Below are 42,200 nucleotides of genomic sequence, written 5' to 3'. Positions count from 1 at the left end.
AGCCGGTGGCCGTTCATCTATGCGGGCACGATCCGGATGCCGGAGCAAACCCCCGGATCAGGTCGAACCCGTACACCACTTCTCAGGACGCAACCCGTCTCTCGCCACCCCACGTAACGGTACTGCCGGTCGGACAGCCGATCGGGTTGCCGGGCGGACGAGTTCCAGGGCTCCCGGGTGATGGAGCCACGTCGCGACGGACGGAGAAGTATCCCTCGAAAGGCGTCGCCAGTGCCGGTCTAGTGGCCGAATTCCGACTGGAGACAACTGCCGCTGTTCGGACAGGCCCTGCGTAACTACGGCCGCTTCAATCAGGCCACTGACGCCCACCAGCTCGCCGAGGCCCATAGGTGGGGCGCGACATCCGCTTCGCCGTCAACCGCGGGCCAAACTTTGCTGCATCAGCCGAAGTTCCTGGTCAAGGACTTCGCTCAGGCCCGGCGGAGACAGTGCGAACGCTTAACCGGGGCACCATTTCTATGGGTGGGTCCGCTCAGATCAGTAGGCTTACCACCCGCGCGCGTGCCACTCCGGCAGGTGCGGACGCTCGGCGCCCAGGGTCGTGTCGTTACCGTGGCCCGGGTAGATCCAGGTCTCGTCCGGGAGCACGAAGACCTTCGCTTCCAAGCCCGACATCAGCGACTCAAAATCCCTGGGGTGTGTTGTCCTTCCGGGACCCCCCGGGAACAGGCAGTCGCCGGTGAACACGTGGGGATGCCCGTGCGGGTCGTCGTAGACGAGGGCGATCGAACCCGGGGTGTGCCCGACCAGGTGGCGTGCGGTGAGTTCCGCGCGACCCACCCGGATGGTGTCGCCGTCGTCGACGAGGACGTCGGTCGGTACCGGGATGCCGTCGGCGTCGGCGCGGCCCGCGTAGGTGCGGGCGCCGGTGGCCTCGACGACACGGGCGAGTGCCTGCCAGTGGTCGCCGTGCTGGTGCGTGGTGACGACGGAGGTGATGCCGTCCTCACCGATCGTGCCGAGCAGGGTGTCCGCGTCGTTGGCCGCGTCGATCAGCAGCTGCTCGTCCGTGGACCGGCAGCGCAGCAGATAGGCGTTGTTGTTCATCGGCCCGACCGCGATCTTCGTGATCATCAGGTCCGGGAGCTCGTGCACGTCCGCCGGGCCGCCGACCGTCACCTGTCCGCTGTACGTCATGACGGCCAGCCTATAGGGGTGGGCGGCCCGGGAATCGTGCGCCTCTTACAGAGGAGGAAGCCCCCACCTGTAGAGGCGGAAGCCGTGGCCTACAAAGGCGGAAGCCCCGGCAGTGCCCCGCCCTCGACCGTCAGGCCCGAGCCGTCGCGGCGTCCCGCGAGCCAGCCCAGGAGGTCGGCGGGCGAGCCCGTGACGGTGATCGCGGGGGCATCCGCCGCGCGGCCCGTGCTCCACGCGTGCGTGCCGTCCGTCAGTCGCGTCGGCGGTACGTCGGGATGCCCGGCGAACCGCTCGGCGAGGAAGTCGGTCTCCCGTTCCGTGAACTCCGCCGGCAGATCCTCCAGCTCGTAGCCGACGCCGAGGTCCACGTGGTGCAGCTCCACCTCGATCCAGCGCCGGAACGGCACCCGCGCCGCGGAGTCGGTCACGCCGTTGCGCAGCTCCACCGTGCGCGACCAGTCGGCGGGTGCGGCGCCCGTCTCCTGGAAGCGGGCCGCGCTGTCGCGCAGGTCGGCGAGCTGGACGTCGAGGGGGCGGGGCGCGTCCCGCTCGATGTCGGCGTCGCGGGCCTCCCCGTCGACGTACATGGGGCGGCCCTCGAAGACGTTCACGAGCGCGTCCGCGTTGCGGGCGAGATGGGCGAGGACGTGGCCGCGGGTCCAGCCCGGAAGCCGTGACGGCTCGGCCGTCGAAACGTTGTCCAGTTTGGTGGCTGCGGTGAGCAGCCGGTCGGTCGCGTCACGTACAGACGCCAGGTCATGAGCGTGATCAATCATGCTGCTGACACTAGCGGCGCCACTCCTTTGGGTGAAGGTGGTGAAGCTGTGCCGTAAATCGAATGCGCGTGCTATATGGTCGGGTGCGGCGTCGGGCATGCTGGATGGCCCGGGATTGTTGAGCAACTCGGAATCCGACCGGCGTTGTCAGTGGCTCCCCCTACTCTGAAGAAGCACGGGGGCCTCGCCCCTGTCACTTCACTCAAGAAAGGTGCGGACCGGCGTGGCCGACCGTCTCATCGTCCGTGGCGCGCGCGAGCACAACCTGAAGAACGTCTCGCTCGACCTGCCACGCGACTCGCTCATCGTCTTCACGGGCCTGTCCGGGTCGGGCAAGTCCTCCCTGGCCTTCGACACGATCTTCGCCGAGGGCCAGCGGCGCTACGTGGAATCGCTCTCCTCGTACGCCCGTCAGTTCCTCGGCCAGATGGACAAGCCGGACGTCGACTTCATCGAGGGTCTGTCCCCGGCGGTCTCCATCGACCAGAAGTCGACCTCGCGCAACCCGCGCTCCACGGTCGGCACCATCACCGAGGTCTACGACTACCTGCGTCTGCTCTTCGCGCGCATCGGCAAGCCGCACTGTCCCGAGTGCGGCCGCCCGATCTCGCGCCAGTCGCCGCAGGCCATCGTCGACCGGGTCCTGGAGCTGCCCGAGGGCAGCCGCTTCCAGGTGCTGTCCCCGCTGGTGCGCGAGCGCAAGGGCGAGTTCGTCGACCTCTTCGCCGACCTGCAGACCAAGGGCTACAGCCGCGCGCGCGTGGACGGCGAGACCGTTCAGCTCTCCAGCCCGCCCACGCTGAAGAAGCAGGAGAAGCACACCATCGAGGTGGTCATCGACCGCCTCACGGTGAAGGACTCCGCCAAGCGCCGCCTCACCGACTCCGTGGAGACCGCGCTCGGTCTGTCCGGCGGCATGGTCGTGCTCGACTTCGTCGACCTCCCCGAGGACGACCCCGAGCGCGAGCGCATGTTCTCGGAGCACCTGTACTGCTCCTACGACGACCTGTCCTTCGAGGAGCTGGAGCCCCGCTCCTTCTCCTTCAACTCGCCCTTCGGCGCCTGCCCCGACTGCTCCGGCATCGGCACGCGCATGGAGGTCGACCCGGAGCTGATCGTCCCGGACGAGGACAAGTCCCTCGACGAGGGCGCCATCCACCCCTGGTCGCACGGCCACACCAAGGACTACTTCGGCCGACTGGTCGGCGCCCTCGCGGACGCGCTGGGCTTCCGGACCGACATCCCCTTCGCCGGTCTGCCGCAGCGCGCCAGGAAGGCCCTGCTCTACGGCCACAAGACGCAGATCGAGGTGCGGTACCGCAACAGGTACGGCCGCGAGCGCGTGTACACCACGCCGTTCGAGGGTGCCGTGCCGTTCGTGAAGCGCCGGCACAGCGAGTCCGAGAGCGACGCCAGCCGTGAGCGCTTCGAGGGCTATATGCGCGAGGTGCCCTGTCCGACCTGTCAGGGCACGCGTCTGAAGCCGATCGTCCTCGCCGTCACGGTCATGGGGAAGTCGATCGCCGAGGTCTCCGGCATGTCCATCAGCGACTGCGCGGAGTTCCTGGGCGAGCTGAAGCTCAACGAGCGCGACAAGAAGATCGCCGAGCGCGTGCTGAAGGAGGTCAACGAGCGGCTGCGCTTCCTGGTCGACGTCGGCCTGGACTACCTCTCCCTCAACCGCGCGGCCGGCACGCTCTCCGGCGGCGAGGCCCAGCGCATCCGCCTGGCCACCCAGATCGGCTCCGGCCTCGTCGGTGTCCTCTACGTCCTGGACGAGCCGTCGATCGGCCTGCACCAGCGGGACAACCACCGGCTGATCGAGACCCTGGTCCGGCTGCGCGACATGGGCAACACGCTCATCGTCGTCGAGCACGACGAGGACACCATCAAGGTCGCCGACTGGATCGTCGACATCGGCCCCGGTGCCGGTGAGCACGGCGGCAAGGTCGTGCACAGCGGCTCCCTGAAGGAGCTGCTCGACAACGCCGAGTCCATGACCGGGCAGTATCTGTCCGGCAAGAAGGCCATCCCGCTGCCCGACATCCGCCGCCCGCTGGACCCGTCCCGCCGGCTCACGGTGCACGGCGCCCGGGAGAACAACCTCCAGGACATCGACGTCTCCTTCCCGCTGGGTGTCTTCACGGCCGTCACGGGTGTGTCGGGCTCCGGCAAGTCGACGCTGGTCAACGACATCCTGTACACGCACCTGGCGCGCGAGCTGAACGGCGCGAGGAACGTCCCGGGGCGGCACACGCGCGTGGAGGGCGACGACCTCGTCGACAAGGTCGTGCACGTCGACCAGTCGCCCATCGGCCGCACCCCGCGGTCCAACCCGGCGACGTACACCGGGGTCTTCGACCACGTCCGCAAGCTGTTCGCCGAGACGACCGAGGCGAAGGTGCGGGGGTACATGCCCGGCCGCTTCTCCTTCAACGTCAAGGGCGGCCGCTGCGAGAACTGCGCGGGCGACGGCACGATCAAGATCGAGATGAACTTCCTCCCGGACGTCTACGTCCCGTGCGAGGTCTGCCACGGCGCCCGGTACAACCGGGAGACCCTGGAGGTCCACTACAAGGGCAAGTCCATCGCCGACATCCTGAACATGCCGATCGAGGAGGCCACGGACTTCTTCGAGGCCGTACCCGCGATCGCCCGGCACCTCAACACCCTCAAGGACGTCGGCCTCGGTTACGTCCGGCTCGGTCAGTCCGCGACCACGCTGTCCGGCGGCGAGGCGCAGCGCGTGAAGCTCGCCAGTGAGCTCCAGCGCCGTTCCACCGGCCGTACGGTCTACGTCCTGGACGAGCCGACCACCGGGCTGCACTTCGAGGACATCAGCAAGCTGCTGACGGTCCTGTCCGGCCTGGTCGACAAGGGCAACACGGTCATCGTCATCGAGCACAACCTCGACGTCATCAAGACCGCCGACTGGGTCGTCGACATGGGCCCCGAGGGTGGCGCCGGCGGTGGCCTCGTGGTCGCCGAGGGCACGCCCGAGGAGGTCGCGGGCGTCCCCGCGAGCCACACCGGCAAGTTCCTCCGCGAGATCCTCGACGCCGACCGCATCAGCGACGCGGGCCCGGCGAAGGCCCCCCGCAAGACGGCGGCCAAGACAGCGGCCAAGAAGGCGGTCGCGGCGAAGTCACCGGCCAAGAAGACGGCGACGGCCAGGACGACGACCACCGCGGCCGCGAAGAAGGCGACCGCCACCACGAAGAAGGCCACACCCGCGAAGAAGACCACGCGGACCCGCAAGGCCTGACCACGTACGGAAACGGCGCCCCGTGGGTAACTCCCGCGGGGCGCCGCCTGTTTTCCCGGGCTGCGGGCTCCCCTAGATCTCGCCCACCTCACGCGCGTACGGCGGCTCCGCCCCCGCCCGTGAGCAGGTGATCGCCGCCGCGCGGGCCGCGAAGTTCAGCAGTCGGGTCCAGCCCTCCCTGCCCAGGGCCGACAGCCCCTCCGAGGAGAACGCGTCCATGACGGTGAGGCCGTGCAGCAGCGCCGCGTTCACGGTGTCGCCGGCGCCGATCGTGTCCACGACGTCGACCTTCGCGCCCGGCACGGAGTACTCCGCGCCCTCCTTGGTGAACGCGGTGAGCCCGGCGCCGCCCCGCGTGATCACGACGGCCGCCGGGCCCGCGGCCAGCCACTCGCGCGGGGTGCCGCCCAGCCACTGGGCGTCCTCCTCGGAGAGCTTCAGCAGCGACACCGAGGGCAGCCAGCCGCGGAACCGGGCCCGGTAGGCGTCCGCGTCCGGGATGAGCCCGGCCCGGATGTTGGGGTCGAGCGCGGTGAAGACACCTTGCGCCGCTGCCGCGCGCATCAGGGACTCGTAGGCGGTCGCGCCCGGTTCCAGGACCAGTGAGCAGGTGCCGAAGGACACGGCTCGGGTCCCGGTGGGGAGCGCCGGGGGAGCGGCGAACAGCCGGTCGGCGGTGCCCTCGACGTAGAAGGAGTAGGCCGCCGAACCGTGCGTGTCGATCGTGGCGACCGCGAGCGTGGTCGGCTCGGTACCGCGCTGTACGGCCGACACGTCGACGTCGGCCTTGCGGAGCCCGTCGAGCAGGGCCTCGCCGAAGGCGTCCCGCGAGGTGCGGGAGCAGAAGGCGGTGGGCGAGCCGAGGCGGCCGAGGGCGACGGCCGTGTTGTACGGGCCGCCGCCGAGCGCCGGCTGCAGGCCCGCGAGGGCACCCGTGCCCTGCGGTACCAGGTCGATCAGGGCCTCACCGGCGACGACGATCACGAGTCGGTTCCTTTCTCGGACGGAGTGGGCCGCTCGGGGCAGCCGCAGGAGGTGCGGTGGACGAAGGCGCAGGCGAGCCGAACCGTCCGGGCGGGCCGGTCCGGGGCGGCGAGACGGTCCAGGAGCAGCCGGACCGCCTGCGCGCCGATCTCCTTGCTGGGCTGGGCGATCGCGGTGAGCCGGGGCGTGAACAGGTCCGCCCAGGCGAAGTCGTCGAAGCAGCACAGGGCGATGTCCTCGGGCACGGACAGCCCCCGCTCGCGCAGCGCACGCAGCGTGCCGATGGTCATCGCGTTGTTGGCGGTGACCAGCGCCGTCGGCGGGACGGCGAGGGACAGCAGCGCGTCGGTGGCCCGTTCGGCACCGGCCGCCTCGGAGTCGCCGTGCGCCAACAGGCGTTCGTCGTACGGGAGTCCCGCGGCGGCGAGCCCGTGCCGATAGCCGGCGATGCGCTCGCGGGTGGTGCTGAGCCCGGGCAGACCGGCGACCAAGGCGATCCTGCGGTGGCCCAGCTCGGCGAGGTGGGTGACCAGACGGGTGGTCGGTTCGGCGCTCTCGGCGCAGATCTGGTCGTGGCGGGGTACGGCGGCCGAGTGTGTGCCGTCCGGCGGGGTGCCGTCCCCCTGCCCGTCCTCGGCCCCGACGCCGATCAACCGGTCGAGGAACACGGCCGGCACCTCGTGGCGCCCGAGATACGCGAGGAGTTCACGCGGATCGGGCGAGGGCGCGACGATCATGCCGTCCACCCGCCGCTCGTGCAGGAGCTGGACGACCTTGCGCTCGTGCACGGGGTCGTCGTGCGGATCGGCGATCAGGAGGCTGTAGCCGTGCTCCAGGGCGGCGGCCTCGACGCCCTGGAGGATCTCCGTGAAGTACGGGTTGCTGATCGCCGACACCGCGAGCCCGATGGAGCGGGTGCGGGAGGTCACCAGGGAACGGGCCAGGGTGTTCGGGGTGTAGCCGAGCCGGTCGATGGCGTCCAGGACGGCCTGGCGGGTGTGGGGGAGCACGGGCCGGGTGTCGTTCAGGACATGGGAGACGGTGGCCACCGACACCCCGGCGTTCTTCGCGACGTCCACCATGGTCGCCAACGTGATCCCCTCCCGGGCCGGTCGGACGGGCCCTCCGGGCGGGAACGTATCTCATCCGGCGGCCGACGTAAACGCTTACGCAAGCGTTTACGCCGATCCGTGAACAGACCCGCAATCGTTTACGCCGACCCGCGAACAGACCCGCGAACCATCACGCCGCCCGCACAGGCCCTTACGCCGACCCCTGAACGGGCCGAAGTCCGCGAGGAACTACTCCCAGTCCCACCCGATCCCCACGATCCCCGTCCGCACCCGCGGTTCGACGAGGTGGACCGAGTGGTGCAGGCCGCTGAGGTGCAGCTCCTGGCGGCCGCTGCGCGGGGCCGCCGCCGAGTGCTGGGCGAACCGGTGACAGCGGGTCGGCAGGACCTGCTCGTCGAAGCACACCTGGAGTGCGTACTGACCGCCGGCGGGGCCGAACCCGCGCACGAACTCGCGGCACACACCGCCCGTGCCGTCGTCGACGCCGTAGCGGAAGAGGAAGGTGTCGCCGGCACGCAGCCGGGTGTCGAAGAGCAGCTCGGCCACGAGCACACCGGTGTCCTGGTGCACGAGCACGCGTCCCGTGCGGCAGTTCTCCAGCGCGTGCACCCGCATCCGTTCCGGCACGCACCCCGGGTCGCCGTGGTGGACGGCCACGAAGCGGTCGACGCCGTTCTTGTGGGCGCGCACGATGTGGTGCGACTCGCGCCCCGCCAGTTCGCGGTGGGCCCCTATGCGGACCCGCTCGTGGTGGCCCAGGGTGTGCAGTCCGCCGTCCGGCGGCAGGTCCAGCTCGGCCAGCAGCCGGTCCAGGACGCCGGAGGCCTCCACCAGGGAGCGGTAGGTGCGGGCCGCCGGGCGCTGCTCGCAGGTGGGCTCGTCCGGCTCGGCGAGCAGCCGGATCAGGGACTCCTCGGGCAGCTGGAGTATCTCCTCCAGGGCCCGTACCGCGCGCATCGACTCGGGGCGCTGCGGGCGCCGGGCGCCCTGCTGCCAGTAACTCAGGCTCGTGACGCCGACCTTGACCCCGTAGCGCGACAGATGGTGCTGCACCCGCTGCAGCGGCAGTCCGCGGGCGGCGATCGCCGCGCGCAGCGCGACGTGGAAGGGGCCGCCCCGCAGGGCCGAGTCCAGTTCCGCGGTGGCGAGGGCGCCGACGTCCGCGTGCTGTGTGGCGTGCGGCATGCAGAGGGCCTTTCTGTGAATGCTCGCTTCGGCTGGTCAGACCGGTTCACGCTGGTGGGTCGGGGCCGTGCCGACGGCGTCGGGGCACGTCTTCACATCCGTACGCCGTCGTTCGAGGCCCCGAGTTCCCCCGCATTGAAGCGTGTTGACCAAGTCCCGACAACACCTGAGGCTCAACCGCGACACACTCCTGGCCGAGACACGATCAGTGGTCTCAAGTCGCTCCGTCGGTCCCGTCGTCGCCCAGCACCTCCCGGATGGCCTGCGCGGACAGGCGGGACTTGGGCAGGAAACCGCGGGCCGAACTGGCCGCCACGAGCTCCTGGAAGTCCTCCAGCGCGTGCGTCGAGATCAGGATGATCACGCAGGAGACACTGCGGGAGAGGTCCGCCGCGATGTCGAGACCGCTCTCGCCGTCGAGGTCGAGATCCACCAGCACGATGTCGGGAGCCAGTTCAGCCGCCCGCGCGAGAGCCTCGGCACCCGTCGAGGCCATGCCCACGACGGGTATTCCGTCGCGCTCGAGGAGCGTGCGCGCGGCCTCCAGAAATCGGATGCTGTCATCTACGAGGAGACAGCGCATGGACATGCAGACAGCGTGCCAATCGGATGCTGATTGCGCTTTCCGGCTAGCCGGAAGAACTTCGCGAGCCGGGTTACCGGTCACCTGGAATGTGCTGAAGTCCTTTGCCGAACAAGCGGGTTCACGCTTACCCAGCGCAGCGTCACGTGACCGCCGGTAGCATGGAGGCGCCCTGGGGAGGCCGCGGTGTCCGGTCGAGTGGGGGTGCGCGATGAAGGCGTCGCCGAGCAGTTCGGGAGTCCGTCGGAGCCGTCGCGCCCTGGTCGCCGGCCTGTCGATGGTCGCCTTGTTGCTGGCCGGTTGTGGTGGTGGGAGCGACGACTCCAAGTCCGACCGGGCGCACGGGGACACGACATGTGACGGCCGGGTCGAGGGGACCGCGCATGTCACCGTGTGGTTCCACTCGGGCCCCTCGGGCGAGGTCGCCACGCTGCAGCAGCAGGTCAAGGAGTTCAACAGGGCGCAGCGGCAGGTCCGGGTCGAACTCGTGAACCTGCCCGAGAACCGGCCCTACACCGACCTGGTCGACTCCGCGGCCGCCAGCGGCGACCTGCCGGACCTGCTCGACTTCGACGGCCCGAACCTCTACAGCTACGCCTGGTCGGGCAAGTTGAAGCCGATCGACTCCTGCGTGCCCGAGAACCTGCGCGAGGATCTGCTGCCCTCGATCCGCCGACAGGGCACGTACGCGGGCCGGTTGTGGGGCATCGGCACCTTCGACTCCGGACTCGGGCTGTACGTACGGCCGTCGGTGCTGAAGAAGGCCGGCATCCGGATTCCGCAGGGCACCGCGGACGCCTGGACCGCCGACGAACTGACGGGCATCCTCGCCGAACTCCGCGAGCGGGGCTACCGGACGCCGCTCGACGTGGGGCTGCTGTTCGTGAAGCCCGGCGAGGAGTGGAACACGTACGGCTTCGCTCCCGCCGTATGGTCGGCGGGCGGTGATCTCATCGATCCGCACACCTACTCGACGGCCGATGGCTACCTCAACAGCCCTGAATCCGTGCGGGCGTTGACCGTCATGCAGGACTGGGCCGAGGCGGGGTACATCGACCCGAACAAGGACGAGAAGGCGTTCGACAAGGGGCGCAGTGTCATCTCCTGGAGCGGGCACTGGCGTTATCCCGAGTACACGAAGGCGTTCCCGGGTGACGTGGCGATCGTGCCACTGCCCGACTTCGGTCGGGGGACCGTCACCGGGATGGGGTCCTACCAGTGGGGTGTCACCGCCGGGACCGCCGACGGGGACGCCGTCTGGCGCTTCCTCGCGTACCTGATGCGGCCGGAGCAGATCCGGCGGATGAGCGTGGCCAACGGCGGGATCCCCGCCACGAACAGCGCCGTGAGGCTCGCGCCGAAGTACGACGCGGGCGGCGGTGAGCACCTGTTCATCGAGCAACTGCGGGACGGTGTCGCGCGACCGCGGCCGCAGACGCCCGCCTATCCCGCGATCACCAGGGCGTTCTCCGACGCCTTCGCGAAGATCATGCTCGACCGGGCTCCCGTCAAGGCCGCGCTCGACCAGGCGGCCGAGGCCGTCGACAAGGACCTGGCGGCCCACGACGGCTATCCGCAGAAGGGGTCATGACCGGGGACGCCCCGCCCCGGCGGTCCCGCGCGACGGACGCCCGAACGGCGACGGCGTTCCTGCTGACCGCCGCCCTGGTCCTGGCGGGCTGCACGGGAGACGGCGCCGACGGCGGCGGCAGGGGATCCGCGACACCGGGCGGCGACACGACCTGCGACGGGCGGATCGACGGCACCTCGCAGATCACCGTCTGGTACCACTCGCCCACGGCCCAGGGCGAGTTGACGACCCTGCGGACCCAGGTACGGCGGTTCAACGCGTCCCAGCACGACGTGAAGGTCACCCTCATGACCCTTCCGGACGGCGACTACGACGCCGAGGTGCGCGCCGCCGCGGCCGGCGGCGGCCTGCCCGACCTGCTCGACTTCGACGCCCCGAAGCTCCTCGGCTACGCCTGGGCCGGCCGACTCCGGCCGCTCGGCTCCTGCCTGCCCGACGCCCTGCGGGCCGACCTGCTGCCCTCGATCCTCCAACAGGGCACGTACGCGGGCCGGTTGTGGGGGATCGGCACCTTCGACTCCGGACTCGGGCTGTACGTGAGGCCGTCGGTGCTGAAGCGGGCCGGTGTCCGGATTCCGCAGGGCACCGCGGACGCCTGGACCGCCGAAGAGTTCACGGGCATCCTGAGGAAACTCCGCGAGGAGGGGTACGAGGCACCGCTCGACCTCGGGCTCCGGTACTCGACGCCGGGCGCCGAGTGGAACACGTACGGCTTCGCTCCCGCGGTCTGGTCGGCGGGAGGTGACCTCATCGATCCGAAGAACCACCGCACGGCCGACGGCTATCTGAACGGCGCCGACTCCGTCCGGGCGCTCACCGTGCTGCGGACGTGGGTCGGGGCGGGTCTCGTCGACCCCGGCGCGGACGACAGGGCGTTCACCGCGGGCCGCAGCCCCATCTCCTGGTCGGGGCACTGGAGATGGCGCGAGTACGCCGAGGCGTTCCCCGGTGACATCACGATCGTGCCGCTGCCCGACTTCGGCCACGGCACCGTCACCGGGATGGGCTCATGGCAGTGGGCCGTCCCCGCGAACGGCGCCGACCCGGACGCCGTCTGGCGGTTCCTGGCCTTCCTGCTGAGCCCCGACGAGGTGGTGCGCATGACGGACGTCAACGGCGCGATACCGGCGACCCGAACGGCGACCGAGCGCACCGCGCAGTTCCGCGGGGCCGGTCCGGAGCGGCTCTACATCGAGCAGTTGCAGAACGGCACGGCCCGGCCCCGGCCGCGTACCCCCGCCTACGGCGCGGTCTCCGACGCGTTCTCCCGCGCCTTCGCGAAGATCGTCCTCGACGGGGCGCCGGTCGGGCCCACACTCGACCGAGCGGTCGCGGCCATCGACAAGGACCTGGCCGACCACCGGTACTACCCGCCCACCGGCCGGTGAGGTCCGACCATGCGCAGCTCAGGACCCGCGGGACCGAGAGACCGGAGCGACCGTGCGCCCGGCGGATTCGATGGGCTCGGGGGTGAACGCGTCCCCTTCCTCGCGCGCCTCCGGGTCGGCAGGAAGCTGATGCTGCTCGTACTGCTGCCGGTGACCGGCCTGTTGGCGTTCACGGCGTTCAGCGGGGTCGCGCAGTGGGAGGAGGCGCGGACACTGGGCCGGTTCCACACGGCGACCGAGGTGTCGTTCGCGACCACCGCGGTCTCCGACGCCGTCGCGGAGGAGCGGATCGCCGCCGTGGAGGCCCGGTTGCGCCCCGCGCCGGGCACGCTGGCCGAACGGTCCGCGGCCGAGCGGGCCACCGTCCGGGCCCTGACGCGAGCCACCGAACGGGCCGTCTCCTGGCCGGAGGTCGATGTCGCGGGCCAGCTCGACGCCGTCGGCCGCCGGCTGCACGCGGTGCGGGTGCAGACGGGCACCGGCTCGCTCACCGCCCGCGCGCTCGCGCAGGAGTACCAGGGCGTCGAGGACGAACTCCTCGACACCGTCGGCGCCTTGGAGGCCGGGCGCCCCACCCGGGCGTCGGGCCGGGCGGCCGACGCGCACGACGCGATCCTGGGAGCCGTCGAGGCCGCCGAACGGGAGCGGGCCGAGATCGCCATCCTGCTCGACGCGCCGCCCGACCAGCGACCCGCGGCCGTGGGACGCTGGCCCGCCCTGGAGGAGGCCCAGCTGCGGGAGTTCCGGCAGAACACCTCCGACCGGCTGCGGGCCGAGCTGTACAGCACCCAGTTCGAGGCTCCGGGCCGGGCCGTGCGCAAGGTGCGCGACCTGCTCACCGCGCCCGACCCGAAGGCCGCCGCCTGGCCGTCGTACACCCTCTGGCTGGCCGATTCCACGGCGCGGATCGACTCCCTGCGCGGCATCCAGGACCAAGCCGCGCGCGAACTCGCCGGGACGGCCGCGGACGACCTGCGCAGCGCCCGCGTCCGCTCGGTGCGCGACCTCGCCGTCTCCCTCGCCGTGCTGGCCGTCGTCACCGTCCTCGCGCTGGCCCTGCGGCGCTCGATCACCCGGCCGCTGGGCGAGGTCTCGGCGGGCGCGCGGGCCCTGTCGTCCGGCGATCTGTCGTACGACATCCGCTACGCGGGGCGCGACGAACTCGGCGACGTCGCCGACACCTTCCGCGAACTGCGGGTCACCACCGAGAAGTTGGCCGCCGAGATCCGGTCCATGAACACGGCGATCGACGACAACCGGCTCGAACACCGCGCCGACGCCGTCTCCTTCGACGGCACCTGGGCCCAGCTCCTGGGCGGCATGAACGCCACGATGGCGTCCTTCGCGGCGGCGCACGGCCGGCGCAGGAAGGCCGAGCGGGAACTGGAGAGCATCTTCAACCTCTCGCCCGACCTGCTGTGCATCACCGGAGTCGACGGCTACTTCAAGCGCGTCAACCCGGCCTTCGAACGCACCCTCGGCTACTCGGGCGAGGAACTGCTGGCCAAGCCGTCCATCGAGTTCGTCCACCGCGAGGACCGGCACACCACCCGGGTGGCCCTGGACCGGCTGGCCGGCGGCGTCGAACTCGCCGAGTTCGAGAACCGGTACGTGCGCGAGGACGGCACCGAGTGCTGGCTGCAGTGGAGCGCCAGGGCGGTCCCCGAGGAGGGCCTGTTCTACGCCGCCGCCCGTGACGTCACCGAGAGCCGGCGCACCGCGCGGGAACAGGGCGCACTGCGCCGGGTCGCCACGCGCGTGGCCCACGGCGAGTCGCCGGAACGCGTGTTCGGGGCCGTGGTCGACGAGGTGGGAGACCTGCTGAGTGTCTGCGCCGCGGCCGTGCTGCGCTACGAGTCCGACGGCGCCCTCACGGTCCTCGGCGCCTCGCCCGCTCGCGAGCCGGTCGTCGGGGGCGGGAGCGCCGAGAGCGAGGCGGCGGCGCGTGAGGTGGCCCGCACCAGGACCGCCGCGCGCGTGGGCCGCTCGGTGGGGGCGCCGATCGTCGTGGACGGCCGGCTGTGGGGCGTCGTCGTCGCCTCCTCGCCGCTGGAGCCGCTGCCCGACGGGACCGAGGCGCGCCTTGCCGACTTCACCGAGCTGATCGCCACCGCGGTCGCCAAGGCCGACAGCCGCGCCCAGTTGACGGCCTCACGCGCGCGTGTGGTCGCCGCCGGGGACGCCTCCCGGCGCCGCATCGAGCGCGATCTGCACGACGGCGTCCAGCAGCGGCTCGTCGCCCTCCAACTGGACCTGCGCCTCGCCGAGTCCATGATCACCGACCGGAGCTCCGAACTCGCCCAGCAGATCGCCCACGTGGGCAAGGGCCTCGATGACGCCTCCCAGGACCTGCTCCAGGTGGCCCGTGGTATCCATCCCGCGATCCTCTCCAAGGGCGGCCTCGGACCCGCCCTGCGCTCCCTGGCCCGCCGTTCCGCCGTGCCGGTGGAACTCGACCTCCGACTGCCCGCGCGGCGGCTCCCGGAGCAGGTGGAGGTGGCCGCGTACTACGTCACCTCCGAGTGCCTCACCAACGCCGCCAAGCACGCGCACGCGAGCGTGGTGGAGGTCGCGGCGAAGATCCACGACGACGTCCTGGAGCTGACCATCCGTGACGACGGCGTGGGCGGCGCGGAACCCGGCCGCGGCTCCGGGCTGATCGGGCTCGTCGACCGGGTCGAGGCGATCGGCGGCAAGCTCGACGTCACCGGCCCGCCGGGAAAGGGCACCACCATGGACGTACGGCTGCCGCTGACCGGACCGGCCACGCACGCGTGACCGCCCGGCCGTGCGCGGGGGGAGTCGTCGAGGACGGGGGAGCCTTCGACGCGGTGACGTTGCGTACGTCCGGGCGGTCCTTCGGACGGAGAGGCGTCCGTCCGGCTCTGGGGGCGGTCGAAGCCGCCTACTCTTCCGGTCGCGCGGCCCGTGCGGGCCGCTCCGGCCGCGGCAGCCGCTTGGCGCGCACCAGGTCGGGGTCCCTGGGGTCCAGCAGGTCGCTCCACGCGTGCGTGCCGGGCGAGTACCGGCGGACGCGGACCGACCGCCGTCGTTTCTCGATCCGCGTCCGCCGCATCTCCCGCAGCCCTTCGATCCACGACCCGCCGGCTCCGGAGTGCGCCCGAACCGGCCGGTCCCCTTGCGTCTGCACTGCTACGAGAATCGCTCGCGAACGCCCCCGTGTCGTCATGGCAGGCCGCCAATTCCAGTTCCCGCTAGCCGGAACTCCGCCGGTCGGGCAGGCTGTTGAGCGCACCGCATCGATCGGGCGATAGGTCGGGCAAGGGGAGCGGGGAGCCGGAACCATGGACGCCGCATCACAACGACCCGCGCGCGGACGGGTCGTCCTCGCCGACGACGACGTGCTGCTCAGAGAGGGACTGGCCAGTCTGTGCGAGCGGGTCGGATTCGACGTGGTGGGCCAGGCGGGTGATGCGGTCCGGCTGCTCGAGCTGGTCGCCGACGAGCGTCCAGATCTGGCGATCGTCGACATCAGGATGCCGCCGGACCACTCCACCGAGGGCCTCAAGGCCGCCCGCACGATCCGGGAGCGCCACCCCGACACCGGCATCCTCGTCCTGTCGGCGTTCGCCGAGGTGGAGGACGCCCTGGAACTGCTGGCGAGCGGCCAGAAGGTCGGCTATCTGCTCAAGAGCCGCGTCACCGTCGTCGACGAGTTCATCGAGGCCCTGGAGCGGATCAACCGGGGCGGCTCGGTGGTCGACCCCTCCCTCGTGCAGGAGCTGTTCTCCGCCCAGCGCCGCGACGATCCGCTCTCCCACCTGAGCGCCCGCGAGCGCGAGGTGCTGGCGCTGATGGCCGAGGGCCGCTCCAACGCCGGCATCGGCCGCCGGCTGTGGGTCACCGAGGGCACCGTCGAGAAGCACGTCCGCAGCATCCTGGGCAAGCTCAGCCTCCAGGAGGACACCGACGACCACCGCCGTGTCCTGGCCGTTCTCACCTTCCTGGAATCCCGCTAGGACAGTGCGGGGGTTGTCCACAGGCTCGTCGTCGTGTCAGTCCGCGCCAGTAGGGTGTGAGACATGGCCGATCCCTCCAGCTACCGCCCCAGGCCGGGTGAGATCCCGGACTCTCCGGGGGTGTACAGGTTCCGCGACGAGCACCGCCGGGTGATCTACGTCGGAAAGGCGAAGATCCTGCGCCAACGCCTGGCGAACTACTTCCAGGACCTGGCGAACCTGCACCCGCGCACCCGGACGATGGTCACCACGGCCGCGTCCGTGGAGTGGACGGTGGTGTCCACGGAGGTCGAGGCCCTCCAGCTGGAGTACTCCTGGATCAAGGAGTACGACCCGCGGTTCAACGTCAAGTACCGCGACGACAAGAGCTATCCGTACCTCGCGGTGACGATGAACGAGGAGTACCCGCGCGTCCAGGTGATGCGCGGTCACAAGCGCAAGGGCGTGCGGTACTTCGGGCCCTACGGGCACGCGTGGGCGATCCGTGACACCGTCGACCTCCTGCTGCGCGTCTTCCCCGTCCGCACCTGCTCCGCCGGCGTCTTCAAGAACGCCACCCGCACCGGCCGCCCCTGTCTGCTCGGCTACATCGGCAAGTGCTCCGCGCCCTGCGTCGACCGCGTCTCCGAGGAGGAGCACCGCGAACTGGCCGAGGAGTTCTGCGACTTCATGGCCGGCCGCACGGGCACGTATCTGCGCCGCCTCGAGAAGCAGATGACGGTGGCGGCCGAGGAGATGGAGTACGAGCGGGCGGCCCGGCTGCGCGACGACATCGGGGCCCTGAAGAAGGCCATGGAGAAGAGCGCGGTCGTCCTCGCGGACGCGACCGACGCCGACCTGATCGCGGTCGCCGAGGACGAGCTGGAGGCGGCCCTCCAGATCTTCCACGTGCGCGGCGGACGCGTCCGCGGCCAGCGCGGCTGGGTCACCGACAAGGTCGAGGAGGTCACCACCGCCGGCCTCGTCGAGCACGCCCTCCAGCAGCTCTACGGCGAGGAGAAGGGCGACGCGGTCCCCAAGGAGGTGCTCGTGCCGGCTCTGCCCGACCCGGTCGAGCCCGTCCAGGAGTGGCTCACCGAGCGCCGCGGGTCGATCGTGTCGCTGCGCATCCCGCAGCGCGGCGACAAGAAGGCCCTGATGGAGACCGTGGAGCGCAACGCCCAGCAGGCGCTCGCCCTGCACAAGACCAAGCGCGCCTCCGACCTCACCACGCGCTCGCGCGCCCTGGAGGAGATCGCCGAGGCCCTCGACCTGGTCAGCGCCCCGCTCCGGATCGAGTGCTACGACATCTCGCACCTCCAGGGCGACGACGTCGTGGCGTCCATGGTCGTCTTCGAGGACGGCCTGCAGCGCAAGAGCGAGTACCGCCGCTTCCAGATCAAGGGCTTCGAGGGCCAGGACGACGTCCGCTCCATGCACGAGGTGATCACCCGCCGCTTCCGGCGCTACCTCGCCGACAAGGAGAAGACCGGGGAATGGGCCGACGGCGAGGACACGTTCACCGAGGAGGACGGCCGCCCCAAGCGGTTCGCCTACCCGCCCCAGCTCGTCGTCGTCGACGGCGGTCAGCCGCAGGTCGCGGCGGCCAAGAAGGCGCTGGACGAGCTCGGTATCGACGACGTCGCGGTGTGCGGCCTCGCCAAGCGCCTGGAGGAGGTCTGGCTCCCGGACGACGACGACCCGGTGGTCCTGCCCCGCAGCAGCGAGGGCCTCTACCTGCTGCAACGCGTCCGCGACGAGGCACACCGGTTCGCGATCACCTACCAGCGCAGCAAACGGGCCAAGCGGTTCCGCGCCAGCCCCCTGGACGACGTCCCCGGCCTCGGAGACGCACGCAAGCAGGCTCTTCTTAAGCATTTCGGTTCGCTGAAGAAACTTCGATCCGCCACCATCGACCAGATCTGCGAGGTGCCCGGCATAGGCCGCAAGACGGCCGAGACGATCGCCGTCGCACTCGCCCAGGCGGCCCCGGCCGCACCCGCTGTGAACACGGCGACTGGAGAGATCATGGAAGAGGAACCGAGCACGACGGGTTCCAGCGGGCAGCCCGTGACGACGGGCGCCCCGGACGAACGACGGGGGCAGGAGACATGAAGGTGAACAAGACCGATGGGCACGACGCGCAACAGAACCAAGGCGGAGACGGAGCACAGGTGAGTACGGGCACGACCGGCGAGACGACCGCGCCCACGGACGCGGCCATCCCCGAGCTGGTGATCATCTCCGGCATGTCCGGGGCAGGGCGGTCCACGGCCGCGAAGTGTCTGGAGGACCTCGGCTGGTTCGTCGTGGACAACCTGCCGCCGGCGCTGATCCCCACCATGGTGGAGCTCGGCGCCCGCTCGCAGGGCAACGTGGCACGGATCGCGGTCGTCGTCGACGTCCGCGGCCGCCGCTTCTTCGACAACCTCCGCGAATCCCTCGCCGACCTCGACAGCCGGGGCGTCACCCGCCGGATCGTCTTCCTGGAGTCCTCCGACGACGCCCTGGTCCGCCGCTTCGAGTCGGTGCGCCGCCCGCACCCCCTCCAGGGCGACGGCCGCATCGTCGACGGCATCGCCGCCGAGCGCGAGCTGCTGCGCGAACTGCGCGGCGACGCCGACCTGGTGATCGACACCTCCAGCCTCAACGTGCACGAGCTGCGGGCCAAGATGGACGCCCAGTTCGCCGGCGAGGAGGAGCCCGAGCTGCGGGCCACCGTCATGTCCTTCGGCTTCAAGTACGGCCTCCCGGTCGACGCCGACCTGGTCGCCGACATGCGCTTCCTGCCCAACCCGCACTGGATCCCGGAGCTGCGCCCCTTCAACGGCCTCAACGAGGAGGTCTCGGCGTACGTCTTCAACCAGCCCGGCGCCAAGGAGTTCCTCGACCGCTACGCCGAACTGCTGCGGCTCATCGCGGCCGGCTACCGCCGCGAGGGCAAGCGGTACGTGACCATCGCGATCGGCTGCACCGGCGGCAAGCACCGCTCGGTCGCCACCGCGGAGAAGCTCGCCGCGCGCCTGGTGGCCGAGGGCGTGGAGACGGTGGTCGTGCACCGGGACATGGGACGGGAATGACAGGACGTAGTCCACGGCTGGGCATGCTGCGCCGGGCGGTGCCCGAGGGGCGTACGACCCGGCCCGTCGAGGCCCGCGGCGGCAAGCCGCGCCGTCGCGGCGCGCAGCCCAAGGTCGTCGCCCTGGGCGGTGGCATGGGCCTGTCCGCCTCGCTCGCCGCACTGCGCCGGATCACAGGCGACCTCACCGCCGTCGTCACGGTGGCCGACGACGGCGGCTCCAGCGGCCGGCTCCGGGACGAGCTGGGCGTGCTGCCGCCCGGCGACCTGCGCAAGGCGCTGGCCGCGCTGTGCGGCGACGACGACTGGGGCCAGACCTGGGCCCGGGTCATCCAGCACCGCTTCCAGTCCAAGGGCGACCTGCACGAACACGCCGTCGGCAATCTGCTGATCGTGGCCCTGTGGGAGCAGCTCGGCGACCACGTCCAGGCCCTCGACCTGGTCGGCAAGCTGCTGGGCGCGCACGGGCGCGTGCTGCCCATGTCCGCCGTGCCCCTGGAGCTGCAGGCCCTGGTCAAGGGCCATGACCCGGACCGGCCCGAGGACGTCGACACGGTCCGCGGCCAGGCGACCGTGGCGCTGACCACCGGCGAGGTGCAGTCCGTGCACCTCGTGCCGAACGACCCGCCGGCCGTCCCCGAGGCCGTCGAGGCGGTCCTCGACGCCGACTGGGTGGTGCTCGGCCCCGGCTCCTGGTTCTCCTCGGTGATTCCGCACCTGCTGGTGCCGGAACTGCTCGACGCGCTCACCCAGACGAAGGCCCGCCGGGTCCTCTCGCTGAACCTCGCGCCGCAGCCCGGAGAAACCGACGGCTTCTCACCGCAGCGTCATTTGGAGGTTTTGGGACGACACGCCCCTAAACTCGCCCTGGACGTGGTGCTGGCCGACGAGGCCGCCGTGCCCGATCGCGATGTGCTCACCGAGGCCGCCAAGCGGCTCGGAGCCGCGGTCGAGCTGGCCCCCGTGGCCCGGAACGACGGAACTCCGAGGCACGACCCGGAGCTGCTGGCCGCCGCGTACGACCGTATTTTTCGGATGCATGGAAGGATCGGCCCATGGCGATGACGGCAGCGGTGAAGGATGAGATCTCCCGGCTCCCCGTCACCCGGACCTGCTGCAGAAAGGCGGAGGTATCCGCCATTCTGCGGTTCGCCGGCGGCCTTCACCTGGTCAGCGGGCGCATCGTGATCGAGGCGGAGCTGGACACCGCGATGGCGGCCAGGCGCCTCAAGCGGGACATCCTGGAGATCTTCGGGCACAGCTCCGAACTGATCGTGATGGCACCCGGCGGACTGCGCCGCGGCTCGCGGTACGTGGTGCGGGTGGTCGCCGGCGGGGACCAGTTGGCCCGCCAGACCGGCCTGGTGGACGGCCGGGGCCGGCCGATCCGCGGACTGCCTCCGCAGGTGGTCTCGGGGGCCACCTGCGACGCGGAGGCGGCCTGGCGCGGCGCCTTCCTCGCGCACGGCTCGCTCACCGAGCCCGGCCGCTCCTCCTCCCTGGAGGTGACCTGCCCGGGACCCGAGGCAGCGCTCGCCCTGGTCGGCGCCGCCCGCCGGCTGTCGATCGCCGCGAAGGCCCGTGAGGTGCGCGGCGTGGACCGGGTGGTCGTGCGGGACGGCGACGCGATCGGCGCCCTGCTCACCCGGCTCGGCGCGCACGAGTCGGTGCTGGCCTGGGAGGAGCGCCGGATGCGCCGCGAGGTGCGGGCCACGGCGAACCGTCTCGCCAACTTCGACGACGCCAACCTGCGCCGCTCCGCCCGGGCCGCCGTCGCCGCCGGCGCGCGCGTGCAGCGGGCCCTGGAGATCCTCGCGGACGACGTCCCCGAGCACCTCGCCGCCGCGGGCCGGCTGCGCATGGACCACAAGCAGGCCTCCCTGGAGGAGCTGGGCGCGCTCGCGGACCCGCCGCTGACCAAGGACGCGGTGGCCGGGCGGATCCGCCGGCTGCTCGCGATGGCCGACAAGCGGGCCTCCGACCTCGGCATCCCGGGCACGGAGTCCAGCATCACGGAGGAGATGGCCGACAACCTGGTCGGCTGACTCGGCGCAAGCGCAACACGCCGGTGTCGATGGCCACTTGGGTGATCGACACCGGCGTTCGGGTGTTCTCTTTCACCAGTCCTTGAGGCACCCTTGACTCGGCTGTGAACTGGCATGAGCCTGGCAACCGTTCGTCACCGTGACGAAAGATTGCTAGGGGGGTTCATGAGACCCAGAGCGAGAGCGATCCTCGCTGCCGGCGCGCTTCTGATCGGCGGCGCGAGCCTTGCGCCCGTCGCCCAGGCCCAGAGCGGAAGCCCGGCCACGTCCGACCCGAACGAGGTCAAGGTCTTCCGCGCCGACGTCACCAAGCAGCAGGTACCCCTGCTGCTGGCCGCCGGACAGGACAGCCACGAACTCGGCGAGGCGGTGCCCGACAAGGGCAAGGCGCCCGTCGAGGTCTACCTCACCGACCAGCAGGCACAGAAGCTGGAAGGGCAGGGCGTCGATCTCACCGAGCACACACTGTCGGCCAAGGCGGAGAAGCGGGTCGACGCGGCCGCCGAGGGCGTGTTCCGCCCGTACAGCGGCGCCGGCGGCCTCAAGGAGGAGATCGTCAAGGCCGGCCAGGACAACCCCGGCCTCACCAAGGTCGTCTCCATCGGCAAGACGGTCAACGGCCAGGACATCCTCGCGCTCAAACTGACCAAGGGCGCGAAGCAGTCCAAGGACGGCGCCAAGCCGTCCGTCCTCTACATGTCCAACCAGCACGCGCGCGAGTGGATCACGCCGGAGATGACCCGGCGCCTGATGCACTACTACCTGGACAACTACAGGACCGACAAGCGCGTCAAGAAGATCGTCGACTCCACCGAGCTGTGGTTCGTGCTCTCGGCCAACCCCGACGGCTACGACTACACCTTCAAGGACGCCGCCAACCGCCTGTGGCGCAAGAACCTGCGGGACGTCAACGGTGACGGCGTCATCTCCACCGGCGACGGCGTCGACCTCAACCGCAACTTCGCCTACAAGTGGGGCTACGACGACGAGGGTTCGTCCCCCAACCCCACCAGCGAGACCTACCGCGGCGCGAGCCCCGGGTCCGAGCCCGAGACCAAGGCGCTCGACGCCTTCGAGAAGCGGATCGGCTTCTCGTACGGAATCAACTACCACTCCGCCGCCGAACTCCTCCTCTACGGCGTCGGGTGGCAGGTGGCCACTCCCACCCCCGACGACGTGATCTACGAGGCGCTGGCCGGCACCCCGGAGAACTCCGCGATCCCCGGCTACCATCCGCAGGTCTCCTCGGAGCTGTACACCACCAACGGCGAGGCCGACGGACACGCGGGCAACGTCAACGGCATGTCGATGTTCACCCCCGAGATGTCCACCTGCCAGACCGCCTCGAACATCGACCCGAACGACCAGTGGAACGCGGCCGACTGCCAGTCCGGGTTCAACTTCCCGGACGACGAGAAGCTGATCCAGGACGAGTTCGCCAAGAACGTCCCGTTCGCGCTGTCGGTCGCCGAGACCGCCAAGCACCCCGACACGCCGTCCTCCTCGGTCGGCCTGAGCGCCGCCGACTTCACCCCGGCGAAGTTCACCACCTCGTACTCGCGCGGCGCCGACCAGGAAGTCTCCGTGGTCGTCCGCAAGGCGATCCGCGACAAGGAGCTCAAGTACCGCGTCAACGGCGGCCGTACGCTCGACATGGCGCTCAAGGCCTGGAAGGGCGGCGAGACCTACGGCGGTGAGGACAACCTGCACTTCGACGAGTACCGGGCCAAGGTCAAGGACGGCGTCCCGGGCGACAAGGTCGAGGTGTGGTTCACCGGCGAGACCAAGGCCGGCAAGAAGGTCTCCAGCGAGCACTTCACCTACACCGTCGCCCAGCGCGCCAAGGCCGACACCCTGGTCGTCGCCGAGGAGGGCGCCGCTGCCACGCAGGCGCAGACCTACGTCGACGCGCTGAAGGCCAACGGCCACAAGGCGCTGGTGTGGGACGTCGCCACCCAGGGCGCGCCCGACGCGCTCGGCGTGCTGGACCACTTCGCCACCGTCGTCCACTACACCGGCGCGAGCACCCCCGGCATCGCCACCCAGCTCCAGCTGCGCGCCTTCCTCAACGAGGGCGGCAAGCTGATCGAGGCGGGCGAACAGGCCGGCGGAAACGTCAACCTGGGCGACGGCACCCTGTCGAACGACTTCAGCCAGTACTACCTGGGCGCCTACTCGCGTACGTCCACCCCCGGGGCCACCGGCTTCACCGGCGCGGGCAAGCTCGACGGCTTCAGCGGGGCCCTCGGCGCCGCCGCCGGCAACCCGCTCGACCGGGCGGGCACCTACGGCGTCACCTCCGAGGAGCTGAACCCGGCCACCTACCCGCAGTTCGCCAGCGCGGGCGCGGGCCAGTTCGCCGGGACCGTCAACCCGTACGGGCCCTACGCCGGTTCGTACATGGCCGCGGCCGTGCACACCGACGACGCGTACAAGCGCCTCACCCGCACCATCGACCTGGGCGCCGTGACCGCGGCCGACCAACCCACCCTGCGCTCCCAGCTGTTGTGGGACACCGAGCCCGGCTACGACAACGCCATCGTCGAGGTGCACACCGTCGGAGGCGACGACTGGACCACGCTCCCCGAGAAGGGCGGCGCCACCAGGACCACCGTCCCGGCCGAGTGCGGCGCCGGCTTCTACATCGGTGAACACCCGTGGCTGAAGCACTATCTGACGCTGGCCGGCGGCTCCTGCACCGCCACCGGCACCTCCGGCACCTGGAACGCCCTCACCGGCGCCTCCAACAGCTGGCAGCAGGTCAACTTCGACCTGAGCGCCTACGCGGGCAAGAACATCGAGGTCTCGATCAGCTATGTCACCGACCCCGGCAGCGGCGGTCACGGCGTGCTGGCCGACGACGCCTCGCTGGTCGTGGGCGGCGCCGCCACCCAGACCGAGGGCTTCGAGACGTCGCTGGGCGCCTGGAGCGTCTCCGGACCGCCCGCGGGCAGCCCGGGCGTCCTCAAGGACTGGGCGCGCACCGGGACCCTGTTCAAGACGTACGGCGGTGTCACCACGGACCGGACCGTGCTGCTGGGCTTCGGCCTGGAGCACGTCACCGCGGTGGCCGACCGCAACGCCCTCGTCAAGAAGGCCCTCGCGGCCCTGGAAGGGTGACTTCCGGGGCGAATTCCCTGGTCAACCATGACTAGCCGACCGTAGTCAAAACGAGTGATCCGGTCGGAAGGACCGGGCGGTCCGTACCCCTACTGGCGGGTACGGACCGCCTGCCCGTGTATGGGGCATCTCGATGTCACCACGGGGGCCGCAGGGAGGTAGGGTCGTGGGTGGTCGGGGACATCCCAAAACAGCTCGCCGGCACCGCATAGTCGGCGTACCAACGAGGAGATCGGTTCGTGACGATCCGCGTAGGCATCAACGGCTTCGGTCGTATCGGACGTAACTACTTCCGCGCGCTCCTGGAGCAGGGTGCGGACATCGAGATCGTGGCTGTCAACGACCTGGGTGACACCGCGACCACCGCGCACCTGCTGAAGTACGACACCATCCTGGGCCGCCTCAAGGCCGAGGTGTCGCACACCGCCGACACGATCACCGTCGACGGTCACACCATCAAGGTGCTGTCCGAGCGCAACCCCTCGGACATCCCGTGGGGCGAGCTGGGCGTCGACATCGTCATCGAGTCGACCGGCATCTTCACCAAGAAGGACGACGCCGCCAAGCACATCGCCGGCGGCGCCAAGAAGGTCCTCATCTCGGCTCCGGCCAAGGACGAGGACATCACCATCGTGATGGGTGTCAATCAGGACAAGTACGACCCGGCCAACCACCACGTCATCTCCAACGCCTCCTGCACCACCAACTGTGTGGCGCCGATGGCGAAGGTGCTGGACGAGAACTTCGGCATCGTCAAGGGCCTGATGACGACGGTGCACGCGTACACGAACGACCAGCGCATCCTGGACTTCCCGCACAAGGACCTGCGCCGCGCGCGTGCCGCCGCCGAGAACATCATCCCGACCACCACGGGTGCCGCCAAGGCCACCGCGCTGGTCCTGCCCCAGCTCAAGGGCAAGCTCGACGGCATCGCCATGCGCGTCCCGGTCCCGACCGGCTCCGCCACCGACCTGGTGGTGACGCTCCAGCGCGAGGTCACCAAGGACGAGGTCAACGCCGCGTTCAAGAAGGCCTCCGAGGACGGCGACCTGAAGGGCTACCTGGTGTACACCGAGGACGAGATCGTCTCCTCGGACATCGTCAGCGACCCGGCCTCCTGCACCTTCGACTCCTCCCTGACCATGGTCCAGGAGGGCAACACGGTGAAGATCCTCGGCTGGTACGACAACGAGTGGGGCTACTCCAACCGCCTCGTGGACCTCACGGTCTTCGTCGGCGAACAGCTCTGATCGCCGAAGCAGGCACCTCGATGTGAGTGCAGGGCTCGGGCAGCGCACCGCCGCGCCGCCCGAGCCCTCACGCGCGTGTTCAGCCCTCGTTCGATCCAGAGCCCTCCTCAGGAGCCTTCTCCCATGAAGACCATCGACGAACTTCTCTCCGAAGGCGTGGACGGCAAGCGGGTCTTCGTCCGCGCCGACCTCAACGTCCCGCTGGCGGACGGCCTCATCACCGACGACGGCCGCATCCGCGCCGTCCTGCCCACCATCAAGGCCCTCGTCGAGGCGGGCGCCAAGGTGATCGTCGCCTCCCACCTGGGCCGCCCCAAGGGTGCCCCGGACCCGGCGTTCTCCCTGCTGCAGCCCGCCGAGCGACTCGCCGAACTGCTCGGCGCCCCCGTCGCGTTCGCCCAGGACACCACCGGCCCCGCCGCCCACGACGCGGTGCGCGGCCTGGAGCCCGGTCAGGTCGCGGTCATCGAGAACCTGCGCTTCAACGCCGGCGAGACGTCGAAGGACGACGTCGAGCGCGGCGAGTTCGCGGACCGACTGGCCGCCCTCGCCGACGTGTACGTCGGTGACGGCTTCGGCGCGGTGCACCGCAAGCACGCCTCCGTCTTCGACCTCCCGGCCCGGCTGCCGCACTACGCCGGCTACCTCATCGCCACCGAGGTCGACGTCCTGAAGAAGCTCACCGAGGACGTCCAGCGGCCCTACGTCGTCGCGCTCGGCGGCTCCAAGGTCTCCGACAAGCTCGCCGTCATCGACGAGCTGCTCGGCAAGGCCGACCGGCTGCTCATCGGCGGCGGCATGGCCTTCACCTTCCTCAAGGCCAAGGGGTACGAGATCGGCGCCTCCCTGGTCCAGGACGACCAGCTGGCCGCCGTCACCGAGTACGTCGAGCGCGCCGAGAAGAACGGCGTCGAACTCGTCGTCCCCGTCGACGTCGTGGTCGCGAGCCGGTTCCCCGACCTGAAGACGAAGGCTCCGGCCGACCCGACCACCGTCGCGGCGGACGCCATCCCCGCCGACGGGATGGGCCTCGACATCGGTCCCGAGACCGGTGCCCTGTACGCCTCGAAGATCGCCGACGCGGCCACCGTTTTCTGGAACGGCCCGATGGGCGTCTTCGAGCACCCCGATTTCGCCGAGGGCACCAAGGCGGTCGCCCAGGCCCTCGTCGACTCCCAGGCCTTCACGGTCGTCGGCGGTGGCGACTCCGCCGCGGCCGTCCGCATCCTGGGCTTCGACGAGAAGGCATTCGGACACATCTCGACCGGTGGCGGCGCCTCCCTCGAATACCTCGAGGGCAAGACGCTCCCCGGTCTCGCCGCACTGGAGGACTGACCGCAATGGCTCCATCTGTTTCTTCCGGACGCACGCCGATCATGGCGGGCAACTGGAAGATGAACCTCAACCACCTCGAAGCCATCGCGCACGTCCAGAAGCTCGCCTTCGCGCTGGCCGACAAGGACTACGAGGCCGTCGAGGTCGCCGTGCTGCCGCCCTTCACCGACCTGCGCTCCGTGCAGACCCTGGTGGACGGCGACAAGCTCAAGATCAAGTACGGTGCCCAGGACCTCTCGGCGTACGACTCCGGCGCCTACACCGGCGAGATCTCCGGCTCGATGCTGGCCAAGCTGAAGTGCACGTACGTGGCCGTCGGCCACTCCGAGCGCAGGCAGTACCACGCCGAGACCGACGAGATCGTCAACGCGAAGGTCAAGGCCGCCTACAAGCACGGTCTGACCCCGATCCTGTGCGTCGGCGAGGAACTGGAGGTCCGCGAGGCGGGCAACCACGTCGCGCACACGCTCGGCCAGGTCGAGGGCGGCCTCAAGGACGTCACGGCCGAGCAGGCCGAGTCGGTCGTGATCGCCTACGAGCCCGTGTGGGCCATCGGCACCGGAAAGGTCTGCGGCTCCGAGGACGCCCAGGAGGTCTGCCAGGCCATCCGCGGCAAGCTCGCCGAGCTGTACACGCAGGAGCTGGCCGACCAGGTCCGCATCCAGTACGGCGGTTCCGTCAAGGCGGGCAACGTGGCCGAGATCATGGCCCAGCCCGATGTCGACGGCGCCCTGGTCGGCGGTGCCTCGCTGGACGCCGACGAGTTCGTCAAGATCGTGCGCTTCCGGGACCAGTAGGTAGGCCCTGGCGTCGATCCGTCGTACCCTTGCGGGGGCACAGCCTGGCTGTGCCCCCGTCGTTCATCCGAATCCGAGAGAGTTGGTCCAGCCGTGGTTTTGGGGTTCTCGATCGCCCTGATCGTCTTCAGCCTGCTGATGATGCTGCTGGTGCTGATGCACAAGGGCAAGGGCGGCGGTCTCTCCGACATGTTCGGTGGCGGCATGCAGTCGTCCGTCGGCGGCTCCTCGGTCGCCGAGCGCAACCTGGACCGGATCACCCTGGTGATCGGTCTCGCCTGGTTCGCGTGCATCATCGTCCTCGGCATCCTGATGAAGACGAACAACTGAGCCGGGCGCTCGTTCCGCACGCATTCCGCACGTAAGGCCCCATGTTCGGTACGCGCAGCTGAGCGCGGCCTATCATGGGGCTTGCGTCTAGGTGTGGGGGCTGTAACTCCAATCACTGGACGCGCGTTGGGCCTTACGTAGACTGAGGCGCTCGCAACGAAGCGAAACGCCGACTCGCTTCGCGGCACCATCACGCAGGGAGTTACGACCGTGGCAAGTGGCAACGCGATCCGAGGAAGCCGGGTCGGGGCGGGGCCGATGGGCGAGGCCGAGCGCGGCGAGTCCGCGCCGCGTCTGCGCATCTCCTTCTGGTGCTCCAACGGGCATGAGACGCAGCCCAGCTTCGCCAGCGACGCGCAGGTTCCCGACACCTGGGACTGCCCGCGCTGCGGCTTCCCGGCCGGACAGGACCGGGACAACCCGCCGGACCCGCCGCGCACCGAGCCCTACAAGACGCACCTCGCGTATGTACGGGAGCGGCGGAGTGACGCGGACGGCGAGGCGATCCTCGCCGAGGCGCTCGCCAAACTGCGGGGCGAGATCTAGGAGTTGGGAACCGGCCGGGCACCGAGGGGTGTCGGGTCGGACCTGTTTCGGCCCCCGACGACCGGTCGACTCCGGACCGGTTGTCAGTGCTGACCTCTACGGTTCGTGTACCGCCTGGTGCGGACGCGAATCGTGAGGGGGAGCGGTGTCGAGGGTCGAGACGGGGGACGTGCGCGCGCCCGCATGGCGCGGGGGATTCGGGCTGCTGTGGACGGCCGCCGTGGTCTCCCGCTTCGGAGACGCGCTGCGGGGCTCGGCGCTGCCCCTGCTCGCCGTCTCGCTGACCGACCGCCCCCTGCTCATCGCCTCAGTGACCGCCTGCGGCTATCTGCCCTGGATCGTCTTCGGGCTGCTCGGCGGCGCGGTCGCGGACCGGGTCGACCAGCGCCGCGCGATGTGGACGGTGGACGCGGTACGGGGACTGCTCGTCGCCGCCTTCGCCGGGGCCGTCGCGCTCGGTCACGCCTCGATCGCGCTGCTCATCGCGCTCGCCTTCGTGCTGACCACCCTCCAGACCCTCTTCGACAACGCCTCGACGGCCCTGCTGCCCGCCCTGGTGGACCGGGCGGCGCTGGGCCGTGCCAACGCCCGGCTGATGACCGGACAGCAGATCGCGGGCGGTCTGCTGGGGGCGCCCGTGGTGCCGCTGCTGCTCGTCGCGGGGGCCGCCGTGCCCTTCGTGGCCGACGCGGGGACCTTCCTGGTGGCCGCCGCGCTGGTCGCCTCGCTGCGGATCTCGGCGCCCGACCGAGCGCCGAGACCGGCGGGCAGCACCCTGCGCCGGGAGATCGCGGACGGGCTGCGCACCCTGTGGCGCGACCGCCCGCTGCGCGGACTGTGCGTGGCGACGGCCCTGTGCAACATCGGCATGGGCGCCCTGATCGCCACCCTGGTGATCCTGGTGACCGGGTGGCTGGACGCCGGTACCGCCGGCTACGCGGCCGCGACCACCGCGTACACCGTCGGTGGCCTGGCCGGGGGAGTGGCGAACCGGTGGATCACCGCCCGGCTCGGGCCGACCCGGGCCGTGCTCCTTGCCGGTGTCGTCCAGATCGGCGCCCTTGTCGTCATGGGCAACGTGCGGAGCCTGCCGGCCCTCGCGGGGGCGATGGCCGTGTTCGGGTTCATGGGCATGGTGTGGAACGTCAACACGACGACGTCGATGCAACAGCGCACTCCCACCGAGCTGTTGGGCCGGGTCAGCTCCGCCTTCCGCACCCTGGCCGTCGCCGGTGCCCCGCTGGGCGCCCTGCTCGGCGGTGCCGTCGCCACCGTCTGGGGACCGAACACGCCCGCGCTGCTGACCGCCGCCTTCTTCGTCCTGTCCGTCCTCGCGCTGATAACCACCGGCAAGGCGGACGTACTTGTGGGTGCGTCGCACGACGACGCCACGACAGCTCACATCACGCGCTGATCCCCTAGGTTGGGACAGGCAGCGGGGCGAGGTACGAAAGAAGGCTGAAGTCCGATATGAACGCAGACGGCCGTACGAGGCTCAACCGGACGCCCGAGTGGACCGCGCTGGCCCAGCACCGCGAGGAGTTGAGGGAGGTCGGGCTGCGGGAGCTGTTCGCCGCCGACCCCGCCCGCGGCACCGGATACACGCTCCAGGTCGGTGACCTGTACGTCGACCACTCCAAGCACCTGGTCACCGACGAGACCCTGCGGCTGCTGCGCGAACTGGCCGCCGCCACCGACGTGTTCGGCCTGCGCGACGCCATGTTCCAGGGCGAGAGGATCAACGTCACCGAGGACCGCGCGGTCCTGCACACCGCGCTGCGCGCTCCGCGCGACGCGGTGATCGAGGTCGACGGCGAGAACGTCGTGCCGGCCGTGCACGCCGTCCTCGACAGGATGAGCGACTTCGCGCACCGGGTCCGCTCCGGCGAGTGGACCGGGCACACCGGCGAGCGCATCAAGAACGTCGTCAACATCGGCATCGGCGGCTCCGACCTCGGCCCCGCGATGGCCTACGAGGTGCTGCGCGCCTTCACCGACCGCGACCTCACGGTCCGCTTCGTGTCGAACGTGGACGGCGCCGACCTGTACGAGGCCACCCGCGACCTGGACCCGGCGGAGACGCTGTTCATCGTCGCCTCCAAGACCTTCACCACGATCGAGACGATCACCAACGCCACCTCGGCGCGCGACTGGCTGCTCACCGAGCTGAAGGCCGGTCAGGAGGCCGTCGCCCAGCACTTCGTGGCGCTGTCGACCAACGCCGGGAAGGTGGCGGAGTTCGGCATCGACACGGCGAACATGTTCGAGTTCTGGGACTGGGTCGGCGGACGGTACTCCTACGACTCGGCCATCGGACTCTCGCTGATGATCGCCATCGGCCCGGACCGCTTCCGGGAGATGCTCGACGGGTTCAGGATCGTCGACGAGCACTTCAGGACCGCGCCCGCCGAGTCCAACGTGCCGCTGCTGCTCGGCCTGTTGGGCATCTGGTACGGCAACTTCCACGACGCCCAGTCGCACGCGGTGCTGCCCTACAGCCACTACCTCTCCAGGTTCACCGCGTACCTCCAGCAGTTGGACATGGAGTCCAACGGCAAGTACGTGGGCCGGGACGGGCAGCCGGTCGACTGGCAGACCGGGCCCGTGGTGTGGGGCACGCCGGGGACGAACGGGCAGCACGCGTACTACCAACTCATCCACCAGGGCACGAAGTTGATCCCGGCGGACTTCATCGGCTTCGCCGAGCCGGTCGCCGAGCTGAGCGAGGGACTCAAGGCGCAGCACGACCTGCTGATGGCGAACTTCTTCGCCCAGACGCAGGCGTTGGCCTTCGGCAAGACGCCGGACGAGGTGCGCGCGGAGGGGGTGCCGGAGGAACTGGTGCCGCACAGGACGTTCAAGGGCGACCACCCGACGACCACGATCCTCGCCCGCGAGTTGACGCCGTCGGTGCTCGGCCAGCTGATCGCCCTGTACGAGCACAAGGTGTTCGTGCAGGGCGCGGTGTGGAACATCGACTCCTTCGACCAGTGGGGTGTCGAGCTGGGCAAGGTCCTCGCCAAGCGGGTGGAGCCCGCGCTGACGGAGGGCGCGGAGGTCGAGGGACTGGACGAGTCGACCAAGGCCCTGGTGGCCAGGTACCGGGAGCTGCGCGGCCGTCGGTGACGGTTCGCTCTCAGGCCACCGCGCTCAGCGTATCCGCCAGTCTGCGCCTCGCCGCGCGGGCCGCCGGCAGCGCGGCGAGGCCGGCCGCGCCCAGGACCGCAGCCGCGTCGAACAGCACCAGCATGGCCGGCGACGGTCCCTGGGCGATCCCCGCGCCGATGCCGCTCGACCGGCCCTGGGCGTTGATCAGCCAGTGCGCGAGCGGTGCGCCGAGGGCGGTCCCGATCAGGGCGGCGATCAGGGCGGTGCAGCCGGTGGCCGTCACGGTGACGGCGGTGATCTGGCGCGGGGACAGACCGATGGCCTTCAGCGCGAGCAGGTCCCGTTCGCCCTCGCGCACGGTCCCGCCGATCGCGGTGAGCAGTTCGATGAGGCCGATCAGGGCGAGCACGACGATCAGGCCGAGCACCACTCCGCGCAGCGGCGAGAGCCCGTCGGCCGGGTTGGTCACGGCGTGCACGTCCAGGTGGCCGGCTCCGGCGACGGTCAGCCGGTCGGCGACCTCCCGCGGGTCGGCGCCGGGGCGCAGCCGGAGTTGGTAGAGGCTGGGCGTCAGGCCGGGGTCGATCTCGCGGAGGGTGTCGAGCGAGGTGGTGACGACCCGGCCGGCGTTCTCGGGTTCGATGCTGCGGCCCACGATGTGCAGGCCGTAGGGCTGGGAGCCGACGGTGATCCGCACCCAGTCGCCGACCCGCGCGTTCGTCAGGGAGAGCAGGCCCTGGCCGGCCACGGCCTCGTGGCTGAGGCGTGCGGGGCGGCCCTCCGCCAGGGCGTACGGATACGGGTCCTCGTGGGTGCCGAGGCCGCGCAGGGCGATCGTGACGGACTGGTTGGGAATGAGGGCGGCCATCTTGACGCCCGGGTAGGCGTCGGCGACCTCTGGGTCCTCGGCCAGCAGGGCCCGGGTGTCCCGGTCGCTCAGGCCCGCGTCCGCGCGGACGGTGAGCGCGGCCGGGAGACCTATCTGCTCGGGCCTGCTGTGGAAACGGTCGATGGTGGTCCACGCGCTCATCGCCACGACGATCAGCAGCAGGGGCAGGGTCAGCCGGGCCACGGTGGCGAGCGACCGCAGCCGACGGGCGAACGCGGTGTGCCGGCCCAGCACCAACGCGGGCGGCACCCGCAGGGCGAGCGCCCGGCGGGCGGGCGCGGAGAGGCGGCCGCGGGACTGGGCGCCGCGACGGGATCCGCGGGCCGGCGGGGCGGGGTGCGGGCGCCGCACGCCCGACGGTGCGGACGACCGCGCCGCGGACGCCCGTCCCGTCCTGGCCGACAGACCCCGCATCCCCCGTACCGAAGGAATCGGTACCGGTACCGGCGGCACCCGGCCCGCTCGCCAGGCGGCCAGGCCCGTGGTCGCGGCGATGAACAGGACCGCGCCGGACGGGATGGCGAAGAGGGCCACCGCGTGGCCGGGCAGGCCCTGCCAGACGCCGATCGCGTCGCCGAGGCGGCCCGGGACCCGGTTGCCCAGGGACTGCGTCAGCGCCGCCGCGGTGACGGCGCCGAGAAGGGCGTAGGCGATGTGCTGGAAGAGGAAGACGCGGACGACCTGGCCCGGGGTGAAGCCGATCGCCTTCAGGACCGAGATGTCCCGCAGGTGGCCGCGGATGCGGGTGGAGATCGCGCCGTGCACCGCGAGGCCCGCGGCGACCAGGGCGCCCAGTCCGAACAGGGCCAGCACCTGGCCGAGCAGCCGGTTGTCGCCCTGGGCCTCGGCGCGCGCCTGCTGCCAGGTGTCGACCTCGCCGATCGCGTCGGCGCCGCCCAGCGCCTTGACGGCACGTGAGACGACGAATTCCGTGTCGTCGGGGTCGGTCAGGCGCAGTCCGATGACCTGGCCGTTGGGGTCGCGTACGGCGTCCGGCAGGGTCCAGACGAGGCCCGGCTGGTCGCCCGGGCTGTAGCGCGACTCGGCGCTGTCGGCCACGCCCAGCACGGTCACCTTCCGCGCGGTGCCCGGCAGGGTGAGGGTGTCGCCGGGTTCGGCGAGCAGGGCGCGGGCGAGGTGGCTCTCCAGGACCACGCCGTCGGGTGTCGCCGGGTCCAGCCAGTCGCCGGAGACGATCAGCGGGCGGCCGATGGTCGGCAGCCGCTCGGGCATCGCGCGCAGTTCGACGGAGGCGCGGGCGCCGCGGGAGGCGAGCGTGGCGGACTCGGTCGCGTAGGGGCCGGCGACGGAGTCGACACCGTCGAGCCGGGCGAGCCGGTCCGCGCGGGCGGACTCGGACGTGTGGATCCACACATGCGCGCCGTGCGTCTGGGTGAAGACCCGCTGCCAGGGGTTGGTGGCGTACCCGAACAGGGCCGTGGCCAGCAGCAGCGACACCACGATCCCGGCGGTGGCCAGCACCAGGAACAGCGCCTCACCGCGGTGCGTGCGCAGATCGGAGTGCGCCCAGCGCAGCGTGGCCCGCATGCGGCTCAGCCCTTCCGGGGGTCGTCGTACGTCCGCATGTCAGTCCCTGAGTTCCAGCACGCCGGAGATGCCGGCGCCGGGTGACGGGACGCCGTCCAGGGTCGCGTCGTCGGCTATCCGGCCGTCGAAGAAGCTGATCACCCGGTCCGCGGCGCTGGCCAGCCGGGCGTCATGGGTGACCAGCACGATCGTCTGGCCGCGCTGGTGGAAGCGGGACAGCAGCCGCATCACCTCACGGGTGCCCTTGCTGTCCAGGCTGCCCGCGGGTTCGTCGGCCAGCAGCAGCGGCGGGTGGTTGACCAGGGCCCGGGCCAGCGCGACCCGCTGCTGCTCGCCGCCGGACAGCTCGCCCGGCATGCTCCGCTCCTTGCCCACCAGGCCCAGCTCGGCCAGCAGCTCCTCCCGCCCGGCGCGCGCCTGCTTCGGCGCGGTCCCGGCGAGCAGCGCGGGCAGCTCCACGTTGTCGGCGACCGACAGGTTCGACACCAGGTTGAAGAACTGGAAGACGATGCCGATCCGCTTGCGGCGCTCCATGGCCCAGCGCGCCTCGCTCCACGCGTTCGCGCACACGCCGTCCAGCCAGATGCTGCCGCCGTCCGGCCGCTGGAGCCCGCCCAGCAGATGCAGCAGCGTCGACTTGCCGGCGCCGGACGGACCGGTGACGGCCACGAACTCGCCCTGCCGGACGCGCAGATCGACCCCGCGCACGGCATGCGCCGGGGCGCCCTCGCCGTAGTGGGACTTGACCAGGCCCTCGGCGCGCAGCACGGGAGCGGGACCGTCGCTCACTCCAGCTCCTCCAGCTCTTCCTGGCACCGCTCCAGCCAATCGAGGTCGGCCTGAAGGTGCAGCATCGCGCCCTCGATCAGCAGTTGGGCGATGCGGTTGTCGCGGTTCTCGGCTGCGGCCAGCTTCGACAGGCTGCGCATGGCGGTCAGGTACTGGCGTCGCTGTTTGTTGATCAGGGCGATCTGGTCGGCGAGACCCGTCTGCGGAGCGAGCGCCAGCTTCATGAAGAACTCGTCCCGCACCCGCGGCTCGTCCTCGGGCTCCTCGAACCAGGCGCGCAGCTCTTCCCGCCCGGATTCGGTGAGGTGGTAGACCTTCTTGTTGGGCCGGCTGGACTGCTCGACGTCCTCGCCCTCGATCAGTCCCTGCTTCTCGAGGCGGCCGAGGGTCACGTAGATCTGGCCGACGTTCGGCTGAGGGTACGCGGACCCCAGCAGTTGCTCAAGGTCCTGCTTGAGCTCGTAGCCGTGGGCCGGGCCGCGCGCGAGGAGAGCCAGGAGGGGCAGGCGCACGTGGGCAGTCCTCCTGTCTGTGTGATGTGCTCCAGGCCCTAGTATCGCCCATACCTAACAGGTATACATGGCTTCGGACCCAGGGCGAAGATGCCCGGCGCCGCTGTACAGGGAGGAACCTATGCGGTGGATGCGTGCCGCGGGTAGGGGCCTCCTCGTCTCCGTGGTGGTCCTCAGCGGGTACGTCGCCTCGGGCGCGCACGCCGAGGAGGGCACCGGCGAGAGCCGCGGCCCGCTGACGCTGGCCACGGCCGGGGACCTCACCGGCTATCTCGGCCCGGTCCTGGACGGCTGGAACCGCAGCCACCCCGACGAGAAGGTCAAACTCGTCGAGCTCCCGGACTCCGCCGACGAGACCCACGCGCAGATGGCCAGCGACCTGCGCGACGGCGACCGCAGCCGGTTCGACGTCCTCAACATCGATGTCAGCTGGACCGCGGAGTTCGCCGACGCGGGCTGGATCCGTCCGCTGTCCCCCGACCGGTTCCCGCTGGACACCTTCCTGGGCGGGGTCCGCAACACGGCGACCTACGACGGGCGGCTGTACGCCGTCCCGTACGTGACCAACGCCGGCCTGCTCCTCTACCGCAAGGACATCCTCGACAAGGAGGGCGTCCCGCCGCCGCGCACCTGGGCCGAGCTGGAGCACGACGCGAAGACCATCGCGCCCAAGTACGGACTCGACGGCTACGCGGGCCAGTTCCTGCCCTACGAGGGGCTCACCGTGAACGCGGCCGAGGCCGTCTACTCGGCGGGCGGAAGCATCCTCCGCGAGGAGGGCGCCAAGGTCACCGTCGACTCCGCGGCCGCCCGCGAGGGCATCGGGTTCCTCGCTCGCGGGGTGCGGGAGGGATGGATCCCGAAGGCGGCGCTGACGTACAAGGAGGAGGAGTCCAAGCAGGCATTCCAGGACGGCCGGCTGCTCTTCCTGCGCAACTGGCCCTACGCGTACGTCGGTGCGTCGGCCAAGGGCTCGCCGGTCGCCGGGAAGATCGGTGCCGTACCGCTGCCGGGGCACGACGGGCCGGGGGCCAGCGTGCTGGGCGGCTCCAACCTGGCCGTCAACACCCATGCGCGGCACCCCGATTCGGCCGCGCGACTGATCGCCTACCTCACCAGTGAGCCGGTCCAGCGCCAGGTCCTCACCCGCGGCGCGCTGCCGCCGGTGCGTGCCGCGCTGTACCAGGACCCCGGGCTGATCCGGCGGTTCCCGTATCTGCCGACCCTGCGCAAGGCCCTGCAGACGGCCAAGTCCCGCCCCAAGAGCCCCCGTTACGACCAGGTGAGTCTGGTGGTGCAGGCCGTCGTGCAGGACGCGATGGCCGGACACGTGACGCCGAGGGCGGCGGTGGCACGACTGGCGGCGGAGCTGGCCGCCATCCCGGGTCTCTAGTTACTTGTTAAGTAACGCGGCGGTCTCCTTTCGTCTTCGATCGACCCACTAAATCACCATGTGTCGGGCCAACTCTCCGGTAGCTTCTGCCTACTCGTTGACACCTTCGCGATACGCCTACTTAACATGCATGCATGCTGAGTAAGTACCGCTGGTGGCGGGACGCGGTGATCTATCAGGTGTACGTCCGTAGCTTCCTGGACAGCACCGGCGACGGCGTCGGCGATCTGGCCGGCGTCAGGGCCGGGCTGCCGTACCTCAAGAAGCTGGGCGTCGACGGGATCTGGCTGAGCCCCTTCTATCCCTCGCCGCAGCACGACCACGGCTACGACGTGGCCGACTACTGCGACGTGGACCCGCTCTTCGGCGACCTCGCCGAGTTCGACCTGCTGATGGGCGCCGCACAGCGGCTCGGCGTCAAGGTGCTCCTCGACATCGTCCCCAACCACTGCTCCCACGAGCACCCCTGGTTCCAGGAGGCGCTCGCCGCCGGACCCGGCAGCGCGGCCCGGGCCCGCTTCCACTTCGCCGACGGCCGGGGCGCGGACGGCGCCGAGCCGCCCAACAACTGGCACGCCATGTTCGGCGGTCCGGCCTGGAGCCGGGTCACCGAGGCGGACGGCCGGCCGGGCCAGTGGTACCTGCACATGTTCACGCCCGAGCAGCCGGACTGGAACTGGCGCAGCCCCGAGGTCGCCGCCGAGTTCGACCGCACGCTCCGCTTCTGGCTCGACCGGGGCGTCGACGGCTTCCGCATCGACGTGGCCGCGGGCCTCTTCAAGCACCCGGACCTGCCCGACTCCCCGGACCCGGAGGCCGACGCCCGCACCCGCGACTCCGTCAACCCGCTGGCCTGGAACCAGCCCGAGGTGCACGACGTCTGGCGGCACTGGCGCGCGGTGTGCGAGGAGTACACCGCACGGGACGGCGACGAACGGCTCCTCGTCGGCGAGGTCTCCGTCCCCACCGCCCGCGAACACGCGCGGTACGTCCGCTCCGACGAACTCCACCAGGCCTTCTTCTTCGACCTGTTGAGCGCGCCCTGGAACGCCGACGCCTTCCGCAAGGTCATCACCGAGGCCATGCAGGACATCGCCGGCACCGGCTCCACGGTCACCTGGGTCCTCAACAACCACGACCAGGTCCGCACGGTCACCCGCTACGGCGAACCGGCCACCGAGGGCAGTGGTCTCGGCGCCGCCCGCGCCCGTGCCGCCGCGCTGCTCATGCTCGCGCTGCCCGGGGCGGCGTACATCTACCAGGGCGAGGAGTTGGGGCTGCCCGAGGTCGTCGATCTGCCCGACGACGTGCTCACCGACCCGATCTTCCGGCGCACCGGCAGCCGGGCCCGGATCCGCGACGGCTGCCGGGTGCCGCTGCCGTGGTCGGGACAGGCCTCCCCGTTCGGCTTCACCTCCGGCGCGGAGGGCGCGCGGCCCTGGCTGCCGCAGCCCGAGTACTTCGCCGAGTACGCCACCGACCGCGCCCTCGCCGACACCCGCTCCTTCTGGCACCTGTACCGCGACGGCCTCCAACTGCGCTACCGGCTGCCCCAGTTGGGCGAGGGCTCGCTCAACTGGCTGGAGACCCCGCCCGGCGTCCTCGGCTTCGTCCGCGGGGACGGCCTGGTCTGCGCCGTCAACTTCGGTACGGCTCCCGTGCCCGCGCCGGTCTCCGGCACCCCCCTGCTGTCCAGCGGTCCCTGCCCGGCCGGAGTGCTGCCCGGTGCGACGGCCGCCTGGTGGATCAACGATCTCTGACCCTCGGTCTCTGACCCTCCGTCACCCGCCCATCCCCCGAAGGGACATCAACGATGATGCTTCGACGTTCCACCCTCCTCGTCGGCTGCACCGCCCTGGTCCTCGCGCTCGGCGCGACCGCCTGCGGCAGCAGCGACCCGGTCTCGGCCGGTGGCGGCGACAAGGCGCTGGCCGGCCAGACGGTCAGCGTGGCCGGTGTCTGGTCCGGCAGCGAGCAGAAGAACTTCCAGAAGGTGCTGGACGCGTTCAGCGCCAAGACCGGTGCCAAGACGACGTTCACGTCCACCGGGGACAACGTCTCCACCGTCGTCGGCAGCAAGATCGAGGGCGGCAACGCACCCGACGTCGTGATGGTCCCGCAGGTCGGCGTGCTCCAGCAGTTCGCCGGGCAGGGCTGGCTGCAGCCGCTGTCCACGACCACCAAGCAGTCCGTGGACGCCAACTACGCCCCCGTGTGGAAGAACTACGGCAGCGTCGACGGCACCCTCTACGGCCTCTACTTCAAGGCCGCCCACAAGTCGACGGTCTGGTACAGCCCCGACGCCTTCGAGCAGGCCGGCGTCACCCCGCCGACCACGTACGCCGATCTGCTGAAGGCCGGCCACACGATCTCCGACTCGGGCCTCGCCGCCTTCTCGATCGGGGGCCAGGACGGCTGGACCCTCACCGACTGGTTCGAGAACATCTACCTCTCGCAGGCAGGCCCGGAGAAGTACGACGCCCTCGCCACCCACAAGCTGAAGTGGACCGACGCGTCCGTGGTCAAGGCGCTCGGCACCCTGGGCACGCTCTTCAAGGACAAGCAGCTGATCGCCGGCGGACAGAAGGAGGCCCTCAACACCGACTTCCCGGGCTCGGTGGAGAAGGTGTTCGGCCCCAAGCCCGAGGCCGCCATGGTCTACGAGGGCGACTTCGTCGCCGGTGTCGCCAAGGACCAGTTCGGCAGGACCATCGGCACCGATGCGAACTTCTTCCCCTTCCCCGCGGTCGACGGCGGCACGGCCCCCGTGGTCAGCGGCGGCGACGCGGCCGTCGTCCTGAAGGACGGCAAGAACGCCAAGGCCGGCATGAAGCTCCTGGAGTACCTCGCGACCCCGGAGGCGGCGGCCGTGTGGGCGAAGGCGGGCGGCTTCCTGTCCCCGAACAAGAAGCTCGACCTCGCCTCCTACGGCGACGACGTCACCCGCGCGACCGCCAAGTCCCTTGTCTCGGCCGGGGATTCGGTCCGCTTCGACATGTCCGACCAGGCGCCCGCGGCCTTCGGCGGCACCAAGGGCGCCGGCGAGTGGAAGCTGCTCCAGGACTTCCTGCGCGACCCCTCGGACCCGAAGGGGACCGCGGCACAGCTGGAGAACGCGGCGGCCAAGGCCTACAAGGGCTGACGGCCATGACCGCGACCCTGGTGAAAGAGACGAGTCCACCCTCCGCGTCCCCGCACGCCGAGCGCGCCCGGCGGGCCCGGCGACGGGCCTGGATCATCGGCCTGCTCTTCGTCTTCCCCGCGCTCCTCCTGCTGGGCGCGCTCGTCGTCTACCCCGTGCTGTTCTCGATCGGCCGCAGCTTCTTCGACGCGTCCGGCGACCGTTTCGTGGGCGGCGACAACTACACCGAGATGTTCCGCGACCCGGCCACCCTCACCGCCGTACGCAACACGGCGATCTGGGTGGTGGTGGCGCCGACCCTGCTGACCGGGCTCGGTCTGATCCTCGCCGTGCTGGTGGAGAAGGTGCGCTGGGCGACCGCCTTCAAGCTGCTGCTGTTCATGCCCATGGCCGTGTCCTTCCTGGCCGCCGGCATCATCTTCCGGCTCGCCTACGACGACGACCCGAACAAGGGCGTCCTGAACGCGGCCGCGGTCGGCGTGCACGACGTCTTCAAGGGCACCTCCGAGTACCCCACCGCCCGCGCCCGCACCGGCCAGGGCCTCGCGGCGGAGCCCGACGGCTCGTACCGCACGACCGCGAGCGTGTCACCGGGCGACTCGGTGAACCTCGGCCTGGTGGGCGTCGCCCCGAAGGACCTGCCGAGCGGCGCCGAGCCCGCGTACCCGGCGGCGAACCGCACGGCGTCCGCCGGTGAGCTGCGCGGCGTGGTCTACCTCGACTTCACGCTCGGCGGGGGAGGCAAGCAGGGCGTGGTCGACCCGAAGGAGAGCGGGCTGCCGCGGATGAAGGTCCAGGCGGTGCGCGACGGCAAGACGGTCGTGAGCACGAGCACCGCCTCCGACGGCTCCTTCCGCTTCACCGGCCTCGACCCCGGTCCGTACGCGGTCCAATTGCCGGGCTCCAACTTCGCGCAGCCCTACCAGGGCATCTCCTGGCTCGGCCCGACCCTCGTCACGCCCGCCATCATCGGGGCCTACCTGTGGATCTGGACCGGGTTCGCGATGGTGCTGATCGGCGCGGGCCTCGCCGCCCTGCCCCGGGACGCGCTGGAGGCGGCGCGGATGGACGGCGCCAACGAGTGGCAGATCTTCCGGCTCATCACCGTGCCGCTGCTCGCGCCGGTGCTCACGGTGGTGTTCGTGACCCTCGTGATCAACGTGATGAAGGTCTTCGACCTCGTGTACATCATCGCGCCCGGGCCGGTGGCGCAGGACGCGGCCGTCCTCGCCACCCAGATGTGGCTCGTGTCCTTCGGCGGTGGCAACAACCAGGGGCTCGGCAGCGCGCTGGGCGTACTGCTCCTGGTGCTGGTGATCCCCGCGATGGCCTTCAACGTCCGGCGCTTCCGAAGGAGTCAGTGATGAACGCGATCAGGCGCGGCCTGGGCAACGGGGTGGTGCAGGCCTTCCTCGTGGTGATCGGACTGGTCTGGCTCACGCCGCTCGCCGGGCTGCTGCTGTCCTCGATGCGGTCCGCCAAGGACTCGTCGAGCAGCGGCTGGTGGACCGCGTTCACCAGCCCGGGCCAGCTCTCCCTCGACAACTACTCGGCCCTGCTGAAGAACGCGGGCATCACCCGCGCCTTCTGGAACACCGTGCTGATCTCGGTCCCGGCGACGGCCCTGGTGGTCGTGCTCGCCGCGCTGGCCGCGTACGCCTTCGCCTGGCTGGACTTCCCCGGCCGCGAGCCGGTGTTCCTGATCGTGGTCGCGCTGCTGGTGGTGCCCGTGCAGATCGGTCTGCTGCCGGTCGCCAAACTCTTCGGCACGCTGGGGCTGTTCGGCACGATCCCCGGAGTGGTGCTGTTCCATGTGGCGTACGGACTGCCGTTCGCGGTGTTCCTGCTGCGCAACTACTTCGCCGAGATGCCCAAGGAGATGCTGGAGGCCGCCCGGATGGACGGCGGAAGCGAGTGGCGGATCTTCACCCGCCTCGTGCTGCCGGTGGGCCGGCCGGCGATCGCCAGCCTCGCCATCTTCCAGTTCCTGTGGGTGTGGAACGACATGCTGGTGGCGCTGCTGTTCGCGGACGCCTCCTCGCAGCCGCTGACCGTGGAACTCCAGTCGCAGATACGCCAGTTCGGCAGCAACATCGACGTGCTCGCGCCGGGCGCGTTCGTGTCACTGATCGTGCCCGTGGTGGTGTTCTTCGCCTTCCAGCGGCACTTCGTGCAGGGCGTGATGGCCGGCTCGGTCAAGTGACCTGCCGGGAGGGTGAGTTGCGGCGGTAGACACGGAGGCGGGGGGGGGGGGGGGGGGGGGGCCCCCCCCCCCCCCCCCCCGGGGGGTATAAGGCCCCGCACCGGGCCCCGCGGGGGGGACCCCCCCCCCGCCCCGGCCGGGCCCCCCCCCCC

At 70.8% G+C, this 42,200-nt stretch carries 32 protein-coding genes; 22 read left to right on the top strand and 10 right to left on the bottom strand.

Annotation, left to right across the window (positions count from 1 at the left end):
- Positions 1-507: 507 nt before the first annotated feature.
- Positions 508-1,158 carry an MBL fold metallo-hydrolase gene (locus ACIP6U_RS47335; RefSeq protein WP_401729588.1) on the bottom strand — a complete coding sequence of 217 codons (651 nt, stop codon included), beginning with the start codon at positions 1,156-1,158 and terminating at the stop codon, positions 508-510.
- An 89-nt stretch (positions 1,159-1,247) separates the two neighbouring features.
- The gene (locus tag ACIP6U_RS47330) at positions 1,248-1,934 is read right to left on the bottom strand and encodes a maleylpyruvate isomerase family mycothiol-dependent enzyme (RefSeq protein ID WP_401729586.1); all 687 of its coding nucleotides are present in this window, start codon (positions 1,932-1,934) and stop codon (positions 1,248-1,250) included.
- Positions 1,935-2,157: 223 nt separating this feature from the next.
- Here ACIP6U_RS47330 and uvrA point away from each other — a divergent pair, with 223 nt between their 5' ends.
- Complete coding sequence (gene uvrA / locus ACIP6U_RS47325) at positions 2,158-5,199, top strand: excinuclease ABC subunit UvrA (RefSeq protein WP_401729585.1); 3,042 nt, start codon at positions 2,158-2,160, stop codon at positions 5,197-5,199.
- Positions 5,200-5,271: 72 nt separating this feature from the next.
- On the opposite strand, the gene ACIP6U_RS47320 is transcribed toward uvrA, so the two are convergent.
- From ACIP6U_RS47320 to ACIP6U_RS47305, 4 genes are all read right to left on the bottom strand, one after another.
- Positions 5,272-6,183: a carbohydrate kinase gene (locus ACIP6U_RS47320; RefSeq protein ID WP_401729584.1), complete on the bottom strand. Its 912-nt coding sequence runs from the start codon at positions 6,181-6,183 to the stop codon at positions 5,272-5,274.
- A complete protein-coding gene (locus ACIP6U_RS47315) occupies positions 6,180-7,274 on the bottom strand; it encodes a LacI family DNA-binding transcriptional regulator (protein ID WP_401729583.1) in 1,095 nt (364 codons plus the stop codon). Before ACIP6U_RS47315 ends, ACIP6U_RS47320 begins: the two co-directional genes overlap by 4 nt.
- Before the next feature lie 210 nt (positions 7,275-7,484).
- On the bottom strand, positions 7,485-8,441 hold the full coding sequence (locus tag ACIP6U_RS47310; RefSeq protein WP_401729581.1) for a hypothetical protein: 957 nt from the start codon (positions 8,439-8,441) through the stop codon (positions 7,485-7,487).
- 214 nt (positions 8,442-8,655) lie between these two features.
- Complete coding sequence (locus ACIP6U_RS47305; RefSeq protein WP_401729580.1) at positions 8,656-9,030, bottom strand: response regulator; 375 nt, start codon at positions 9,028-9,030, stop codon at positions 8,656-8,658.
- A gap of 205 nt (positions 9,031-9,235) precedes the next feature.
- Here ACIP6U_RS47305 and ACIP6U_RS47300 point away from each other — a divergent pair, with 205 nt between their 5' ends.
- From ACIP6U_RS47300 to ACIP6U_RS47290, 3 genes are all read left to right on the top strand, one after another.
- The gene (locus ACIP6U_RS47300; RefSeq protein ID WP_401729578.1) at positions 9,236-10,615 is read left to right on the top strand and encodes an ABC transporter substrate-binding protein; all 1,380 of its coding nucleotides are present in this window, start codon (positions 9,236-9,238) and stop codon (positions 10,613-10,615) included.
- On the top strand, positions 10,612-12,003 hold the full coding sequence (locus tag ACIP6U_RS47295) for an ABC transporter substrate-binding protein (RefSeq protein WP_401729576.1): 1,392 nt from the start codon (positions 10,612-10,614) through the stop codon (positions 12,001-12,003). Before ACIP6U_RS47300 ends, ACIP6U_RS47295 begins: the two co-directional genes overlap by 4 nt.
- A 129-nt stretch (positions 12,004-12,132) precedes the next feature.
- Positions 12,133-14,781, top strand: a complete 2,649-nt coding sequence (locus ACIP6U_RS47290; protein ID WP_401729575.1) for a PAS domain S-box protein — start codon at positions 12,133-12,135, stop codon at positions 14,779-14,781.
- Positions 14,782-14,908: 127 nt separating this feature from the next.
- On the opposite strand, the gene ACIP6U_RS47285 is transcribed toward ACIP6U_RS47290, so the two are convergent.
- Positions 14,909-15,154 (bottom strand): hypothetical protein, encoded by a 246-nt coding sequence (locus tag ACIP6U_RS47285; RefSeq protein WP_401729574.1) that lies wholly within the window; start codon positions 15,152-15,154, stop codon positions 14,909-14,911.
- 154 nt (positions 15,155-15,308) lie between these two features.
- On the opposite strand from ACIP6U_RS47285, the gene ACIP6U_RS47280 reads away from it, so the two are divergent.
- From ACIP6U_RS47280 to pgi, 13 genes are all read left to right on the top strand, one after another.
- A complete protein-coding gene (locus tag ACIP6U_RS47280) occupies positions 15,309-15,983 on the top strand; it encodes a response regulator (protein WP_401729572.1) in 675 nt (224 codons plus the stop codon).
- Between the two features lie 63 nt (positions 15,984-16,046).
- Entirely contained in the window at positions 16,047-18,077 is a 2,031-nt protein-coding gene (gene uvrC / locus ACIP6U_RS47275) for an excinuclease ABC subunit UvrC (protein WP_401729571.1), read from the top strand.
- Positions 18,074-19,042 carry an RNase adapter RapZ gene (gene rapZ, locus ACIP6U_RS47270; protein WP_401729569.1) on the top strand — a complete coding sequence of 323 codons (969 nt, stop codon included), beginning with the start codon at positions 18,074-18,076 and terminating at the stop codon, positions 19,040-19,042. Before uvrC ends, rapZ begins: the two co-directional genes overlap by 4 nt.
- The gene (gene yvcK, locus ACIP6U_RS47265; RefSeq protein WP_401729568.1) at positions 19,039-20,106 is read left to right on the top strand and encodes a uridine diphosphate-N-acetylglucosamine-binding protein YvcK; all 1,068 of its coding nucleotides are present in this window, start codon (positions 19,039-19,041) and stop codon (positions 20,104-20,106) included. Before rapZ ends, yvcK begins: the two co-directional genes overlap by 4 nt.
- Positions 20,097-21,086, top strand: coding sequence for a DNA-binding protein WhiA (gene whiA / locus ACIP6U_RS47260; protein WP_020120074.1), 990 nt, complete (start codon positions 20,097-20,099; stop codon positions 21,084-21,086). The genes yvcK and whiA overlap by 10 nt, the downstream gene beginning before the upstream one ends.
- 165 nt (positions 21,087-21,251) lie before the next feature.
- Complete coding sequence (locus tag ACIP6U_RS47255; protein WP_401729567.1) at positions 21,252-24,206, top strand: M14 family zinc carboxypeptidase; 2,955 nt, start codon at positions 21,252-21,254, stop codon at positions 24,204-24,206.
- Between the two features lie 239 nt (positions 24,207-24,445).
- The gene (gap, locus tag ACIP6U_RS47250) at positions 24,446-25,456 is read left to right on the top strand and encodes a type I glyceraldehyde-3-phosphate dehydrogenase (RefSeq protein WP_401729565.1); all 1,011 of its coding nucleotides are present in this window, start codon (positions 24,446-24,448) and stop codon (positions 25,454-25,456) included.
- Positions 25,457-25,579: 123 nt separating this feature from the next.
- Positions 25,580-26,791, top strand: coding sequence for a phosphoglycerate kinase (locus ACIP6U_RS47245; protein WP_401729564.1), 1,212 nt, complete (start codon positions 25,580-25,582; stop codon positions 26,789-26,791).
- Positions 26,792-26,832: 41 nt separating this feature from the next.
- Positions 26,833-27,588: a triose-phosphate isomerase gene (tpiA, locus tag ACIP6U_RS47240; RefSeq protein WP_401729590.1), complete on the top strand. Its 756-nt coding sequence runs from the start codon at positions 26,833-26,835 to the stop codon at positions 27,586-27,588.
- 93 nt (positions 27,589-27,681) lie between these two features.
- Positions 27,682-27,918, top strand: coding sequence for a preprotein translocase subunit SecG (gene secG / locus ACIP6U_RS47235; RefSeq protein ID WP_401729562.1), 237 nt, complete (start codon positions 27,682-27,684; stop codon positions 27,916-27,918).
- Between the two features lie 210 nt (positions 27,919-28,128).
- The gene (locus ACIP6U_RS47230) at positions 28,129-28,464 is read left to right on the top strand and encodes an RNA polymerase-binding protein RbpA (RefSeq protein WP_003957010.1); all 336 of its coding nucleotides are present in this window, start codon (positions 28,129-28,131) and stop codon (positions 28,462-28,464) included.
- Positions 28,465-28,609: 145 nt separating this feature from the next.
- A complete protein-coding gene (locus ACIP6U_RS47225; RefSeq protein ID WP_401729561.1) occupies positions 28,610-29,878 on the top strand; it encodes an MFS transporter in 1,269 nt (422 codons plus the stop codon).
- Between the two features lie 56 nt (positions 29,879-29,934).
- Positions 29,935-31,590: a glucose-6-phosphate isomerase gene (gene pgi, locus ACIP6U_RS47220; RefSeq protein WP_401729558.1), complete on the top strand. Its 1,656-nt coding sequence runs from the start codon at positions 29,935-29,937 to the stop codon at positions 31,588-31,590.
- Positions 31,591-31,600: 10 nt separating this feature from the next.
- Here pgi and ACIP6U_RS47215 read toward each other — a convergent pair whose 3' ends face one another.
- From ACIP6U_RS47215 to ACIP6U_RS47205, 3 genes are read right to left on the bottom strand one after another with little or no spacing between them, the layout of a single operon-like run.
- On the bottom strand, positions 31,601-34,009 hold the full coding sequence (locus ACIP6U_RS47215; protein ID WP_401729556.1) for an ABC transporter permease: 2,409 nt from the start codon (positions 34,007-34,009) through the stop codon (positions 31,601-31,603).
- A 39-nt stretch (positions 34,010-34,048) separates the two neighbouring features.
- Positions 34,049-34,798, bottom strand: coding sequence for an ABC transporter ATP-binding protein (locus ACIP6U_RS47210; protein WP_401729554.1), 750 nt, complete (start codon positions 34,796-34,798; stop codon positions 34,049-34,051).
- Complete coding sequence (locus ACIP6U_RS47205) at positions 34,795-35,310, bottom strand: PadR family transcriptional regulator (RefSeq protein WP_124004458.1); 516 nt, start codon at positions 35,308-35,310, stop codon at positions 34,795-34,797. Before ACIP6U_RS47205 ends, ACIP6U_RS47210 begins: the two co-directional genes overlap by 4 nt.
- A gap of 121 nt (positions 35,311-35,431) precedes the next feature.
- Here ACIP6U_RS47205 and ACIP6U_RS47200 point away from each other — a divergent pair, with 121 nt between their 5' ends.
- From ACIP6U_RS47200 to ACIP6U_RS47180, 5 genes are all read left to right on the top strand, one after another.
- Entirely contained in the window at positions 35,432-36,703 is a 1,272-nt protein-coding gene (locus tag ACIP6U_RS47200) for an ABC transporter substrate-binding protein (protein WP_401729552.1), read from the top strand.
- 134 nt (positions 36,704-36,837) lie between these two features.
- Positions 36,838-38,463, top strand: coding sequence for a glycoside hydrolase family 13 protein (locus tag ACIP6U_RS47195; protein WP_401729550.1), 1,626 nt, complete (start codon positions 36,838-36,840; stop codon positions 38,461-38,463).
- Between the two features lie 53 nt (positions 38,464-38,516).
- On the top strand, positions 38,517-39,845 hold the full coding sequence (locus ACIP6U_RS47190) for an ABC transporter substrate-binding protein (RefSeq protein WP_401729548.1): 1,329 nt from the start codon (positions 38,517-38,519) through the stop codon (positions 39,843-39,845).
- Positions 39,846-39,850: 5 nt separating this feature from the next.
- Positions 39,851-41,209, top strand: coding sequence for an ABC transporter permease subunit (locus ACIP6U_RS47185; RefSeq protein WP_401729546.1), 1,359 nt, complete (start codon positions 39,851-39,853; stop codon positions 41,207-41,209).
- Positions 41,209-42,048: a carbohydrate ABC transporter permease gene (locus ACIP6U_RS47180; RefSeq protein ID WP_401729544.1), complete on the top strand. Its 840-nt coding sequence runs from the start codon at positions 41,209-41,211 to the stop codon at positions 42,046-42,048. The genes ACIP6U_RS47185 and ACIP6U_RS47180 overlap by 1 nt, the downstream gene beginning before the upstream one ends.
- The last annotated feature ends 152 nt before the right edge of the window (positions 42,049-42,200 follow it).

It is taken from the genome of Streptomyces sp. NPDC088794, from assembly GCF_044750545.1.
Classification (GTDB): Bacteria; Actinomycetota; Actinomycetes; order Streptomycetales; family Streptomycetaceae; genus Streptomyces.
The sequence above is the reverse complement of the archived record's forward strand: the minus strand, read 5'-3'. Positions and strand labels throughout refer to the sequence as shown.

What these genes read in the sequence shown, in the direction of transcription:
- ACIP6U_RS47335 (WP_401729588.1), bottom strand. Translation starts at nt 1,158, where the DNA reads ATGACGTACAGCGGACAGGTGACGGTCGGCGGCCCGGCGGACGTGCAC.
- ACIP6U_RS47330 (WP_401729586.1), bottom strand. Translation starts at nt 1,934, where the DNA reads ATGATTGATCACGCTCATGACCTGGCGTCTGTACGTGACGCGACCGAC.
- ACIP6U_RS47310 (WP_401729581.1), bottom strand. Translation starts at nt 8,441, where the DNA reads ATGCCGCACGCCACACAGCACGCGGACGTCGGCGCCCTCGCCACCGCG.
- ACIP6U_RS47305 (WP_401729580.1), bottom strand. Translation starts at nt 9,030, where the DNA reads ATGTCCATGCGCTGTCTCCTCGTAGATGACAGCATCCGATTTCTGGAG.
- ACIP6U_RS47300 (WP_401729578.1), top strand. Translation starts at nt 9,236, where the DNA reads ATGAAGGCGTCGCCGAGCAGTTCGGGAGTCCGTCGGAGCCGTCGCGCC.
- ACIP6U_RS47295 (WP_401729576.1), top strand. Translation starts at nt 10,612, where the DNA reads ATGACCGGGGACGCCCCGCCCCGGCGGTCCCGCGCGACGGACGCCCGA.
- ACIP6U_RS47290 (WP_401729575.1), top strand. Translation starts at nt 12,133, where the DNA reads ATGCTGCTCGTACTGCTGCCGGTGACCGGCCTGTTGGCGTTCACGGCG.
- ACIP6U_RS47280 (WP_401729572.1), top strand. Translation starts at nt 15,309, where the DNA reads ATGGACGCCGCATCACAACGACCCGCGCGCGGACGGGTCGTCCTCGCC.
- uvrC (WP_401729571.1), top strand. Translation starts at nt 16,047, where the DNA reads ATGGCCGATCCCTCCAGCTACCGCCCCAGGCCGGGTGAGATCCCGGAC.
- rapZ (WP_401729569.1), top strand. Translation starts at nt 18,074, where the DNA reads ATGAAGGTGAACAAGACCGATGGGCACGACGCGCAACAGAACCAAGGC.
- yvcK (WP_401729568.1), top strand. Translation starts at nt 19,039, where the DNA reads ATGACAGGACGTAGTCCACGGCTGGGCATGCTGCGCCGGGCGGTGCCC.
- whiA (WP_020120074.1), top strand. Translation starts at nt 20,097, where the DNA reads ATGGCGATGACGGCAGCGGTGAAGGATGAGATCTCCCGGCTCCCCGTC.
- ACIP6U_RS47255 (WP_401729567.1), top strand. Translation starts at nt 21,252, where the DNA reads ATGAGACCCAGAGCGAGAGCGATCCTCGCTGCCGGCGCGCTTCTGATC.
- ACIP6U_RS47245 (WP_401729564.1), top strand. Translation starts at nt 25,580, where the DNA reads ATGAAGACCATCGACGAACTTCTCTCCGAAGGCGTGGACGGCAAGCGG.
- tpiA (WP_401729590.1), top strand. Translation starts at nt 26,833, where the DNA reads ATGGCGGGCAACTGGAAGATGAACCTCAACCACCTCGAAGCCATCGCG.
- pgi (WP_401729558.1), top strand. Translation starts at nt 29,935, where the DNA reads ATGAACGCAGACGGCCGTACGAGGCTCAACCGGACGCCCGAGTGGACC.
- ACIP6U_RS47215 (WP_401729556.1), bottom strand. Translation starts at nt 34,009, where the DNA reads ATGCGGGCCACGCTGCGCTGGGCGCACTCCGATCTGCGCACGCACCGC.
- ACIP6U_RS47200 (WP_401729552.1), top strand. Translation starts at nt 35,432, where the DNA reads ATGCGGTGGATGCGTGCCGCGGGTAGGGGCCTCCTCGTCTCCGTGGTG.
- ACIP6U_RS47195 (WP_401729550.1), top strand. Translation starts at nt 36,838, where the DNA reads ATGCTGAGTAAGTACCGCTGGTGGCGGGACGCGGTGATCTATCAGGTG.
- ACIP6U_RS47190 (WP_401729548.1), top strand. Translation starts at nt 38,517, where the DNA reads ATGATGCTTCGACGTTCCACCCTCCTCGTCGGCTGCACCGCCCTGGTC.
- ACIP6U_RS47185 (WP_401729546.1), top strand. Translation starts at nt 39,851, where the DNA reads ATGACCGCGACCCTGGTGAAAGAGACGAGTCCACCCTCCGCGTCCCCG.
- ACIP6U_RS47180 (WP_401729544.1), top strand. Translation starts at nt 41,209, where the DNA reads ATGAACGCGATCAGGCGCGGCCTGGGCAACGGGGTGGTGCAGGCCTTC.